38 protein-coding genes (1 of these 38 running past the window's edge) are annotated in these 57,671 nt (G+C 73.6%); 19 read left to right on the top strand and 19 right to left on the bottom strand.

The genetic code is table 11. The annotated features are described in order from the left end of the window. Positions 1-130 precede the first annotated feature (130 nt). Entirely contained in the window at positions 131-1,657 is a 1,527-nt protein-coding gene (locus ACFRAR_RS12460) for an FMN-binding glutamate synthase family protein (RefSeq protein WP_380697602.1), read from the bottom strand. Between the two features lie 211 nt (positions 1,658-1,868). Further along, positions 1,869-2,852 (bottom strand): LuxR C-terminal-related transcriptional regulator, encoded by a 984-nt coding sequence (locus tag ACFRAR_RS12465; protein WP_380697603.1) that lies wholly within the window; start codon positions 2,850-2,852, stop codon positions 1,869-1,871. Between the two features lie 252 nt (positions 2,853-3,104). Here ACFRAR_RS12465 and ACFRAR_RS12470 point away from each other — a divergent pair, with 252 nt between their 5' ends. Together ACFRAR_RS12470 and ACFRAR_RS12475 are read left to right on the top strand one after the other, a co-directional pair. Further along, the gene (locus ACFRAR_RS12470) at positions 3,105-4,763 is read left to right on the top strand and encodes an amidohydrolase (RefSeq protein ID WP_380697605.1); all 1,659 of its coding nucleotides are present in this window, start codon (positions 3,105-3,107) and stop codon (positions 4,761-4,763) included. A 290-nt stretch (positions 4,764-5,053) separates the two neighbouring features. Further along, the gene (locus ACFRAR_RS12475) at positions 5,054-11,224 is read left to right on the top strand and encodes a hypothetical protein (RefSeq protein ID WP_380697606.1); all 6,171 of its coding nucleotides are present in this window, start codon (positions 5,054-5,056) and stop codon (positions 11,222-11,224) included. 109 nt (positions 11,225-11,333) lie between these two features. Here the strand turns inward: ACFRAR_RS12475 and ACFRAR_RS12480 are convergent, their stop codons facing one another. Next, on the bottom strand, positions 11,334-12,518 hold the full coding sequence (locus tag ACFRAR_RS12480) for a cytochrome P450 (RefSeq protein ID WP_380697608.1): 1,185 nt from the start codon (positions 12,516-12,518) through the stop codon (positions 11,334-11,336). 247 nt (positions 12,519-12,765) lie between these two features. Continuing rightward, positions 12,766-13,581 (bottom strand): SAM-dependent methyltransferase, encoded by an 816-nt coding sequence (locus tag ACFRAR_RS12485; RefSeq protein WP_380697609.1) that lies wholly within the window; start codon positions 13,579-13,581, stop codon positions 12,766-12,768. Positions 13,582-14,003: 422 nt separating this feature from the next. Here ACFRAR_RS12485 and ACFRAR_RS12490 point away from each other — a divergent pair, with 422 nt between their 5' ends. Next, positions 14,004-14,564, top strand: a complete 561-nt coding sequence (locus ACFRAR_RS12490) for an RNA polymerase sigma factor (protein ID WP_380697611.1) — start codon at positions 14,004-14,006, stop codon at positions 14,562-14,564. Next, positions 14,561-15,223: a hypothetical protein gene (locus ACFRAR_RS12495; RefSeq protein ID WP_380697613.1), complete on the top strand. Its 663-nt coding sequence runs from the start codon at positions 14,561-14,563 to the stop codon at positions 15,221-15,223. Before ACFRAR_RS12490 ends, ACFRAR_RS12495 begins: the two co-directional genes overlap by 4 nt. A 41-nt stretch (positions 15,224-15,264) precedes the next feature. Here the strand turns inward: ACFRAR_RS12495 and ACFRAR_RS12500 are convergent, their stop codons facing one another. Then, on the bottom strand, positions 15,265-16,275 hold the full coding sequence (locus tag ACFRAR_RS12500; protein WP_380697614.1) for an alpha/beta fold hydrolase: 1,011 nt from the start codon (positions 16,273-16,275) through the stop codon (positions 15,265-15,267). Between the two features lie 142 nt (positions 16,276-16,417). Here ACFRAR_RS12500 and ACFRAR_RS12505 point away from each other — a divergent pair, with 142 nt between their 5' ends. Continuing rightward, positions 16,418-17,029 carry a TetR/AcrR family transcriptional regulator gene (locus ACFRAR_RS12505; RefSeq protein ID WP_380697616.1) on the top strand — a complete coding sequence of 204 codons (612 nt, stop codon included), beginning with the start codon at positions 16,418-16,420 and terminating at the stop codon, positions 17,027-17,029. 100 nt (positions 17,030-17,129) lie between these two features. On the opposite strand, the gene ACFRAR_RS12510 is transcribed toward ACFRAR_RS12505, so the two are convergent. Next, positions 17,130-17,621, bottom strand: a complete 492-nt coding sequence (locus tag ACFRAR_RS12510) for a GNAT family N-acetyltransferase (RefSeq protein WP_380697617.1) — start codon at positions 17,619-17,621, stop codon at positions 17,130-17,132. Between the two features lie 286 nt (positions 17,622-17,907). On the opposite strand from ACFRAR_RS12510, the gene ACFRAR_RS12515 reads away from it, so the two are divergent. Further along, positions 17,908-19,317 (top strand): hypothetical protein, encoded by a 1,410-nt coding sequence (locus ACFRAR_RS12515; RefSeq protein WP_380697619.1) that lies wholly within the window; start codon positions 17,908-17,910, stop codon positions 19,315-19,317. 41 nt (positions 19,318-19,358) lie between these two features. Here ACFRAR_RS12515 and ACFRAR_RS12520 read toward each other — a convergent pair whose 3' ends face one another. Next, entirely contained in the window at positions 19,359-20,192 is an 834-nt protein-coding gene (locus tag ACFRAR_RS12520; protein ID WP_380697620.1) for a proline hydroxylase, read from the bottom strand. Positions 20,193-20,620: 428 nt separating this feature from the next. Between ACFRAR_RS12520 and ACFRAR_RS12525 the strand changes: the two genes are divergently transcribed. Together ACFRAR_RS12525 and ACFRAR_RS12530 are read left to right on the top strand one after the other, a co-directional pair. Continuing rightward, positions 20,621-21,103 carry a hypothetical protein gene (locus tag ACFRAR_RS12525; protein WP_380697622.1) on the top strand — a complete coding sequence of 161 codons (483 nt, stop codon included), beginning with the start codon at positions 20,621-20,623 and terminating at the stop codon, positions 21,101-21,103. 275 nt (positions 21,104-21,378) lie between these two features. Then, complete coding sequence (locus tag ACFRAR_RS12530) at positions 21,379-22,953, top strand: alpha/beta fold hydrolase (RefSeq protein ID WP_380697623.1); 1,575 nt, start codon at positions 21,379-21,381, stop codon at positions 22,951-22,953. Positions 22,954-22,996: 43 nt separating this feature from the next. Here the strand turns inward: ACFRAR_RS12530 and ACFRAR_RS12535 are convergent, their stop codons facing one another. The 5 genes from ACFRAR_RS12535 to ACFRAR_RS12555 form a co-directional block, all read right to left on the bottom strand. Beyond that, positions 22,997-23,500 (bottom strand): hypothetical protein, encoded by a 504-nt coding sequence (locus tag ACFRAR_RS12535; protein WP_380697625.1) that lies wholly within the window; start codon positions 23,498-23,500, stop codon positions 22,997-22,999. Beyond that, complete coding sequence (locus ACFRAR_RS12540; RefSeq protein ID WP_380697626.1) at positions 23,500-23,889, bottom strand: hypothetical protein; 390 nt, start codon at positions 23,887-23,889, stop codon at positions 23,500-23,502. The genes ACFRAR_RS12535 and ACFRAR_RS12540 overlap by 1 nt, the downstream gene beginning before the upstream one ends. Next, on the bottom strand, positions 23,886-25,481 hold the full coding sequence (locus ACFRAR_RS12545; RefSeq protein WP_380697628.1) for a hypothetical protein: 1,596 nt from the start codon (positions 25,479-25,481) through the stop codon (positions 23,886-23,888). The genes ACFRAR_RS12540 and ACFRAR_RS12545 overlap by 4 nt, the downstream gene beginning before the upstream one ends. Beyond that, complete coding sequence (locus tag ACFRAR_RS12550) at positions 25,478-25,792, bottom strand: hypothetical protein (protein ID WP_380697629.1); 315 nt, start codon at positions 25,790-25,792, stop codon at positions 25,478-25,480. The genes ACFRAR_RS12545 and ACFRAR_RS12550 overlap by 4 nt, the downstream gene beginning before the upstream one ends. A 115-nt stretch (positions 25,793-25,907) precedes the next feature. Continuing rightward, on the bottom strand, positions 25,908-26,774 hold the full coding sequence (locus ACFRAR_RS12555; protein WP_380697630.1) for an LLM class flavin-dependent oxidoreductase: 867 nt from the start codon (positions 26,772-26,774) through the stop codon (positions 25,908-25,910). Positions 26,775-27,544: 770 nt separating this feature from the next. Here ACFRAR_RS12555 and ACFRAR_RS12560 point away from each other — a divergent pair. The 10 genes from ACFRAR_RS12560 to ACFRAR_RS12605 all read left to right on the top strand — a co-directional run bounded on the left by ACFRAR_RS12560 (position 27,545) and on the right by ACFRAR_RS12605 (position 49,751). Continuing rightward, the gene (locus ACFRAR_RS12560) at positions 27,545-34,021 is read left to right on the top strand and encodes an amino acid adenylation domain-containing protein (protein ID WP_380697632.1); all 6,477 of its coding nucleotides are present in this window, start codon (positions 27,545-27,547) and stop codon (positions 34,019-34,021) included. Further along, a complete protein-coding gene (locus ACFRAR_RS12565) occupies positions 34,018-37,032 on the top strand; it encodes a type I polyketide synthase (RefSeq protein ID WP_380697633.1) in 3,015 nt (1,004 codons plus the stop codon). The genes ACFRAR_RS12560 and ACFRAR_RS12565 overlap by 4 nt, the downstream gene beginning before the upstream one ends. Beyond that, a complete protein-coding gene (locus ACFRAR_RS12570; RefSeq protein WP_380697635.1) occupies positions 37,029-41,696 on the top strand; it encodes an amino acid adenylation domain-containing protein in 4,668 nt (1,555 codons plus the stop codon). Before ACFRAR_RS12565 ends, ACFRAR_RS12570 begins: the two co-directional genes overlap by 4 nt. 145 nt (positions 41,697-41,841) lie before the next feature. Beyond that, entirely contained in the window at positions 41,842-42,750 is a 909-nt protein-coding gene (locus tag ACFRAR_RS12575) for a phytanoyl-CoA dioxygenase family protein (protein ID WP_380697637.1), read from the top strand. A gap of 2 nt (positions 42,751-42,752) precedes the next feature. Next, on the top strand, positions 42,753-44,147 hold the full coding sequence (locus ACFRAR_RS12580) for a cytochrome P450 (RefSeq protein ID WP_380697638.1): 1,395 nt from the start codon (positions 42,753-42,755) through the stop codon (positions 44,145-44,147). After that, the gene (locus ACFRAR_RS12585) at positions 44,144-46,027 is read left to right on the top strand and encodes a non-ribosomal peptide synthetase (RefSeq protein ID WP_380697639.1); all 1,884 of its coding nucleotides are present in this window, start codon (positions 44,144-44,146) and stop codon (positions 46,025-46,027) included. The genes ACFRAR_RS12580 and ACFRAR_RS12585 overlap by 4 nt, the downstream gene beginning before the upstream one ends. Beyond that, positions 46,024-46,758 carry a DUF6875 domain-containing protein gene (locus ACFRAR_RS12590; protein WP_380697641.1) on the top strand — a complete coding sequence of 245 codons (735 nt, stop codon included), beginning with the start codon at positions 46,024-46,026 and terminating at the stop codon, positions 46,756-46,758. Before ACFRAR_RS12585 ends, ACFRAR_RS12590 begins: the two co-directional genes overlap by 4 nt. Then, positions 46,755-46,991, top strand: coding sequence for an MbtH family protein (locus ACFRAR_RS12595; protein ID WP_380697642.1), 237 nt, complete (start codon positions 46,755-46,757; stop codon positions 46,989-46,991). The genes ACFRAR_RS12590 and ACFRAR_RS12595 overlap by 4 nt, the downstream gene beginning before the upstream one ends. Continuing rightward, positions 46,988-48,316: a hypothetical protein gene (locus tag ACFRAR_RS12600; RefSeq protein ID WP_380697644.1), complete on the top strand. Its 1,329-nt coding sequence runs from the start codon at positions 46,988-46,990 to the stop codon at positions 48,314-48,316. Before ACFRAR_RS12595 ends, ACFRAR_RS12600 begins: the two co-directional genes overlap by 4 nt. Positions 48,317-48,437: 121 nt before the next feature. Beyond that, the gene (locus tag ACFRAR_RS12605) at positions 48,438-49,751 is read left to right on the top strand and encodes an MFS transporter (protein WP_380697645.1); all 1,314 of its coding nucleotides are present in this window, start codon (positions 48,438-48,440) and stop codon (positions 49,749-49,751) included. An 81-nt stretch (positions 49,752-49,832) separates the two neighbouring features. Here ACFRAR_RS12605 and ACFRAR_RS12610 read toward each other — a convergent pair whose 3' ends face one another. From ACFRAR_RS12610 to ACFRAR_RS12630, 5 genes are all read right to left on the bottom strand, one after another. Next, positions 49,833-50,642 (bottom strand): hypothetical protein, encoded by an 810-nt coding sequence (locus ACFRAR_RS12610; protein ID WP_380697647.1) that lies wholly within the window; start codon positions 50,640-50,642, stop codon positions 49,833-49,835. Then, positions 50,639-52,093, bottom strand: a complete 1,455-nt coding sequence (locus tag ACFRAR_RS12615; RefSeq protein WP_380697648.1) for an MFS transporter — start codon at positions 52,091-52,093, stop codon at positions 50,639-50,641. Before ACFRAR_RS12615 ends, ACFRAR_RS12610 begins: the two co-directional genes overlap by 4 nt. A 101-nt stretch (positions 52,094-52,194) precedes the next feature. Beyond that, positions 52,195-52,893: an HAD family hydrolase gene (locus ACFRAR_RS12620; RefSeq protein ID WP_380697650.1), complete on the bottom strand. Its 699-nt coding sequence runs from the start codon at positions 52,891-52,893 to the stop codon at positions 52,195-52,197. After that, positions 52,890-53,858, bottom strand: coding sequence for a pseudouridine-5'-phosphate glycosidase (locus tag ACFRAR_RS12625; RefSeq protein ID WP_380697652.1), 969 nt, complete (start codon positions 53,856-53,858; stop codon positions 52,890-52,892). The genes ACFRAR_RS12620 and ACFRAR_RS12625 overlap by 4 nt, the downstream gene beginning before the upstream one ends. A gap of 162 nt (positions 53,859-54,020) precedes the next feature. Beyond that, positions 54,021-54,395: an ectoine synthase gene (locus ACFRAR_RS12630; protein ID WP_380697653.1), complete on the bottom strand. Its 375-nt coding sequence runs from the start codon at positions 54,393-54,395 to the stop codon at positions 54,021-54,023. Positions 54,396-54,896: 501 nt separating this feature from the next. Between ACFRAR_RS12630 and ACFRAR_RS12635 the strand changes: the two genes are divergently transcribed. After that, positions 54,897-55,739 (top strand): siderophore-interacting protein, encoded by an 843-nt coding sequence (locus ACFRAR_RS12635; protein WP_380697655.1) that lies wholly within the window; start codon positions 54,897-54,899, stop codon positions 55,737-55,739. A 127-nt stretch (positions 55,740-55,866) separates the two neighbouring features. Here ACFRAR_RS12635 and ACFRAR_RS12640 read toward each other — a convergent pair whose 3' ends face one another. Both ACFRAR_RS12640 and ACFRAR_RS12645 read right to left on the bottom strand, forming a co-directional pair. Continuing rightward, positions 55,867-57,030: a macrolide family glycosyltransferase gene (locus ACFRAR_RS12640; protein ID WP_380697656.1), complete on the bottom strand. Its 1,164-nt coding sequence runs from the start codon at positions 57,028-57,030 to the stop codon at positions 55,867-55,869. Further along, positions 57,030-57,671, bottom strand: the 3' end of a protein-coding gene (locus ACFRAR_RS12645; protein ID WP_380697658.1) for a cytochrome P450. 1,611 nt of this gene lie beyond the right edge of the window; 642 of the gene's 2,253 nt are visible here — the last part of the coding sequence; its start codon lies beyond the right edge, outside the window; the stop codon is at positions 57,030-57,032. Before ACFRAR_RS12645 ends, ACFRAR_RS12640 begins: the two co-directional genes overlap by 1 nt.

Below are 57,671 nucleotides of genomic sequence, written 5' to 3' on the forward strand. Positions count from 1 at the left end.
CCTACTCTCCCCCGGCACCATTTTCGCGTCCACCAAACCGCGCGGGGGCCCCCCCCGCCGCGGGCGGCCCGGGCGCCCCGCCCCCCGGCCCCCCGCCGCCGGATGCCGGCCGAGGCCGGCGAAGGAGGTGTCAGACCACGGGCTTCGCGGTCATCAGCTCCGTGATCTCCTTGGCGAGCCGCGGGCCCAGCTCGCCCCAGCCCTCCTTGTAGCCGTAGACCCCGGCCAGCGTGCGGGCCTCGTAGTCGCCGTTCATGACCTCGATGTCGTCGGCGGTGATGAGCGCCGGGTGGGCCACGCCGACGGCGGACGAGACCTTCATCAGCTCCTTGCGCAGGGTGCGCAGGTAGACGGCGGCCCGGGTGGACTTCGAGGCCGGGTCGACGCCGCGGGCCAGCCACGGGTTCTGGGTGGCGATGCCGGTGGGGCACTTGTCGGTGTGGCACTTCTGCGCCTGGATGCAGCCGATCGACAGCATCGCCTCACGGGCCACGTTGATCATGTCCGCGCCCAGGGCGAAGGCGACCGCGGCGTTCTCCGGCAGACCGAGCTTCCCGGAGCCGATGAAGGTCAGCTCGTCGGTCAGCCCCAGCTCGGCGAAGGTGCCGTAGACCCGGGAGAAGCCCATCCGGAACGGCAGCGACACCGAGTCCGCGAACATCCGCGGCGCCGCCCCGGTGCCGCCCTCGCCGCCGTCGATGGTCACGAAGTCGACCCCGCGGTCGCCGCGCGCCATCAGCCTGGCCAGCTCCTGCCAGAAGCCCATCTCGCCCACGGCGCTCTTGACGCCCACCGGCAGACCGGTCTCGGTGGCGAGCAGCTCGACGAAGTCGAGCATCGAGTCGACGTCGCCGAACGCGGTGTGCCGCGACGGCGAGGCGCAGTCCTGGCCGACCGGGATGCCGCGGATCCCGGCGATCTCCGGGGTCACCTTCGCGCCCGGCAGCATCCCGCCCAGCCCGGGCTTGGCGCCCTGGGAGAGCTTGATCTCTATCGCCCTGACCGGAGCCCCGGCGACGACGTCCTTGAGCTTGTCCAGGTTGAAGCTGCCGTCCTCGTTGCGGCAGCCGAAGTACGCGGTACCGAGCTGGAGCACGAGGTCACCGCCGTTGCGGTGGTGCGGCGAGAGGCCGCCCTCGCCGGTGTTGTGCATCGCGCCCGCGAGCGCCGCCCCCTGGTTGAGCGCCGTGATGGCCGCGCCGGAGAGCGAGCCGAAGCTCATCGCCGAGATGTTCACCACGCTCGCCGGCCGGAACGCCTTGGCGCGCCCGCGCGGGCCGCCCAGCACCTTGGCCGAGGGCAGCGGCGCCTGCGGGTCGTGGGCGTCGGGCAGCGCCCCGGCGAAGGTGCGCTGCTTCAGGTAGGCGTGCCCCTGGACGTGCTCGACGTCGACCTCGGTGCCGAACCCGAAGTAGTTGTTCTCCTCCTTCGCCGACGCGTAGATCCAGGTGCGCTGGTCACGGCTGAACGGACGCTCCTCCTCGTTGGAGGTCACGATGTACTGCCGCAGCTCCGGCCCGATCCTCTCCAGCAGGTACCGGGCGTGCCCGACCACCGGGAAGTTCCGGAGCAGGGCGTGCCTCTTCTGGATGAGGTCGCGGGCGGCCAGGACCGCCACCGCGGTCGCGGCGGCCGCGCCGATCTTCCGGGCTTGCATGAACGTTCCTCCTCGATGCACGACTCCATCGCGGTGCGCGGTGGAGCCGAGGGTCGTGCGGGGTGGTGGACGGCAGGCGCCCGGCCGAGCGGCCGGCACCGTCCGTCGGAGAATGCGGGACGATCGTATGAGGCCAGGTGACCGGGCCCGCGCCCAGGGGCGTGCCGGGAGGCTCCGGTTCCGGTTGGGCGGCGGTCGCCCGCGGCCGCCGTCAGCCGTTCGCGGCCCGCAGGGCGCCCAGGGTGTCGAGCTCCCGCTCGAAGGCGGTGCGGGCCAGCGCCGTGCGGTTGGGGCGGTCCAGCTTGACGAGCGAGGACTCGACGTGGCTCCGGACGGTACGGACCGCGATGCCCAGCCCCCGGGAGATCCGCTCGTTGGACCACCCCCGGGCGACCAGGCCGACGACGTCGAGCTCCCGGCCGGTGAGCCGCCCGAGCGCCGGAGCCCGGCCGATCCGGACCACGACCGCGTCCGGCCGGCGCACCGCGCGGACGTGCCACCAGGTGCCGTCGGCGGCCCGGTGGTGGAAGCCGGTCCGGCCGCCCGCGCCGACCGCCGCGGCCTGTGCGGTGAGGCGCAGCTCGGCACGGGTGAGCGGCACCTGCCGGAGGTCTCCGGCCCTGGCCTCGACCAGGTCCGGGGTGACCCGGAGGACCACCTCGGCGGGGGCGCCGTCGGCCTCGGCCCCGGGGTCGAGGAGTCCGGCGAGGTCGTGCGAGAGCATCGTCAGCGCGAGGCACGACTCGTCGTCGAGCGGCGTGGCACGACGGGAACTCATCACGACGAAGCCCGGCCGCGCCGCACCGGGGGCGGGTGGCGCCAGCGGCAGGGTCAGGCCTTCGCGGAATCCGTTGGGCAGGAGCGCGTCCCGGTAGGTCCGGGTCTCCCGGTAGTCGAACGGCACGTCCACGAACCGCACCGGCGTGCCCTGGCGCGTGGCGAACCGGTGGACCGGGCAGGTCCGGCTGTACCGGGTGGTGATGTAGGTGAGGGTCTGCGACGGATAGCCGAGGTTGACGACGGCGGTGTGCGGGGTGCCACCGGAGGACGGAGGCCCGGAGGCGACCAGCGCGGCGCAGTCGAAGCCGAGCTCGTCCCGCACCGCGCGCAGCGGGAGTTCGACCGGCACGTCACCGCGGCCGGCCGCGCGGACCTCCTCGGCGAGCCGGGCCCACCACCGCATGTCCACCGCCATTCGAAACCTCCCATATCGGACGAAATCATGACGATCACCACGGCGTGGTGTCAACCCCCGATCGGCCTGCGGCAGAGCGGTGTTGGCGGGCCGCCGCAGGCCGGTTCGCCCCGGCCGCCAGTCCACCCGTCCGCCGCCGACGCACATCCCGGGTGCGGGCGGAACGGCCTTTCGGCCGAGGTGCGGCACCTCACGGACTCGTAGCTTTCAGCCCAACATCCCGACTCACCGTCGAGCCGAGCGAAGGAAGCCATGACGAAGACACCCGATCTGATCGTTGTCAGCGCCGCCGTGTTCACCGCGGATCCGGCGGGCACCGCCGCCGAGGCGTTCGCCGTCGCCGACGGCGAGTTCACCGCCGTCGGCAGCTCCGCGGAGGTCTCGCGGCTCGCCGGCCCCGACACCACCGTCCTCGACGCCGGCGGCCGGATGGTCATGCCGGGGATCTGCGACGTCCACACCCACCTCTCGTTGGGCGGCGCGCTGGTGGCGTGGGACCTCCCGATCGCGCCGCACTTCGGACCCGAGGAGATCTGCGAGGCGGTCGCGGCCCGCGCGGCGCGGCTGGGGCCCGAGGAGTGGATCGTCGGCGGTGTCATCGGCTCGACGACGATGGACGGGCTCGCGGACGTCGGCCTGCTCGCCGTGCTCGACCGGGCGTCCGCCGGGCGCCCCGTGCTGCTCAGGGACGACACCCAGCACAACAGGTGGGTCAACAGCGCCGCCCTCCGGGCGATGGGGGTCACGGAGGACTCTCCCGACCCCGAGGGCGGCACGTACGTACGCGACGGCCGGGGCCGCCTCACCGGCGTCCTGTGGGAACAGGCGTCCCGCATCGCGGAGGAGGCGTTCGCCGCGAGCGTCGAGGACCCGGACGCGCGCCACCGCGTCAGCTTCGCGACAGCCGCGCAGGTCTGCAACCGGCACGGGATCACCACCGTCTGCGACGCCGCGACCATGGAGGCGGCACTGCGCACGCTCACGGCGATGGAGGCCGAGGGCGAGCTCACCCTCCGGGTCGTGACCTCCACGGTGGCGCGCCCCCTGCTCGCGGAGGCCGGCATCAGCGGGAAGGAACTGCTGGCGGTGTCCGGGCAGTTCGGCTCCGAGCTGCTCCACGTGGGATTCGTCAAGGTGTTCCTCGACGGCGTTCCGATGACCCGGACCGCCGCGATGCTGGACCCGTACCTGCCGCACGGGTGCTCCGACCACGGGTCGGATTCCGGGGAGTGCCTGTACGACCTGGACGAGCTGGTCGAGGAACTGGAGACGGCCGTCTCCGCCGGGCGCGGGGTGAAGATCCACGCGGCCGGGGACGCCTCGACGCGGATGGCCCTGGACGCGATCGCGGTCATCCGCGAACGGCACGGGTCTCGGCCGATGTTCCACCTCGCCCACACCGAGTACGTCACCCCGTCCGACATCCGCAGGTTCGGCGAGCTGGGAGTGGTCGCCGACGCCTCGCCCTACCTCTGGTACCCGGGCATCATCCAGGACAGCCTGGCGGCCTGCGTGCCGGCCGAGGTCATCGAGCGGGCCTGGCCGCTGGCCGACCTGCTGGCCGCCGGGGCCAACGTCTCGGCCGGCTCCGACTGGCCCGCCGGGGCGCCGACTCCGCACACCTGGACCGGGATCGAGACGATGGTCACCCGACAGGCCCCGGGCGGCAGCGAGGAGACCGTCAACCCCGCGCAGCGGCTCACCCTCCATGAGGCGCTGGTCAGCTTCACCCGGCGCCCGGCCGAGGCGCTGGGGCTCGGCGAGCGGGTCGGCAGCATCGAGGTGGGGAAGTCCGCGGACTTCCTCGTGCTGTCGCAGAACCTGTTCGAGGTCGACGCCCGCCGGATCCACGAGACGGACGTGCTGGCCACCTACCTGCGCGGCTCGCGGGTCCACGCCGCCGGGGCCTGAGCGCGCCCCCGTCCCCGGTCCTCGCGCGGCCTGGCGCGCGGGCCGGGGGCAGGCGCCGCCCCGGGGCCGGTGAGCGTCCGTCAGGTCGATGCGCCGCACACCCCAGGGTGAATGTGTCCACTTTTGGAGCTCTTGACCAATATTTGTCGGATTTTCAGACTGCATACTACCCACATGGTCACCGTGGGTAGCGATTCATCGACCGAGTGCACCCGGTTCACGGTAGCCAACGCATCACCGCCCTCCAGCACACCGTGTGCCACCGGACCGCTCGATCGAAGGGAATCGTCATGAGGAGTCGTCCACCCGCCCGCGGGTGCGAGCGAGAACGCCATCGACCGCTCGCCATCCGCGACCGCCTCACCCGGGCGGCGCTCCCCCTCCTCCTCGCGTTCGCCACGGCCGCCGGGTCCTTCGCCGCGCCCGCGGCGGCGCACGCCACGGCCCACACCACGCGCACCCCTGCCGCGGGCAGCCCCACCGACAGCGGAACCAGCCGGCACGGCGTGCGCCAGCAGCCGGTGACCCTGACGAAGACCGGCACCGACCTCGCCACCGGCAGCACCACCGAGACCGCCCACGGCGACACCGTCCGCTGGGTCGTCTCCCTGACCAACCCGGACGGCGCCCCCGTCGACACCACGATCACCGACCCGATCCAGGGCGGACCGGGCAGCACCCCGCAGACCCAGTCCTACGCGCCCGGCTCGCTCCAGGCACCCCCCGGCTTCACCAAGCACTGGTCCACCGACGGCGGCACGACCTTCTCCGGCACCGACGCGGGCGCCGCCACCAACGTCGTGCAGGCCACCAACCCGATGCTCTCGTCCCCGGCGACCGGCCAGGTGGTCCAGATCCCGCCGCCGTTCACCCCGGTCAACACGGCCACCGGCGGCGACGGCTTCACCCCCATCCGCTACACCGCCACGATCAACGGCGTCGCCACGCCCGAGATCTGGAACATCTACCACCACGGCTTCTCCAACACCGCCAGCGTGGTCTGTACCGACCTGCTCACCAACGGGCCCTGCCCGACCCCGAGCGGAGCCCCCGCCACCTGGCCCCAGGCGCTGAACTCCTCGGTGGCCGGCGAGACCACCGGCGACATCGGCAGCACCCGCACCCCGACCTACGTGCAGATCGGCTCCAAGCTGTACTACGCCGCGATCAGCCGGGTCACCTTCGCGCTGATCGGCGTCGGCTGCATCGACCTCCAGACCCAGGCCAGCTGCGGCTTCACCGCCCTCCAGACCGGCACCGGGCAGGTCATCGGCGGCGTCGTCGAGGCACCGAACCAGCTGATCTACGCGGTCTCCGGCACCGGCGAGATCCTCTGCTACGACCCCGCCACCAACGCCTCCTGCGGCACCTTCGACATCGGCCTGCCGCCCAACGAGGGGCAGTCCGTCTTCAGCGGCGACTACGCCGGCATCATGCGGGTGATCGACGGCAAGATCTACGTCACCGACAACACCCTGGCCCCCGCACCCACGGTGATGTCCTGCTTCGACCCGTCGACCAACGCCGCCTGCACCGGCTGGGCCGTCCCCAAGACCGTGGTCACCCCGAACGGCACCGCCCCCGCCCGGGCCGACAACGTCTTCGAGATGTACGACCCGGCGGGTACCGTCACCGGTGTCTGCACGGCGGTCGGCGGCGTCTACCAGGAGGTCACCCCGCCCGTCGGCACCGTCGTCTGCTTCGACCTGGCGGGCAACCCGATCGCCGCACCCCCCGGCCTCCAACCCCTGCTCAGCACCAACGTCGCCACCGGCGAAGCCAACTTCCAGGTACCGCTGACCATCACCGCCCCCAACGGGCACCTGGAGACCGAGTTCCCGCTCTGGATCTACCAGAGCATCAGCCCGACCAGCAACAGCACCGAGTACTGCTACGACTGGAACACCCAGGCCCCCTGCGCCCAGTACGGCACCAACGGCGTCGTCGACGGCCCGCTCAACGTCAACGGCGGCGACACCCGCCCGTACGGCTTCGCCTACGACGGCCAGTGCAAGTACAGCCTCGGCGACACCGGCTACCTGTTCACGCTCGACCCGATCACCGGCGCCTCACCCTGCCTGAAGACCAAGGCCCAGAGCACCCTCAACCCCTCCGCGTACTACTGCGACGGAGCGACCGGGCACGTGAGGTCCTACGGCACGGTCAGCCTCCTCGACATCGACCCGACGACCGTCGACTTCACCCAGTCCTCGGTGACCGTCCTCGCCGCCGACGGCACCACCCTCGGCACCTTCCCGTTCAACCCCGCCACCGAGACGGCGGACATCTCGTCCGTCCCGACCAGTGACGCGCCGATCCAGGTGATCGCCAACCTCACCCTGATCAACGGTTCGGCCTTCACCCCCGGCAACCAGCCGAAGATGCAGGTGACCTTCGTCGGCGACGCGCCGCAGATCTGCTACGAGACCATCGTGGCGACCGACTGCGCCGTCACCTCCGTCTCCGACCAGGCCTCCGCCGTCACCAACGGCCAGGCACCCGTCACCTCCAACACCGTCACCCTCCAGGTGACCCCGGGCGCCGAGTGCGCCCCGGCGCTGACCGTCCTCAAGGAGGTCTGCACCTCCGCGACGGCGTCCGACTGCGTGGACGGCGGTAGCGGACCATGGGCCGCATCGACGACGGTCGCCCCCGGCTCCACCGCCTACTGGCGGATCACCGTCACCAACACCGGCGCGGTTCCGGTCACCGGAATCACCCTGACGGACAGCGTGTCACCGTCGTGCGTGACTGCGGCAGGATCGTTCGACCTAGCCGTCGGCGCCTCGCACCAGGTGTTCTGCGACCTGACGAACGTCACCCAACACACCGTCAACACCGTCACCGCCACCTTCCCCGGCCCCGGTGGAACACCGATCACCACGCCCCCCTCCGAGGCGACGGTCGACGTGCCGTCGCTGGCCCTCCTGAAGGAGGTCTGCACCTCCACCAACGCCGCCGACTGTGTGGAAGGCGGCAGCGGGCCGTGGGCCGCCAACACGACGATCCCGTCCGGGGACACGGCGTACTGGCGCATCACGGTGACCAACACCGGCACGGTCCCGATCACGGGCATCACCCTGACGGACAGCGTGTCGCCCTCCTGCGTGACCGCGGCAGGATCGTTCGACCTAGCCGTCGGCGCCTCGCACCAGGTGTTCTGCGACCTGACCAACGTCACCCAGCACACCGTCAACACCGTCACAGCCACCTTCCCCGGCCCCGGTGGAACACCGATCACCACCCCGCCCTCCGAGGCGACGGTCGACGTGACGCCGCCCGCCGTACCGTCCATCAGCATCGACAAGCAGGTCTGCACCTCCACCAACCCCACTGACTGCGCGGACGGCGGCCCGGGCCCCTGGGCCAAGAACACCACCGTCGCACCCGGCGCCACGGCCTACTGGCGCATCACGGTGACCAACACCGGCACAATCCCCGTCACCGGCATCACCCTCACTGACCCGGTCACCCCCGCCTGCGCCACCGCCGCCGGCAGCTTCGACCTCGCCGTCGGCGCATCGCACCAGGTGTTCTGCGACCTGGCGAACATCACCCAACACACCGTCAACACCGTCACGGCCACCTTCCCCGGCCCTGACGGCACCCCCATCACCACCCCACCCTCCGAGGCGACGGTCGACGTACCGTCCATCAGCATCAACAAGGAGGTCTGCACCTCCACCAACCCCGCTGACTGCGCGGACGGCGGCCCGGGCCCCTGGGCGAAGAACGCGACCGTCGCGCCCGGTGCCACGGCATTCTGGCGGATCACGGTGACCAACACCGGGACGGTTCCGGTCACGGGCATCACGCTGACGGACAGCGTGTCGCCCTCCTGCGTGACGGCTGCCGGGACGTTCGACCTGGCGGCCGGCGCCTCGCACCAGGTGTTCTGCGACCTGACGAACGTCACCCAACACACGGTCAACACGGTCACGGCCACCTTCCCCGGCCCTGGCGGCACCCCCATCACCACCCCACCCTCCGAGGCGACGGTGGACGTGCCGTCGCTCGCGATCCTGAAGGAGGTCTGCACCTCCACCAACGCCGCCGACTGCGTCGAGGGCGGCAGCGGACCGTGGGCCGCCAACACGACGATCCCGTCCGGGGACACGGCGTACTGGCGCATCACGGTGACCAACACCGGCACAGTCCCCGTCACGGGCATCACCCTGACGGACAGCGTGTCGCCCTCCTGCGTGACGGCTGCCGGGACGTTCGACCTGGCCGTCGGCGCCTCACGTCAGGTGTTCTGCGACCTGGCCAACGTCACCCAACACACCGTGAACACCGTCACGGCCACCTTCCCCGGCCCCGGTGGCACACCGATCACCACCCCACCCTCCGAGGCGACGGTGGATGTGACTCCGCCGGCCGTACCGTCGATCAGCATCAACAAGGAGGTCTGCACCTCCACCAACCCCACTGACTGCACCGACGGCGGCCCAGGCCCCTGGGCCAAGAACACCACCATCCCCTCCGGCACCACCGCCTACTGGCGCATCACCGTCACCAACACCGGCACAGTCCCCGTCACCGGAATCACGCTGACCGACAGCATGTCGCCCTCCTGCGTGACGGCCGCCGGCACCTTCGACCTCGCGGTCGGCGCCTCGCACCAGGTGTTCTGCGACCTCACGAACATCACCCAGCACACCGTCAACACCGTCACCGCCACCTTCCCCGGCCCTGACGGCACCCCCATCACCACACCCCCGTCCGAAGCGACGGTGGACGTACCGTCGCTGGCCATCCTGAAGGAGGTCTGCACCTCCACCAACGCCGCCGACTGCGTCGAGGGCGGCAGCGGACCGTGGGCCGCCAACACGACGATCCCGTCCGGGGACACGGCGTACTGGCGCATCACAGTGACCAACACCGGCACAATCCCCGTCACGGGCATCACCCTGACGGACAGCGTGTCACCCTCCTGCGTGACCGCCGCCGGCACCTTCAACCTCGCCGTCGGCGCCTCACGCCAGACCTTCTGCGACCTGGCCAACATCACCCAACACACCGTCAACACCGTCACCGCCACCTTCCCCGGCCCTGACGGCACCCCCATCACCACCCCACCCTCCGAAGCCACCGTCGACGTGACACCGCCCGTCCTCCCATCCATCAGCATCAACAAGGAGGTCTGCACCTCCACCAACCCCACTGACTGCACCGACGGCGGCCCCGGCCCCTGGACGAAGAGCACCACCATCCCCTCCGGCACCACGGCCTACTGGCGCATCACGGTGACCAACACCGGCACAGTCCCCGTCACCGGCATCACGCTGACGGACAGCGTGTCGCCCTCCTGCGTGACGGCTGCCGGGACGTTCGACCTGGCCGTCGGCGCCTCACGTCAGGTGTTCTGCGACCTGGCCAACGTCACCCAACACACCGTGAACACCGTCACGGCCACCTTCCCCGGCCCCGGTGGCACACCGATCACCACCCCGCCCTCCGAGGCGACGGTGGATGTGACTCCGCCGGTCGTACCGTCCGTCAGCATCAACAAGGAGGTCTGCACCTCGACCAACCCCGCTGACTGCGCGGATGGCGGCCCCGGCCCCTGGGCCAAGAACACCACCATCCCCTCCGGCACCACCGCCTACTGGCGCATCACCGTCACCAACACCGGCACAGCCCCCGTCACCGGAATCACGCTGACGGACAGCGTGTCACCCTCCTGCGTGACCGCCGCCGGCACCTTCAACCTCGCCGTCGGCGCCTCACGCCAGATCTTCTGCGACCTGGCCAACATCACCCAACACACCGTCAACACCGTCACCGCCACCTTCCCCGGCCCTGACGGCACCCCCATCACCACCCCACCCTCCGAAGCCACCGTCGACGTGTGCGAACCCACGCCGTCGCTGACCGTCGACAAGAAGGTCTGCCAGTCCGACGACTCCGCCGACTGCGTCGAGGGCGGAGCCGGTCCGTGGGGCAAGGAGGTGACCCTGCGCAAGGGCAACGCGCCCGAGGAACTCTGTGAGCCGGACAAGTGCCAGGCCTTCTGGCAGATCACTATCACCAACAACGGCACCACGGACCTGACCGGCATCACCCTGACCGACGCCCAGGAGCGGGCCTGCGAGGTGGCAGCCGGGTCGTTCGACCTGGCGGCAGGCGAGACGAAGACGTTCTACTGCTCCAGCCTGATCAGTGAGGACACCGTCAACACGGTCACCGCCACGGTCATCGGACCCGATGGCACTCCGATCACCACGCCGCCGTCCTCCGCACTCGCCAGGTGCGAACCGCCGTGCGAGCACGACAAGTGCCACCACCACAAGCCCGGTCACGGCCACGACGGGCACCAGCGCCCCCGGCAGGACACCGGGAGCCTGCTGACGTCCGCCTGGTCGACGCTCCCCTACGTCACCACCCGGCCTCCGACGACCGGCCTCGAATGGCTGCGCCCGTTCCTGGCCGGCTCGGGAGGAGTGAGCCAGTGGATCTGATCCGGTCGAACCGGCCCTGACGGTCCGACAGCGGTGGGCCCGGGAGAAACACATACCCGGCCACCGGCGTGCTGTACGGCCCTCGCGTCACGGAGCCGATGTCACTTCGTCACCAGGTGACCGGCAGTGCGTGGAGACCGTAGACCTCGTTGTTGACGCGGTAGGGCACCTCTTCCGCCGGACACGCGAGCGCGAGACCGGGCAGACGTCGGAGGAGCTCGGGCAGCGCGATCCGCAGTTCGGCGCGGGCCAGTGGCGCGCCGAGGCAGTGGTGCGGGCCGTGTCCGAAGGTCACGTGCGACACGGGCTTGCGTCCGATGTCGAGGCGGTCCATCCCGGCGCCGAGCACCGGGTCGCGGTTGGCCACCGGCAGTTGGCAGACGACCTGGTCACCGGCCTTGACCGGAACACCGCCGATCTCGGTGTCACGCTGGGCAGTTCGCGCCAGTGCGGTGCTGGAGACCGAGAGGAACCGCAGCAGTTCCTCGATGGCGCCGTCGATCACGGGATCGCCCTCGGAGGCGTTGCGCAGCCGGTCGGCCTGTTCCGGGCGCGACAGCAGGGCGAGCACGCCCAGGCCGATCGTGTTGGACACGGTGACGTGGCCGGCGAGCAGCAACAGCTCGCAGACGCCGACCAGTTCGGAGTCCGACACCGCGCCGCCGTGCTCCCGGACGAGCATGCCGATCATCCCGTCGTCCGGGCTGCGCCGCTTCTCCGCCACCAGCGAGGCCATGTACTCGTTCGACTCCCGGCCGGCCGCGATCCGTTCCTCGATGGGGAGTCCGAGGTCCAGCGTGGTCCGGGACCAGTGGTGGAACTGCTCCTGATCGGGGTCGGGGACGCCGAGCAGTCCGCAGATCACCCCGAGGGGCAGTGGCAGGGCGAAAACGTCCATCAGGTCCGCCGAGGAGCCCCGCGATTCCATGCCGTCGATCAGTTCGCCGACCAGGGTGCGGATCATCGGTTCCAGCGCGCGGATCCGTTTCGCGGTGAACTCCGGTGTGAGGACGTGGCGCAGCCGGGTGTGCTCCGGAGGGTCCATGTTGAGGAGTTCGTTCGGCAGGACCGGCGCGCGTTCCGGGTCGTGCATCGCGAACGTCTCCTGGTCGGCCAGCACGCGCCGCACGTCGGCGTACCGGGTGACGAGCCAGAAGGCGCCGTCCCGGTGCAGCCAGAAGTCCTGGACGTGCTGGACGGGGTTCTCGCGCTGGGCCTCGCCGAGGGCTGAGCCCGGGTCCAGGCCGTCGCGGCGGTAGAAGATCGAGATTGGCGGCGTTTCCTGCTCACTCATGGGACCTCCAGTGGCCGTCCGGTACGCAGTTCCCGATACCCAGGCGTCCGCGCCGCCGCGCGCTTCGGCCCCAGCCGCGTGCGGCGTGCGGGGGCGCGGCGGCCTCGCGCGCGCCCCCGGCCCGAGCCGGAGGCGCCCCCTGCCTCCACACTGTCGACGCGTCCGGCGACACACTGCCCCTCGTCCCGGGCTCTGGGGAGAGTCCCGTTTAACTCACCGCACCGACCGGCCGCGAGGCGGTGATCGGTCAGGGGCGAATGGCGACGGCCCCGTAGCACGAAGCCCCCGCGTCCGTGATGTGCTCGGCCTCGCCCGCCGGCGCGGGGTGCCAGCGCGGGGTGGCGACGACGCCCGGGTCCATCAGGTCCCAGCCGGTGAAGAACCGCGCGAACTCGTCGCGGGAGCAGGCGACGACGGGGGTTCCGGCGGCGGTGTAGACCTGGATGAGGCGGCCGGTCTCATCGGGGGCGAAGTCCTGGGTGAAGTGGCTCATCACCAGGGCGGAGCCGCTGGGCAGTTGAGCCTTGAGCCCCTCGGTTATCCCCTGGGCCTCGAACGGCACGAAGTGCAGCAGGGCGTTCATGCTGAGCGCGATCGGCCGGGTGAAGTCCAGGATGGCGCGGGCCGAGTCCAACAGGCCCGCGGGCTCGCGCACGTCGGCCTGGACGTAGGCGGTGACGCCCTGCTCGGTGCCGCGCATGAGTGCCTGGGCGTGGAGGAGCACGATCGGGTCGTTGTCGGCGTAGACGACCTTGGCGTCCGGCGCGACCGACTGGGCGACCTCGTGCAGGTTGGGTGAGGTGGGGATCCCGGTGCCGATGTCGAGGAACTGCCGGATGCCCGCGTTGGCGAGCAGGTGCGTGGTGCGGTGCATGAAGGCGCGGTTCGCGCGGGCGGCGGAGCGGGCGTAGGGGAAGACCGCCAGGGCCCGGCCGGCTGCCTCGCGGTCGGCGGGGAAGTTCGTCGTACCTCCGAGGTAGTAGTCGTACATCCGTGCGGAGTGCGCCAGGTGGATGTCGAGGTTGACCTCCACGTCGTCGACCCGGTCGGTACCGTCCGTCATGCACTCCCCCTGGCAGCTCAAACGACTCCCCCTGCGCGGCGCAGGGCCGATCCGCGTCCGCACCCCCGTGGCGAGCAGCGGTGCAGCCTGACGCGGCCTTCCCCACTATGCCCATACGCCCGAAGAGCCAATCAAGGACCTTCACCAACCACGACACAACCGTTCAGCGCGATGACCTCAACAGGACACATAGCGGCCCACTTCGATCATGTTCGAGCAAGTATTTTCATCATCCGCCGAGCCCTTTGTCAGATCTTTAAACCTCTTGTTGCGGATTAACATCTCGGCACCCAATCCGCCTTAATGTTCTTACCGGGGAAGCGATTTCCCGCTGTGACCGCCGTACGACCGTGGGGTTCCACCACGGCGGCGGCCCGCGCCGGGCGGCGACCGACAGGGGCTCCGCAGGGGAGGAATGGGACGTGAACGAGAGCGACTGGGTGGTCGGAGACCGGGACCGCCTGACGTTCGACGCGTTCTGCGACACGCACGAGAAGGCGTGGATCGGGTTCGCCCGCGCCCGACTTCGCGACGGTGCGGTCGCACATGAGGCGACGGAGATCGCGAAGGCCCGCGTGTGGCAGGCGTGGCCCCGCATCCTGCGCGAGCAGATCCCGCCGTTCCACGCCTGGGCGATCCTCAAGGAGGAGATCGGCGCCGCCCTGGCGGAGTTGATGATGAACGGCGAACCGCTGCCCACCCAGGCCGACGTCCCCGGCTGGGTCCACGCGGTGCGGGACGCCGCCGAGCAGGCTGAGCACCTGCTGGAGGCCGACGGCAGCCACGAGCAACTGTACGGCGCGCTGCGGCAGTTGTCCGAGCGGCGCCACGACGTGATCGTGCTGCGGTACCTGCTCGACCTGCCGGACGAGCAGATCGCCGACTACCTGGGGACGACCGAGGCCAATGTCCGGTCCACCGCGAGCCAGGCCCTCGACCGGCTGGCCGCGGCACTCGGCGGCCGGCGCGGGGAGAGCCGATGACCACCGAGAACGGCCGGGCCCTGCGCCCGAGTCCGGCCGCTGTCCACGTGCCCGCCCACGCCCCGAGGCCGCAGCCGGGCGGTACCGGGGTGGCCTGGGAGCGACTGCTGACCGCCCCGAGCCCGATGCCCTCCGAGCACGAGCAGGCGGCCCACGAACTCGACCTCGCCACCTCCCTGGTCCTCTCGCTGCCCTCCGCCGCGCCCTCCCTGAGCCTCCTCGTCAACGACAAGCAGATCCATCCCGAGGGCGCCCTCGTCCTCGGCGCACTGCTGTACGTCGTGGGCCATCGCGACGGCGCCCAGTTCTGGTGGCAGTTCGCGGCCGGCGGCGGTTCCTACACCTCCGCCTCGTTCCTGAGCCTGTTGCACCGCAGCCTCGGCGAGTTCCTGGACGCCGAGGTCTGGCGCCAGCAGGCCGAAGCGCTGGCCACGAAGCCCCGGCTGCCACCGCGCGTCTTGGACCCCCCGCACGCACTCCTGCCGGCTCAGGTGCTCACCGACATCCTCACCCGGAGCCACTACGGCCTCGACGTGAAGCTGCCGCCCCGCCTCGCGGCCGTGATCCACCAGCTCCCGGTCGACGGCGACGACCCCGAGTACGGCGAGCTGCCCCAGGTGAGCAGCACCCTCGTACGCGATCTGACCGAGGAACGGTAGCGACCGTACGAACGGCGCCGAAGCCCGTTTCCGGGACGGCCTCAAGCCGTGGGGAGGCCCGAGGCGGCCCGCCCGGTCCACCCGGCGCGGTACGGCGCGAGGAAGGCCGTCAGGGCGGACAGCATCGCCTCCGGAGCCTCCTCGGCGGGGTAGTGGCCGCACTCGGGGACGACCAGGGTCTCCACGTCGTCGGCGCCGAGCTTCATCGTCGCGCCGACCGAGGCGCCCAGGTTCGCCGCTCCCCCGATCGCCAGGACGGGGAGGGGCAGTCGCCGGGCGGCGCGCCGCCGGTTCTGGGCGATGGTGGTGTCCAGCGCGCGGTAGAACTCGAAGCTGCAGCGCAGGGCCTCCGGGTCGGCGGCGAGGGTGTCGACGTAGTGCCGGACGGCGTGGTCGGGCAGGGCCTTCGCGGACTTCGTGGCGAACTGGTGGGCGAAGTAGAGGTGTTCACGGCCCCGGACCAGTTGCTCGTTGAGGCCGTCGAGGCGGTTGAAGGCGAAGTGCCAGAGCCGGTCGTTGGCCTCCTGGCTGCCGAAGAGCGGCGGCGTGGGCGAGAGTCCGGGGATCGCGGCCTCGGCGACGGCCAGGCGGTCGAGCCGGTCGGGGTGGTCCGCGGCCAGGGCGTAGCCGGTCCACATGCCGACGTCGTGGCCGACCATGGCGAACCGGTGGTGCCCGAGCGCGTCCATGAGCGCCACCATGTCGCGGGCGAGGGTGCCGGTGTCGTACCCGTGCCGGGGCTTGTCGGACAGGCCGACGCCGCGCGGGTCGACGGCGACGACCCGGAAGTCCCGTGCCAGCGCGGGCATCAGGAGGCGCCAGGCGTACCAGCTCTGCGGCCAGCCGGCGAGCAGCAGCAGCGGGGGGCCGTCACCGCCGGTGACGGCGTGCAGGCGCAGGTGCCCGGTGTCGACGTACCGGCTGGTGAAGGTCCGTGCGAATCCGGCCGGGAGGTCCGGCGCGCCGGCGACGGAGCCGGGGCCTTCGGGGACGGAGTCTCCGGGGCCTCCGGGGCCTCCCGGGGCGGGCAGGGGTGTGGGCGACACGCTCATGATCTTTCCTTCCGAAGGGCCGGAACCGGACCGCTCGCCGTCACGCTAGCCATCTTGGACCGATCGGTCAAAGATAGTGTGACCGATCGGTCCAAGATGCGGGTAGGCTCGCACCACGCTGACGAGACAGGAGGTGGGCGCGGTGTCCGGCCGGAAGCAGTTCGACGTCGAGGCGGCCCTCGACCAGGCCTTGCGGGTGTTCTGGGAGCGCGGGTACGCGGACGCCTCACTGGAGGCCCTCGGCTCCGCCACCGGCCTCGGCCGAGGCTCCCTCTACGGCACCTTCGGCAGCAAGGACGCCCTGTTCCACAAGTGCCTCGACCGCTACGCGGCGGTGTACGGCGCCCGGTACGAGCGGGCGCTCGCGTCCCACCCCAGCGAGCCGAAGCGTGCCGTCGAGGCCTTCTTCGACGTCGTCCTGGACCGCATCGCCGACCCGGCGGTTCCCCCGGGGTGCCTCGTCGCCCAGTCCGCCGCGCAGTCGTCGGCGCTGACGGAGGAGAGCGGCACACGGGTGCGCGGCCTCCTCGCCCTCCAGCACCAGCGGATCCGCGCCGCGCTGGCATGCTCCCCCGCCGACGCCCGGACGCTCGACGAAATCGCCACCTTCGTCGTCGCCGTCAACCAGTCCCTGGCCGTCCTGAGCCGGGCCGGCGCCTCGGACGCCGAGCTGCGCTCCGTGACCCGGCTGGCCTGCACCACGGTGGCGGACTCCCTCGCCCGGGCGGCGGCCGAGCGCGACGCCCCCGGCTGACGGGTGCCCGTGGACATCGATGGGGGAAGACCCCGATCCCTTCCGGATCCCGGCGGCCGGAACCCGGCGGCCGGGTCCGGGAGCCCGGCGGTCCGGGACCTCAGCCCAGTTCCATCAGGATGTCGGCACGGGCGTAGTAGTCCGCCACCGGAAGCCGGTCGCGGGTGATCCGCACGAACCCGGCGTCCTCGTAGAGGTGGAGGGCGGGGGCCAGCCTGCTGTTCGTGCCGAGGAACAGCCTGGCCGCGCCGAGCTCCCGGGCCCGGTCGATCGCCGCGGCCACCAGCCGTCGGCCGATGCCGCGCCCCTGCACGCCCGGGGAGACGGCCATCTTCGCCAGCTCGAACACGGCGTCCGGGTGGGCCAGCAGCGCGACGCACCCCACGACGGTCCCGCTTCCCGGCTCGCGGGCCAGGAGCACGTCGCCGCCCGGGTCCACGATGTGGCCGAACGGGTCCCCGAGTACGGCCCGGTCCGCCTCCTCCAGGGTGAACAACCGCGAGATCCACTCCTCGTTCAGCGCGCGGAACGCGTCGGCGTCGCTCGGCGAGGCGATCGAGGAGACCACGGGCGGGGCTGAGGAGTACGGCATGGGGCGGGTTCCTTTCCTGGATGGCACCACGTCAGCCTGCGACCGCGCCGACCCGGGTGTCCAGTACGCACTCCGGACGCCATCCACAGGCTGGAGATACGGATCAGCGAATCGAGCTCCGGCATCTGCGCTACTTCCTGGCGCTGGCCGAGGAGTTGCACTTCGGCCGCGCCGCCGGCCGGGTCGGCCGCGGCGAGGCCGACCGCCTGGAGGGGCGCCCCCGACGACCGGGCGGGGTACCCTGCGAATTCGGGGGAAGGGGCAAGTCACGGGCCGGGAGGGAACGTTGGCACGTCGGGAGTTGGATCCGGAGCTGGCCGCACAGGTGCGGGCGGCGTTCGCGGAGTTCGGGAACGAGATCACCCTGCACGGGGACGTGGCCCGCGACGTACGGGGGCGCGACTACGGGCTCGGAGGGCTCCTGGCACTGGTGGAGCAGCGGCCGGAGGCCCCACTGCGGGAGCTGGTCCGCGCCCATGTCCTCGAACTGGTCGTCGCCGTCCAGGGGCCGATGGCGGGAGACGCGGGCTCGCCGCAGGAAACGGCGGCCAGGCTCTACCCGCTGCTCCTGGACGCCACGACCCTCGCCGACCCCGCACACCACCCGCACGCGCTCGAAGTCGCGCCCGGGATCCTGGAGTTCATGGCACTGGAGTCACCCGTCGGCTGGCAGGTGCTGACCGGGGAGGCCGTCGCCGAACTCGGGGACGCGTCGCGGCTGCGCGAGGCGGCGCGCACACGGCTGGCCCGACTGCCCGTGGAGCAGCACGAGTTCCGGTCGACCGGGCAGGGCGGCGGCCTGCACGTCGTCACAGGCGGTTCGGCGCTGACGGGGAGCCGGGTCCTCGTCCTGGACGCCCTCCACCGCGAGGTCACCGGGCGGGAACTTCCGCCGGACGGTGCGGTGGTGGCCTTCCCCACGGCGTTCCGGCTGCTGTTCGCGCCGTTCGACGTCCGGGTACCGGACGTGCTGCAGGCCCTGATCGAGACGGCCGCCCGGGAGTTCGACGAGTCCGCAGCCCCGCTGTCGCGGCACACCTACTGGTGGCGCGGCGGGGAGCTGACGCCGCTCACCGAGGTGGGCGAGGGCGGCCTGCTGGACCTCGTACACGTGGACGAGGTCCTCGCGGCGGTCACCCGGCTGGCCGAGGACCAAGCCGACCTGCCCGGGCCGCGACCGCACCACTACCGCTTCGCGCACCGCCTGCTGCCCTCGCTGGGCCGGCTGGGCGCGGTGCCGGGGGAACGGCTCGACGGCGAGTTGCGGCGGCTCTGGGAGGAGTGCGGTGCGAGCCTGCCGGTCGAGCAGCGGCTGGTGCCGGAGGGCCTCCGGGGCGGGTTCGTCCAGGGCGTGCGGCACCGCATGCTCCTCGTCGCCCTCCCGGTGCCGCGGGCGGCGACGGAGGCCTTCGCGGTGGTGCTGGCCTGGCCGGAGGACGGCTCCCCGCAACGGACCTTCACCCTGGAGTACGCCGTCGACCCGATCACCGGCGAGCGCGGGGCCGTCCTGGGCGAGTGGGAGGCGGCGGGCCGCCACCGCCTGCACCGGACCGGCATGACCGCCGGGGCCCGAGCCTTCCTCCACGCCGTCGTGGCCCTCCTCGACGCGCCGCCGACGAAAGCTGCGACGGAAGCGCCGACGGAAGCGGCGACGGCCGTTCCGCGGACGAAACGGCGCGGTCTGTTCCGCCGTTGAGGCCGCCGCGCCGCGTGGCGGGCGCACCGGGGGTGAAGTGCTCAGGACCAGGCGATCAGTTCGCCGTTCATGGTGAACCCCAAGAAGAGGGAGAGGGTGATCCGGCGACCGCCCTCGAAGCCCCGCACCTGGTGGAAGTTGCGGCAGTCGAAGAAGACGCCTTCGCCGGGCTCCGCCAGGACCGTGGCCGACGGCACGTCCGCGACGACCTCCGGAGCCCAGCCGTAGCCGTCCTTGCGGGTGTCGTCGGCGGGGATCCAGCGGTGGCGCCAGACGGTCAGCGCGCCGCCGTGCTCGGCGACGGCCAGGTGCAGGTTGAAGGCGAGTTGCACGATGGGCTGGTCGTCGAGGTGGCCGGGGAACTCCCGTACCACCTCGTCGTAGTGGATCTTCGAGCCGGTGGGGAACTCGCGGAGGATGCCCACGTTCAGCGGGCGCCCCCCGATGGTCGCGGGGCGCACCGGAATGCCGAGCTCGGCACCCAGCCGCCGCATGAGGGCGACGGCCGGGCCGGGTCCGCCGTAGAGGTCGTGTGCGGCTTTCCGGGCCTGCTCCGCCTTCTCCCAGTAGGCATCCCGGACCCGGCCCTGCGTGTAGTAGTCGTACACCGCCGGGCCGAACTTCAGGATCGGCGGATCGAGGCGCTCCTCGTCGTAGGGCTCGAAATCGGCCCGCTCGATGCGGGCGACGAGGCCTCCCAGGCCGCCCGCGCCGCCCGGATCTCCCGCGTCGCGCAGCTCATCCCGGAGCAGGTCGGGCACCCGGACGATCGCGCAAGTGCCGGCGGCCAGCCGCTGGAGAGGCTCCCGCAGCCCACCCTCCAGGACCGTCTCCGCTCCGAACATCGCCTCGTCGCCGTACCAACTCGGTGCCATGGCAGCAGTGTTCCCCTCGCTGAGGCCGGACGGAAGGGCAGCGGCACGCCTGGAGTCCGCCGGGGCTGTCGCGCAAGGTCACTATCCCTTCGCCGCGGGTCGCGGGCGAGCGTGACCGTCCGGCCGGGTGACAGCGCGGGGCAACGCCGAGCGGTGGCCGACGTGCGGCAGCCCGCGAGGGCACCGGGGCCCGGAGCGGCGCACCGGAGGCCGCTCCCCCGTCACGCGAAATTCACAGACCGGCGTCTACTCGCATAGACGGCGGTGGGCCATCCTGGTCGACGCCGGTGCGCGAAGCCCGCCCCTCGTTCCCCGGGAACCGCGGGCGGTGGTGCCGGACGGATCGGTCGGCCCTCGCGCCGGAGCACTGCCGCGTCACAGCACTGCGTACGACCCCTGTGTCCGAGGCACACCACCCTCACCGGGAGATGCAGATGAAGCCACGCACCGCAGCCACCGTCGTCGCCCTGGCCCTGGCCGGCCTCGCCCTCTCGGCGCCCACGGCCGGCGCCAGCGGCACCAAGCTGTCGCAGTCCGCGGCCGCCGGCCAGTTCGGCAGCGCCGGCATCACGTGGAGCTCCAGCGGGGGCTGCACCACCAGGTCCAACTCCAGCTGCACCTCGTTCGACCAGATCAACTCGGGCACGGTGAGCGCCGTCATCACCCTCAAGCAGGCCAGCGGCTGTGCCATCAACATCACGGGCGGGACCGAGGTGGGCCACGCCTCCGGCACCTACAGCCACTACAACGGCTACAAGGTCGACACCGCCCGCAACTCCTGCATCGACGGCTACATCCAGAACAGCTTCACCTACATCGGTCTCCGGGGCGACGGCTACCCGCAGTGGCAGGCCGCATCGGGCAACCTGTACTGCAACGAGGGCAACCACTGGGACATCCTCATCTACTGACACCGGCCCCGGGTGCCGGATCCCCCACGGGGCGCCGGCACCCGGGAGCACGTCCGGTCCGTGCCGCGAACCGGCCGACGCTCGCGCGATGACAGTCGGTCAACACGGCGCGGTACCGGCATGATTCACCTGGACCCACTCCAACTCCCTTCCACCACAGTCCTGTTACCGCGACGATCCACCCCGGGGTGGAGGAGCCGGGTGGAGACCGGCAGCCCGGAAGTCCACCCGTGCACCGAGGCCGACGGCGCACCGTCCTCCGTACCGTCAGCACCATGACCGGACTCCTGCGCCGCACGGCCGCCGCCGGCGGCACGCTGTTGTCGGCCGCCCTCCTGCTGGCCGCCCTGGCCCCGCCCGCCTCCGCGTCCACGGACGCCGCCCGCGCGGACGCCGCTTCCGCCGAGCTCGACTGGGGCGCCTGCCCGGCCCCGACCCCGAACGCCGACGGCACACCGTTCCCGCGCGACCCGCGCCAGCAGTGCGCACGCCTGCGCGTGCCCCGCGACTACCGGCACCCCGGCGCCGGCACCATCACCCTCACCGTCTCCCGGATCCGCACCGCCGACCCCGCCCACCGCCGCGGCGACCTCGTCGTCGTCCCGGGCGGTCCCGGCGGCCCGGGGCTGGACTACCCGGGGCAGGCCGCCACGTTCCTGCCGCCCGCGGTGCTGCACTCCTACGACCTGATCGGCTTCGACGAGCGCGGCGTCGGCAACAGCACCCCCGTCCACTGCGACCTGCCCGCCGACGAACGCACCGCACTGCTCAACTACCCCTACCCGGCCCCGGACGGCTCGATCACCGCCAACCTCGCCCACGCCAAGGCGGTCGCCGACCGGTGCGCGGCCGGCGCAGGCCCGTACCTGGCCGACATCACCACGGCGAACTCCGCCCGCGACCTGGACCGGATCCGCACCGCCCTCGGCGTACGCCGGATCTCCTACCTGGGCACCTCCTACGCCACCTACCTCGGCCAGGTCTACGCGAGCCTCTTCCCCGCCCGCGCCGACCACGTGGTGCTGGACAGCACGGTGGCCCCCGGCGGAGAGCAGCAGGGGATCGCCCTCTTCAGCGAGGGCGCCGAGGACACCTTCCCGGACCTGGCCGCCTACGCCGCCGCCCGTGACGCCACCCTGCACCTCGGCGCCACCCCCGGCGCCGTGCGCGCCGCCTACCTGCGCCTGGCCGCCGAGCTGGACCGCGCCCCGCTCGACCTCGGCGACGGCCGCACCCTCACCGGCGCCGGCCTGCGCGCCGTGACGTACTCCTCCCTGAGCAGCCCGCGCTACTACCCGCTCGCGGTGGCCGCCTGGCAACTGGCCGCCACCCGTGGCACGACCCCGCCGGCCACCGGCCCCGCCCACGGCTCGCTCCCCCGGGTGATCCCGGACAACTTCGTCTCCGCCCAGGACGCCGTCGTCTGCGACGACTCCTCCTGGCCCCGCGACCCCGCCGTCTACGCGGCCCGCGTCGCCGCCGACCGCGAGCGGTACCCGCTCACCGACGGCATGTCCGGCAACGTCCAGCCGTGCGCCTTCTGGCACTACCGCCCGCACGAGCCCCAGGTGCGCCCCAACCCCGAGGGGCCGCGCGACATCCTGCTCCTGCAGAACCGGCGCGACCCCGCCACCCCCTACTCCGGCGCCCGCCGCACCCTGACGGCCTTCGGCCCCCGCGCCGCCATGGTCACCCTCGACGCGGCCGGACACGGCGTCGACTTCACCGACCCCCGCGTCTCCGTCCCCCTCACCTCCTTCCTCCTCACCAACCGACTGCCGGACCGACTTCCGGACCGACTTCCGGACCGCCTGCCCGACCGGAGCCCCGGAGCCCCGGCCGGGCCCTGACGTGGTGGCCGGGGCGGCCCGGGCCGTCGGGGCCTCGTGGTGGTCAGCGGACGGTGACCTCGATGCTCTGGGAGATGTCGCACCGGTCCCCCTGGTACTTCGGCACGCCGGCACTACAGCTGCCCTCGCCGAACAGCCACGTCAGTGTGGTGGTTCCGGGCGCCAGGGCGCTGTAGGTCAGGTCGAACTCGGAGCCGCAGCCCGCCATGGGCGGGTCCGTCGGGCAGGGGTTGATGACGAAGTCCGGGCCGGGCCGCAGCACGGCGGCGTCGCCCGCCGACGCGAGGTACCAGTTCTTCTGCCGGGCGCCCCCGGTCGTCCTGACGCCGAGCCGCTGTCCGACCGCCAGGGTCACCGTGCTGGGCGGGTACGGGGCGGTGGCTTCCCCCGCCTCGGTGGGGAGGCGCACCTCCACCTGCGGTCGGGTGGCGGTCGCGGCCGTGGTGCCGGCCGGACCGGGGTCGGACCACCAGCCGCCGAGGTAGGAGGCGAGCAGCAGGGCGCCGGCCAGGAGTGCCACCACGGCGGCGGTGAGGGTCCGGCGCATCAGTTGCCCTCCTCCCTGACCCGGCGGCGCATGGCGACCAGGAGCGCCACCTCGGCCAGCCAGCGGGCGAACAGGACCTCGCGCCCGAGGTCCGCCCCGCCGGCCGCGGCCGCGCGCAGCCAGCCGCGCACCAGCTCCGCCGGTTCCCGGCCGATCACCGGCTCGGGCAGGTCGAGCGCGCCGGCGAAGCCGCCGGCGCGGACGTACTGGGCCAGGACGCCCAGCGGGTCGGGGCCGATGCCCAGGGCCTCGGCCTGGTAGGAGGCGGCGATCGCCGCCTCGCCGAAGAGCACCCGGCGCGGGACTCCGTCGATCAGCAGGCCGCGGGTGAGGGCGGCCTCGACGTCGTAGCCGCTCGTCAGCTCGGTGTCCGGAAGGATGTCGGTCATTTCGGCAGCTCCACGCCGTAGGGCCGGTTGATGTTCGCCGTGTCGGTGAGGCCGCCGTCGTTCAGGTGGTTGTGGATGAACTGGTCTTCCGTCACCCACACCGACTGGCCCCACGGGTTGTAGACCTGCAGCCGGTCGCCGTCCCGGGCCACGATCACCATCTGGTGGTAGCCGCCGTCCTTGCCGGCCGCCTTGCTGGCCTCGTCGAAGGCGCAGAACGGCACCGGCTTGCCCTCGTCCAGGGCCTTCTCGATCCGGGTGACGGCCGCGCGCCGGTCGTCGTCGGTTTCCAGGTTGACGTACTCGTAGGTCGAGCCGGTGGCCTTCCCGAGGTTCTGGTCGGCGAGGAAGGTGTTGCCCTTCACGCCGAGACCGCTGTCCTTCTCCGGGTAGACCTTCTGGTTGCCGTCGGCCAGCTGGCCCTGCTGGTACTGGCCGATGAAGAGCTGCTGGAGGCGCTGCTTGAAGTACTCGGGCGAGTCGGATCCCGGTACGTCGGTCATGTTGCCGGTGGTGAGCTGGAGCATCGTCACCGGGTCGAGTTTGAGACTCGCGACCACCGTGGAGGCCGCGACGCAGTCGCCGACGTTGCGCTGGCTGTAGACGTCGTAGCCGTCGAGGATCTCGGCGCCCCTGTAGGTCAGCCTGGTCGCCTGGGTGGTGGACTCCTCCTGCAGGGCGTCCGAACCGAGCGCCGGAACCAGGTGCTCGGACAGCCAGCCCGGGTCGTCGCCGTGGGGGTGGATCAGCGCGTCGAACCGCTGGACGTCGGCGACCGAGTGGCCGGCCGCCAGGGCCTTCCAGAGGTAGGCGGCCTCCTCCGGTGACTTCGCGCCGGACAGGAGGTTCTGGAAAGCGAGTTGGTCGGCGCCGTTCATCACGGACATGAACTGCTTGGCACGGTCGAGCTGACCGACCGTCAGGATGTAGTCGCCGTCCACAGCGCCGCCGGGACCCTTCTCGTTCGCCAGCACCAGCGCCGCGAGGGGATCGATCGGCCCCTGTCCGGCGCGTTCGGTGCGGGCCCTGGCGGCGAGCTGGTTGAGCATGCTCGCGGCGCGGGTTCCGCAGCTCTCCGCCCGTTGGGCGGCCGAGATCCTGGTTCCCACGGCCGTGTTGGCGGGTTCGATGGCGGCGATGGCCTTGCCCATGTCGAAGGCGTCGTGGGCGACCGAGTTCCGCACGCTCTCCAGGGCGGTCATGCCCTGCGCGTCGGTGCTCTGGGCTCCTTCCAGACTGTCCGCCCAGGCGTTGAGCTCGGTGGCGGCCTCCTCCAAGGACTTCTGGGAGACGGCCAGTTCGTTCGCCAGCGCCCGGATGGACTGGGCGGCGTTCTCGGCGACCGAGCCGGTCCAGGCGTTCGGCAGCCGGTTGTCGGCGACCTGCCCGAGGTCGGTGGACGCCTTGGCGTAGGACTTGGCGGTCGCCGCGTACGCCTTGGCCCGCTCACGGATCACGCCCGGGTTTCCGGCCGGCCCGGCCACGGCCAGGGCCTTGTCGATCGCGCCGAGCAGGGCGGCACCGATGAAGAGACCGGAGCCGGGGTGGGTGATGGACTGCTGCGCCTTCTGCAGGTCCGCGATTTTGCTCATCGGGACTGCGCCGGGGTCAGCGACGCGACGGCCATCGTCTCCGCCGCGCGGTAGTTGGCGCTGGTGGCCGCCATCTTCTGGACCAGTTCCGCCACTGCGCGCTGGGTCACGTGCAGTTCCTGGCTCCAGTTGCCGTCGAAGCCCGCCCACGCCTGGTCCACGCCGAACTCGCCGAAGTCGGCGCCCTGGTAGACCTTCTGCGCGGTGTAGGCCTGGTTGGCCGAGTCCAGGTCGGTCGCGACGTTGTCGAGCCCCGCGGTCACGTGGTCCAGCGCGTCGGGTTGGACGGTGTACCCCACCGAGTCGGGCATCGGCTGCTCTCCCCCAAGAAGCTCCACTGCCCGCCGTGATCGGACGAGCACAGTCGACGAGGATAGACGCCGCCGAGGGGGTGCCGGTTGCGGGGGCGACCCAGGCCGTCCGGACCTAGCCGAACGACGTGGTGACGGTGTGGTGGACCCGGGCGATCTCGGACTCCCAGTCGAGGACGGCGCGGGCGGGGACCAGGATGACGTGTTCGACGCCGACGTCCGCGAACTCGGCCAGCCGCTCGCGCAACGCCCGGTCGCCGCCGACGGCGTAGACGTCGCGGCTGGTGCAGCCCTGCTTGTGGGCCGAGACCTCGGCATCCAGCTCGCGCCGGAGCTCGGGGGTGTCGATGGCGGGCGGCACGTAGACGAGCTGCACCGCGCGGGTGATGTGCTCGGTGCGGCCGAGGCGCTGCCGCTCCTCGTCGAGGACCTCCAGGCGCCGGCGGTACTCGGCCGGGGTGATGAACGCGGGGACCCAGCCGTCCGCGAGGGCGGCGACGCGCCGTACGGTCCGCTCCCGGCCTCCGCCCAACCACACGGGCGGCACCCCGGCCGGGCCGCTGCCGCTGGATTCCCCGGCGGACTCCCCGACGAGGCGGCGCAGACGGCGCAGGATGTCCTCCAGGGCGGCGGCGGCTTCGGCGGGGTTCCGGATGAGGGCCTCGCGGGGGCCGCCGATGCCGAGCTGGGCGACGAACCGGCCGTTGGACCGCCGGTACAGGTCGGTCAGTTCGCGGACCACGGCGGACGGTTGCAGGCCGGCGGCGACCAGGACGTGCGGACCGAACGCCAGGGCGGACGTCCGGTGGGCCACTTCCCGTGCCAGCTCCAGCGGCGGGGGCATGCCGTCCCCGTTGTTGTTGTAGAACCAGAACGAATCGAATCCGTACCGCTCCACCGCGTCGAGCAGTTCCCACAAGTGGTCCCGCGTCACATCGTGACGCAACGAGGTGCCGAAACAGAAGCCGAATTGCAGGCCCATGAGACCTCCCTGTCGAGATTTTGCCCACCGGGCACGGCCGCCCACCGGGCAGGTGTTCGATGAATTGGCAGGAGTAGCCGAATACCGACTTCAGGTCCGCGATCCACAGGATTTATCCGCCCCTGTCGAACCCCGTCGGAATAAGGGGTGTACACGCTTCGTGCGCACTCGACGAAGCGGATCCGGTGCACCTTCGCCCGGAACGTACCACAGCGGTCAATCCTTCGAGAAGTGCGCCAATCCGGGCCGGAGGCTGGTTTATCGAGCCATGTAACAGTCTTCAACCGACCTTCGCAAGGTCCACAGGTTTCACCCAAATCAACGGTGCGATTCGCCCCGAACTGCACCCTCGCACGGACCCCGAGGTGGCGGAAGCGCCGGCGGAAGCACCGGATCCGGTGTCGGGAGTGACGGGCGCGGCCCTGTGTCCGGAAAATCCCCCGCGCCGCACCCACCAAAACGAGACAATCTCTTTGCCTGTTCTTGAAAAACTCCCAGGAGACACACAGACTCATTTCGTGAACGGACCCCGGCAGGCCGGAGGTCCGACCCGGGGCACCGATCCCCGAGGGCGCCGACCGCACCTCCAGGCACGCGCCCCGGTTCCCCTCCCAATTCGCCGTCGCCGGCATCCGCCCGTTCACGGGCGAACTCTCCGACTTTGCAGAGCCCCGTGCCCGGATGGCCGCACAGCCGCATTCTTCCCCTCGACACCCCGCACTCGGGCCACCGGCCGAGTTTCGCCAGCACGTACGGAAGGGGCAACCGAAGTGAACAGGAGCGACCTGGTCCCGGATTCGGGTCCGGCCGCGGATGCCGAATTCGCACTCCCGCTCTCGGCCCCGGAGTTCGGCATCTGGCTCACCTGTCGGGACCAGCCGGAGTCCTTCAACATCCACCGCGTCTGGGAGCTGCGCGGGCAGCTCGACGAGCAGGCCCTGAAGGACGCGGTCGAGGAGACCGTCGCCCGGCACCCCGTGTTCGCCCGCCGGATCGTCGACGAGGACGGCGTGCCCTCCTGGGTTCCCGGCGCGCCGCGGCCGCGATGGACCGCGGTGGACGCCGCCGCGACGGCCGACGCGGCGCCCTGGGCGCCCCTCGGGCGCCACCGGTTCGACCTGAGACGAGACTGCCCCGTCCGCGTCGACCTGTTCCGGCACCGACCGGACCACCATGTGCTCTCCCTCCTGGTGCACCACATCGCGTGCGACGGGGCGTCGTTGGAGAACGTGCTGGCGGAGATCGGCACCGCGTACGACGCCCGCACCGCCGGCGGGCTCCCCTTCACACCTCGACCGGCACCGGCACCGGCACCACCCATGACAGCGGCCCCGCCCACGACACCCGACCCGCCCGCGCCGGTAGCACCCTCCCGCTTCTGGCCCCTCGAACTGGCGGACGCCCAGTGGCCGGAGGCCCTGCCGCGCACCCCGGGCCCCCGGACGGCCGAAGCCGACGTCCTGGTGGTCCCGCTGCCCCCGGCCGAGGCCGACGCGATGCGCGCGGCGGCCCGCCGCCTGCGCGTCACCCCGTACGTCATGGGACTCGCCGCCCTCTACGCGGCGTTCGCGACGCAGGGCAACGCCCCCGACGTCATGGTCGCCACACCCTTCGCCTCCCGGACACCGGCCACCGTGTCGCTGGTCGGCTGCTTCGCGCGGATGGTGCCGCTGCGCCTGCGGTGGCCCTCGGGAGCCTCCGGCGCCGAGCTCTGCGACGGTGTGCGGCGGACCGTCGCCGAGGCGTTGTCCCACGCGCACGAGCCGATCCACGAGAGCGCGGACCTCTTCGACGCCGCGGCACCCGGACTCACCGTCAGTTTCCAGATGCGGGACCCCCTCCCGGGGCCGGCGCTCGGCGGGCTCACCGTCCGCGCGATGGAAGCGGTGCGGGCGACGGGCAGCGCGCCCGGGGCCGAAGCGGTGCGTGAGCCGGCGGTGGCACCCGTCGCGGGCGCACCGGAGGCGCCCCCAACGACCGCAACGACCGAAACGGCCGGTACGACCGAGGCCTCCGGAGTCCCCGGAGCCGCTCCCCCGGCCGGGTCTCCCGCCGCGACGAACGGCCTCACTCGTTTCGACCTCGAATTCGACCTCTGCTTGCGGGCGGACGACGCCTCGGTGACCGTGACGCGCCGGACGCACGGCGGCACGACCCACCCGGCCGCCGCCGAACTGCTCGCCGTCTACCGCCGGGTCCTGCTCGCCCTCGCCCGCGACCCCGGGTCACCGCTGCCCCGCTCGACGAGCGCGGCGACGCCGTCCCTGATCGTCGCGCCGACCGATCCGTCGGAGCGCGCGCAGCCCCTCATGGACCGGTTCGACGCCTGGGTGCGCGCACAACCCCGGCGGCCGGCGGTGCGGTGCGGCGACGACCTCCTCACCTTCGCCGGCCTGGACCGCGAGGTCGCCCGGCTGGCCGCCGCCCTGCGCCGCCACGGCGCGGGCCCGGGCACGGCGGTGGGCGTCCTGCGCGAGCGGGGCGTCGCCCTGGTCGCGTCCGTGCTGGCGGCGTGGCGGGTGCGGGCCCATGTCGTCGCCCTCGACCCGTCCCAGCCCGACTCCCGTCTCGCGTACGTCGTGGCGGACACCGGCACCCGGGTCGTGCTGTGCGATCCCGCGTCGCGCCACCGGCTCGACGCGTCGCTCACGATCGTCGACGAGGACGCGCCCGGCGAGGCCCCGGAGACCGAGGACGCACACGCCGAGGCCCCGGACACCGAGGGTCCGGACACCGGAGCCCCGGACACCGGAGCCGCCCGCCCCCACGACCTGGCGTACGTCCTGCACACCTCGGGCACCACCGGCCGCCCCAAGGGCGTCCTGGTCGAGCACCGGGGCCTCACCGTCCTCGTCGACGCCCAGCCGGCGGGAACCGGGGCCGCCAGGGTCGGCGTCACCGCCGCCGTCTCCTTCGACGTCTTCTTCCAGCAGCTCCTCTACCTCTTCCGGGGCAGCTGCCTGGTGGTCGCCGACCAGGCCACGTACCGCGATCCGCAGGCGCTGGTGGGGTGGATCGAGCGCAACGACGTGCGCCTGCTCAGCACCTCGCCGTCGATGTTCGCCGCCATGCGCCCCTTCGGCGTGGAGGAGATGTTCCGGCGCACCGGCCTGGAGCTGGACTTCGGGGGCGAGGCGGTCGACGCCACGACCTGGCGCCGGCTGCGCGAGCTGGGTGTCAGGGGATCCAACGGCTACGGTCCGACCGAGGTCACGATCCAGACCACGTGGTGCGGTTTCGACGAGTACGGGACCCCCAGCATCGGCCGGCCCCTCGACGGCACCTCGGCCTACGTCCTGGGCGCCGACCTCCGCCCCGTACCGGTCGGCTCCCGCGGCGAGCTGTACCTCGCGGGTCCGCTGGTCACCCGCGGCTACCTCAACGCCCCCGCCCTCACGGCCGAGCGCTACCTCCCGGACCCCTTCGCCCCGGCACCCGGCGCCCGGATGTACCGCACGGGGGACCGCGTCACCCTCGGCGCCGACGGACACCTGATCTACCACGGCCGGACCGACCACCAGCTGAAGGTGCGCGGCCAGCGGGTCGACCCGTACGAGGTGGAGGAGGTGCTGCGCGGCGCGGCGGGCGTCCAGGACGCCTACGTGGCACGCCGGGGCCCGATCGGCACGGCGGGGCTCCTCGCCTGGGTCACCCCCCGCCGTCCCGGGCCGGTTCCGGTGCCGGGGGAGCTTCGCGGCCTCGCGGCCCGGCGACTGGCGCCCGCCGCGGTGCCCGCGCACATCGAGGTCGTGGACGCGTTCCCGCTCACACTCAGCGGAAAGGTCGACGAGCGTGCCCTGCCCGTGCCCGCGCCGGTGCGGCCACCGGACGGCGGCGCGGACCCCGTCGTCCGGCTCTGGGCGCTGACGCTCGGCCGCCCGCCCGCCTCGAACGGGGACAACTTCTTCTCCTGCGGGGGGAGTTCGCTGGACGCCGCCCGGCTCGTCGCCGATGTCAACCAGGAGTGCGGGGTGCGCGCCGACCTCGCCTCGTTCTTCGGCGACCCCACCCCGGAGGGGTTGCGGCACCTGATCGCGCGGGCCGTGCCCGCCGGCGGCGAGAGCCCGTCCACCGCCGCGCCCGTCGGCCTGTCGGCCGCCCAGCGACGGCTCTGGCTGCTGCACCGGGCGGAGCCGGACAGCCACGAGTTCACCGTCTACTGGGCGCTGCGGCTGAGCGGTCCGCTGGATCCCGCGCGTCTGGAGGCGGCCTGGCGCGACGTGCTCGCCGCCCACCCCGAGACGCGGCTGCGGGTCATCGACGACGACATGGCCCCCGGGCGCGGGCAGTGGCCCCTCTCGGCGTTCACCGTGAGCGTGCGGGACGTGCCCGGGCACGCCCTGGCCGAGCACCTGCGGCGCCTGGCCCACCGGCCCTTCGACCTGTTCGAGGAGCCCTTGGTCGAGCTGCGGGTGCTCCGGACCGCCCCCGGGGAGCACGTGCTGGTCTTCGTCGGCCATCACCTCGTGCTCGACCGCCGCTCCACGGAGCTGATCACCGAGCAGCTGCTGAACCGGCTGGCCGGCGGCCCGGCGCTCCCGCCCGCCCCGGCGGTCGCCGTCCCCGGACCCTCGCCCGCCGAGGCCGAACGGCTGCGCCGGTTCTGGGCCGAGGAGCTCGCCGGCGTCTCCGCCACCTCGCCGGTCGCCCTCGGCGGGCCCCGGCCGGGCCCGCACCGACGCGCCGCGGCGACGGTCGGCGTCCCGCTGGACGCGGCGCAGTGGCGGCGCGTGACGGAGGCTGCGCGGACGCACCGCACCACCGTCCTCGTCCTCGTCCTGTCGGCGTTCGCGGTGGCGGCCGACCGGTACGGCGCGGCGGGCGACGTCCTGGTCGGTACCACCATGGACGTCCGGCCGCCCGGCTTCGGCGAAGCCGTCGGCCTCTTCGTCAACCCCGTACCGGTACGGCTGCGCCCCCGCCCCGGCGCCACCGCCGGCGAGACGGTCGCCCAGGCGCACGCGGCCCTCCTGCGGGCGCACGCGCACCGCGCGCACCCCTTCGACGAACTCGTCAGGGAGCTCGGCCTGCGGGCCGCTCCCGGGCAGGCCCCCCTGTTCCAGGTGCTGGTCGACCACGAGCAGCCGGCCACGGCGACGGCCACGCCGCCCGGCGTCCGCGCCCACCCGGTGGAGATCCCGCCGGCCATCGCGAAGTACGAGGTCGAGATCCTGCTCCGGGAGACGCCCGACGGCGCCCGGCTGGACGTGCTCCACCGCACCGACCGGTGGACGGCGGACCAGGCCTCGCACCTGGCCGAGCGGATCCGCGGGGCGCTGCTCGCGCTGGCGGCCGAGCCCTCCGCACCGGCCGCACTCCCCGCGGCGCTGGACCCGGGGCGCCTCCCCCTGGCGTGGGGGCGGGGCCCGGAGCCGTCCGCGCCCGTGGTCCCGGTGGGCGAGCTCATCGCCCGGATCGCCCGGGAGTCGCCGGACCGGCCCGCCGTGGTCGCCGGGGGCGAGCAGGTCACGTACGGGCGGCTGCGGGCCGATGCCCTGGACCTCGCCGCCCGGCTGACCGCCCGGGGCGCGGGCCGGGGCGCCCGGGTGGCGGTGCTGACCGAGCGGTCCGCGGGCCTGATGACCGCACTGCTCGGCACGAACTTCGCCGGTGCCGCGTACGTCCCGCTCGATCCCCGGCACCCCGACACCCGGATGGCGGCGTGCCTGGCCGACTGCGGGGCCCGCGCCATCGTCACCGACGCGGCCATGGCCGGGCGGGCGGCGTCGTTCGGGCTGCCCCTCGTCTCCCTCCGGGCCGAGCCGGGGACCGGCCTCGGTGCCGAGCCCGCCGTCCCCGTCCCGCCCGGCCCGCACGACCCCGCCTACGTCATCTACACCTCCGGGACGACCGGGCGGCCGAAGGGCGTGGTGATCGAGCACGGCACGCTGGCCGCCTCCACGGCCGCCCGCCGCACCGTCTATCCGGGGCGGCCGGTCTTCCTGCTGCTCTCGCCCGCGGCGTTCGACTCGGCCGCGGCCGGCATCTGGGGAACGCTGTCGGCCGGTGGCCGCCTGGTCGTCGCGAGTGACGACGAGGTCCGCGACCCCGAGGCCCTGGTCGCCCTGATCACCCGGCACCAGGTCACCCGGCTGCTGTGCGTGCCCTCGCTCCACGCCCTGCTGCTCACCGCCGCCGACCGGGCCGGCCCCGACGCGGTGCGGAGCCTGCGCGAGGTCGTCACGGCCGGGGAGCCGCTCCCGGACGAGCTGCTGCGGCGTCACTTCGCCGTCCTGCCCCGGGTGGCGCTGGTGAACGAGTACGGGCCCACCGAGGCCACCGTCTGGGCGAGTTACCGCCGCTACCACGGGCCGGAGGCCGTCGACATCGGCGGCCCGGTGCCGGGCTACCGCCTCTACGTCCTGGACCACGCCCTGCGCCCCGTCCCCCCGGGGGTCGACGGCGAACTGTACGTCGGCGGCGCGGGTGTCGGCCGGGGGTACGTCGGCCGGCCCGCCGAGACGGCCGGCGCCTTCCTGCCCGACCCGTTCGGCGGCGAGCCGGGGGCCCGGATGTACCGCACCGGCGACCGGGTGCGGTGGCAGGCGGCGGGGGCGCTCGCCTTCGTCGGCCGGCTGGACGACCAGATCAAGATCCGTGGCCACCGGGTGCAGCCCGCCGAGGTGGAGGCGGCGCTGCGCGGCGCCGAGGGCGTCCGGGAGGCGGCCGTGGTCGCCGACGGCGGCGCCCGCCTCGTCGGCTTCGTCACCGGCGAGGGACGGCCGGACGCCGTGCGGCGCGAAGTCGCCGGGCTGCTACCGGAGTTCATGGTCCCCGCCGTGGTCCACGAGCTGGCGCGGCTGCCGGTCACCCCCAACGGCAAGGTGGACCGGCGGGCCCTGGAGCAGGAGGCGGCCCGGCGCCGGGCCTCGGCGCCCGCCCGGCCCACCGGGGACGTTCCGCCCGGGCACGCGGCGGTCACCGCGGCGTGGCGGGAGGTCCTGGACGTGGTCGACGTCCCCGGCGACGTCAACTTCTTCGACCTCGGGGGGCATTCGCTGCTGGTGCCGGCGCTCCAGGAGGCGTTGCACCGGCACACCGGCGTCCGGCTGCCGATCCTCGACCTCTTCCGCCACAGCACCGTCGCCGACCTCGCGGCCCGGCTGGCCCCCGCGACGACGGACGCGCCGCCCACGCCGCCCGCCCCCGGCGCGGAACCACCGCCCGCAGCCGGTTCGTCCCGTCGCCGACGCGGCGACGCGGCCCGTACGCTCCGCGACCGCCGCGCCCAGGAGGCCGACCGATGAACCGCGACCGTTCCCTCGACATCGCCGTGACCGGCATGACGGGGCGCTTCCCCGGAGCGGCCGATCCGGCGCAGCTGTGGCAGGCCCTGCGCGACGGGCGGGTGCTGACCCGGCGTCTGAGCCGGGAGGAGCTGGCGGCCCGTGGCGTCCCCGCGTCCCTCGCCGACGACCCGGCCTACGTCCCCGTCCACGGGTCGCTCGACGATCCCGACCGCTTCGACCACGAGTTCTTCGGCGTCAGCCCCCGCGAGGCCGGGCTGACGGACCCCCAGCACCGGCTGCTGCTGGAGTGCGCCTGGGCCGCCCTGGAGGACGCCGGCCACAGCGTCACGGCCGGCGACGGGCTGCGGACGGCGGTGTACGCGGCCGCCAGCGGCAGCGGTCATCTGCGGGCGCTCCTGGCCTCCGGCTCGCTGGCGCCCCCGGAGTTCGAGGAGGCGCTCCTGGTCAACGAACGCGACTTCCTCGCGACGCGCATCGCCTACAAGCTGGGGCTGACCGGGCCCGCGCTCACCGTCCTCACCGCCTGCTCCTCCTCCCTCGTCGCGGCCCACCTGGCCGTCCAGGCGCTGAACAACGGGGAGTGCGACCAGGCCCTGGTGCTCGCCGCGTCGGCCAACGCCCCCCAGGCAGGGCACCTGCCCATGGCGGGCGGAGTGATGTCGCTCAGCGGGCACTGCCGCCCCTTCGACGCCTCGGCGGACGGCACCCTCGGCGGCTCGGGGGCGGTGGGCGTCGTCCTGCGCCGCCACGAGGACGTGGCGGACGGCCCGCTCCCCCTGCACGGAGTACTGCTGGGCTCCGCCGTCAACAACGACGGCACCGCCAAGGCGGGCTTCCTCGCGCCGTCGGCGGCGGGCCAGGAGCAGGTGATCCGCGCCGCGCTCGCCGCCGCCGACGTCGACGCCGCGTCGGTCGGCTACCTGGAGAGCCACGGCACCGGCACCCGCGTCGGCGACCCCATCGAGTGGTCCGCCGCCTCGGCGGTGTACCGATCGCTGGGTGCCGCCCCCGGCAGCATCCCGGTCGGCGCGCTCAAGGCGACCATCGGCCACCTCGACGCCGCCGCCGGACTCGCCGGACTGGTGAAGGCGCTGCTGGTGCTCCGGCACGGGTACGTGCCCGCGCTTCCCGGGCTGAGCCGGGCCAATCCGCTGCTGGAACGGGAGGACTCGCCGCTGTCGCTGCCGACCGAGGGCGGCGCGTGGCGCGGCCCGCAGCCTCGCCGTGCCGCGGTGAGCTCGTTCGGCGTGGGCGGAACCAACGTGCACATGCTGGTGGAGCAGCCTCCGGAGCCGGCCGCCGCACCGCCCGGGCCGCCGTCCGGGCGGGAACGGCTGGTGGTGCTCTCCGCGAAGGACCCGCAGGCCCTCGCCCGCATGCGGGAGCGCCTCGCCGCGCACCTGGAGGACACCGGGGCCGCGCCCTCGCCGGCGGATGTCGGCCGGACCCTCACCCGGCGATCGGTGCTCCCGTACCGATCCTCGGCGGTGGGCGCGAGCGTGGCCGAGGTCGTGGCGGCACTACGGGCCCCGGCCGAGGCGGCACCGGAGCCCGCGGCGCACCCCGCCCCGGCGCTGCTGCTCTTCCCGGGACAGGGGACGCAGTTCCCCGGCATGGCGGCGCCCTTCGCCGACGCCCTGCCCCCGTTCGCCGCCGCGCTGGACGCCTGCCTGGCCGCCTTCTCCCCCGAACTCGCCCGCGAGGTGGGCGAGGCGCTGCACGACGCCGCCTTCCCCGCCGAACGGCTCGCCCGGACGGCACTCGCCCAGCCCGCGCTCTTCGCCGTCGAGTACGCCTGCGGGACGGCGCTGCTCGCCCTGGGCCTGACGCCCTGCGCGCTGCTCGGGCACAGCCTGGGGGAGATCACGGCCGCGACCCTGGCCGGCGCGCTCACCCTCGACGCCGCGGCCCGTCTCGTGACACGCCGGGCCCTGCTGATGCAGGACTGCGCCCCGGGCGCGATGGTCTCCCTGGCCTGCGGCGAGGCCGAGGCCCGGACCCTGCTGGCCGAGACCGGCACCGCGCTGAGCGTCGCGGCGGTCAACGCCGCCACGAGCACCGTGCTCGCCGGATCCACCGAGGCGGTGGCCGCCTTCCGGGAGCGGATCGGCGGCCGGGTCGCGGCCAGGGTGCTGCGGTCGTCCCGCGCCTTCCACTCCCCGCTGATCGAACCGGCGGCCGAGGCGCTGCGGGGCACACCGACGGCCGCCGAGGTGCGCCCCGCCGCCCTGCCGTGGATCGAGAACACGGAGGGACAGCTGCTGCCCGAGGGCTCGCCCACCGACCCCGGCCACTTCGCCCGGGCCGCCCGCCGGCCGGTGCGCTTCGCGGACGCGCTGGCGACGGCCCGGGCGAAGTTCCCCGACGCCGTCGCGATCGAGGTGGGGCCCGGCCGGGTACTGAGCGGCTTCGCGGAGGCCGCCGGGCTGCCCGCGATCCCGCTGCTGGGCTCCTCGCGGCCGGCCGCCGCCGCTCCGGAGCAGGACCGGGCCGCTCCCACCGCCCGCCCGGTGCTGGCGGCGATCGGCCGGCTGTGGTGCTCCGGCCTCCCCCTGGACCTCTCGCCGCTCCAGGCCCCGGGGCGCTCCGTCCCGCTGCCGACCTATCCGTTCCACGGCCCGCGCCATCCGGTGCCGACCGCCCCGGCGCCCGGACCACCGCCCGGGCCGCCCGCCCCGGCTGTCGGCACCGCCGGAGCGGCGGACCGGGGCGACGCCGGGGCCGGGGAAGCGGTCGACCCGGTCGCGGACGACCCCGTCGCGATCCTCCGCGCCCTGTGGACCGAACAGCTGGGGGTGACCGACGTGCCCGACACGGCCGACTTCTTCCACTTGGGCGGTGACTCGCTCACCGTGGCCCGGCTGGCGCGCGGGATGAGCCGCCGGTTCGGCGTCGACGTCCCCGTCGGCGAGCTGTTGCGGGCCCGGTCCATCGGGCTCCAGTACGGGCTGGTGGAGCGCTTGATCGCCCAGCAGATCCTCGACGAGGCCGGGGAGGAGCTCGGATGACCGCCTCGCCCCTCGACCGGCTCACCCCCGGGCAACGCGCCGAACTGGCCGCCCGGCTCCAGGGGCGCGGCCGCCCGGCCTCGCCGCCGGCGGCTTCCGCACCGTCACCGGCGAGTCCGGAACCGGCGCTCCCGTCCCTCCCGCGGGCCGTGGCCGGAAGCCATCCGCTCTCGGTCACCCAGTACCGGATGTGGCTCGCCGAGCAGGCGTCCCCCGCCGCGTCCGCGGCCTACACCGTGCCCCTGGCCCTCGGGCTCGCGGGCCCGCTGGACATCGGCCGGCTCCGCACCTGCCTGGACGCCCTGGCCGGCCGCCACCTGGCCCTGCGAGCCCGTTTCGTGCAGGAGAACGGGGTGCCCCGGCAGCGGTTCGACCTGCCCTCCCGCATCCCGCTGGAGGTGCGGGAGGTGCCCTCGGGAGCGCCGGAACGGGACCGGGCCCTCGACGCCGAGGCGGCGCGCCCGTTCCGCCTGGACCGGCCGCCGTACGTCCGTGCCGTCCTGCTGGCCCAGGGACCACGGCAGCACACCCTCCTCCTGACCTTCCACCACGCCGTCTGCGACGGATGGTCGTTGGGGGTGCTGATCGACGACCTGCTGGACGCGTACGCCACCGGGGACGGCCCCGGCTCCGCCCGTCCCGCGCCAACCGCCCAGCACCTCGACTACGTCCGCTGGGAGCAGTCGCCGGACGGGCGGGCCGCGCTGGCCGCCCACGCCGCCCACTGGACCCGCTCCGGCGCCCGCGCCGACGACGGAGCCGAACTCCCCTTCGCCGTCGACCCGGCCGCCACGGACCCGGCCGTCACGGACGCGGCCGCCATGGACGCCGCCACCACGGACCCGGTCACCACGGATCGGCCCGCCCGGATGCCGCACGCCGAGCTGACGCTGCCGCCGGACCTCACCCGGCAGGTCCACGAGTTCGCCCGGCGGCACGCCTGCACGCCGCACGCGGTGTGGCTCGCCGCGTTCGCGGCCACCTGGAGCGCCGTCACCGGCACCCGGACGGCCTCCGTGAGCGTTCCCACCGCCAACCGGACGGCGGAGCGCTACGACCTCACCGTGGGCGCCTTCGTCTCCGCGATGCCCCTCGCCCTGCCCCTGCCGCCCGCGCTGGGCTTCGCCGCGCTGGCCCGGCGGACCGGCGAGCGGCTCCTGACCGGCTCGCAGCACCCGACCCTCCCCCTGACCTCCGACGACACCGCCGTGCCCGTACCCGCCGCCGCCTTCGTCCTGACCCACGAGGACAACCGGCCGCGCCCGGCCGGCCCCCTCACGGTCACCCCCCTGCCGGTACGCGTCCAGGGCGACCAGGGCGCGCTGACCGTGCAGCTGACGGACCACGCCGACACCGCCGCCGTCCGGCTGACCGGCTCCCCGCAGCACTACACCGACGCGGCCCTCGCCCGGCTCGGGCGGGCCTACCGACGCTGCCTCACCACCGTGCTCGCCGCCCCCGACGCGCCGTTGGCCGCGCTGGACGCACGCGACCCGGCGGAGCGCGCGGCCATCGCGGCCGCCTCGACGGCACCGCCCGCGGCCGGGGCCCGCCTGCCCTACGACGCCTTCGCGGACTGGGCGCGGCGCACCCCCGAGGCGTTCGCCGTCCGGGACGCCACCGGCGGTCCCCTCACCTACCGGGCGCTGTACGAGCACACCGAGCGGGCGGCGGCCCGGCTGTCCCTGGCCGGGGTCGGCCCCGGCTCGGCGGTGGCCCTGGAGGTACCGGCGGGCGCCGACTACCCGACGCTGGCCCTGGCGGTCTGGCGGCTCGGCGGCTGGATCATCGCGCTGCGCCCCGACGACCCCGTGGAACGCCGCCGCACCCTGCTGCGCAGCGCCCGGGCGGACTTCCTCGTCCGCACGGCCGACGCCCCCGGGCACGATGCCGACGGGGACCGTGCCGACGGGGACGGACCCGAGGACGACGGTACCGAGGACGACGGTGCCGACGGCGGCGCGCCGGGGAGGGCCCTGCGGACGATCCGGCTCCCCCGAGGGGGCACGCGGGAACTCCCGGCCACCGGGGCGACGGTGCCGCCCGTGGCCCGCACGGGCCCGCAGGACCTGGCCTACGCGGTGTTCACCTCGGGCACGACCGGTACGCCCAAGTGCGTCCCGGTGCCGCTGGGGGCGCTGGCCAACGAACTCGCCTGGCGCCGCGAGGCGATCGGCCTCGCCGCCCCCGACCGGGTGCTCCAGACCATTCCCCTGGTCTTCGACCCGTCGCTGTGGCAGTGCTTCGGACCGCTGGTCGCCGGGGCCGGCGTGGTCTTCCCCGGCGTCGACCTCGGGGCGCGTCCGGCGGCCCTGGTGGAGGCCGCCCTGGAACACTCCGCGACCGTGGTCGACGTCGTCCCGTCGCTGCTCGCGGCCCTGGACGACGAGGACCTGCGCCGGCTGCCGGCCCGGGTCGTCTTCTGCGGCGGGGAGGCGCTGCCCTCGGCGCAGGCCGACCGCTACCTGCGCGTCGGCCGCGGTGAACTGCGCAACCAGTACGGGCCGTCCGAGGCCTGCATCGACGCCACGTCGTACCGGTGCGTGCCGGGGGCCGAGGGCGGCACCGCCCCCGTGGGCCACCCCGTCTCCGGCGTGCGCCTGCACATCCTCGACGGCGCGCTGCGTCCGGTGCCGATCGGCGTCACCGGCGAGCTGTACATCGGCGGCACCGGGGTGGCGCGCGGCTACCGGGACCGTCCGGCCGAGACGGCGGCCCGCTTCCTGCCCGACCCGGCCGGTCCCCCGGGCTCGCGGATGTACCGCACCGGGGACCTGGTGCGGTGGAACCCCGACGGGAGCGTGCAGTTCGTCGGCCGCAGCGACAACCAGGTCAAGGTGCGCGGCCACCGGGTGGAGTTGGAGGAGGTGGACCGGCACGTCGTGGACGCGCCGGGGGTGCGGGAGGCGGCCACCGTCGTCGTCGGGGAACGCGTCAGCCGCCTGGTGGGCTTCGTCACCGGCGAGCCCGCCCCGGACCCGGCGGCGGTGCGCGCCCATCTGGCCCGCACCCTCCCGCCGTACATGGTGCCCGGCGAGATCCGGGTGCTCCCGAAGCTGCCGGTGACCGCCAACGGGAAGGCGGACCGCCGCGCGCTGCTGGCGCTGGTGCGCTCCGCGCGCACGGCGGCGGGCCCCGCCGCCGTCCACGACCGGGTGGCCGCCGCCGTGGTGGAGGCGTTCGCGGCGGCGCTCGACCGGCCGGCGGCCACCCTGGACGACCATCTCTACGACCTCGGCGGGGCATCGCTGGGGGCGGCCCGGATCGCCTCCGCGCTGAGCCGACAGCTCGGGGCGGAGGTCCCCGTGCGCACGGTCCTGGCGCACCCGCTGGCCGCCGAACTCGCCACCGAGGTCCGGACGTTGCTCGCGGTGGCGGCACCGCCGCCGCCCGCCGGAGCCGGAACCGGCCCGGGCACCGACGAAGGCGCCGACGCCGACGTTTCCCACACGCCCGAACAGCTTCTGGTGGCCCGGCAGGAGCGCGCCCTCGGACACCCCGCTCCCCCGATTCCGCTGCTGCTCGGGCTCGATGCCCCCGTGGATCCGCTGGACGTGGAGCGGGCGGTCCGCGCACTGGTCGCCCGGCACGAGGTCCTGTGGCCGACGGCTCCGGATGCCGTGCCCGGGACGGCGGAGGCGACACCGGGCACCACCGAAGGGGGCCGGCACGGCCGGTGGCAGCCCTGCCCCGTGGCCCCGCTGCCCGACCGGCCCGCCCAGGTCCACTGGGACACCGCACTGATCGAGCGGCCGCTGCCCGCGGGATCACCCGGGCTGGAGGTCGTCCTGCTGACCGGCGAGGACGGCACCGTCCGCCACCTGCTCCTGAGGCTGGCCCGCCACCGGGGCGACGGCGTCTCCGTGGGCATCCTCGCCGACGAACTCCTCGCCCTGCTCGCCCGCCGTGACCTGCCGCGACCGGCCCCGCGCTACAGCGACTACGCCCGTGCCAGGGCCGCCCGCCGCACGGCCCGGCGCGCCGAGCTGGAACGGTACTGGCGCACGAGCCTGGGCCCGGTCGCCCCGGACCCGTTCGCCGAGCGCCGCGTCGGCCCGAGGACCTTCCGCAACCACGGGGTGCGGTCCTTCGTCCCCGCCGACGCGTACGCACGCCTCCAGCGGACGGGCCGGACGGCGGGGACGACCAGCACGGCCGTCTTCCTCGACCTGCTCGGCCGGATCGTCTCCCGGATCTCGGGCGGCACGTCCACGGCGATCGGCATGCCGGTCTCCCACCGCTCGGCGGCCACCGGGGAATCGCTCGTCGGCCGCGCCGTCGACCTGCTGCCGGTGGTGCTCGGCGCCACCGGGGCCGGCCACGCCCACCGGGCGCTGCTGTCGGCCCTGGACCACGCCGACCTGCCGCTGCTGCACATCGCCGAGCTCGCCGATCCGGTCGATCCCGCGCTCCGGCCACCGGTCTGCGCGGCCGGGCTGGTCGTGCACGGGCAGGAGGAGAACCCGGCCGTGGTGCCGGACGACCTGCCCGGCGACACCGTGCCCGAGCACTGGGCGGATCTGGACCTCGTCCTCCACGTGCAGCCGGCCCGCTCGGGAGGGTGTTCGGTGCTCCTGACCGGAGCCGTCGGCCTCTTCACGCGGGCCGAGCTGCGCGCGCACCTCGCCCGGGCCCTGGAGGAGCTCGAACCCGAGCAGAGCTGAGCCCCGCCCCGGCCGTACCTCCCGCGCGGCGCGTCCCTCGCACCCGCGTCCCCACCGCCTCCGCCCCGACCGCCCACGTCCCGACCGCCTACGCCCCGACCGCCCGCGTCCCAACCGCCCGATCTCCGACACAAGGGGAAAAGTCATGGACGAAGAGCAGAAGTACCTGTTCGACCTGCGCGGCTACCTGGTCCTGGAGGACATCCTCTCCGCGCGGGAACTCGCCTCCGTCAACGCCGCCCTCGACGGCCACGGCCTGTGGGACGGCGAGAACAAGCTCGACTACCCGCTGCTGAAGCAGTACAACCCGTTCATCGCCAACGCCGGGCCGCTCCACACCACCCCGCGCCCGGTGCGCGACCTGATCAGCAACGAGAAGGTGCTGCCGCACCTGGAGGAGGTGCTCGGCCCCGACCTGCGCTACGACGAGGGCCAGGTGCTCTACGCGCGCAAGGGCGCCGGAGCGCTGATCCTGCACAACGGCAACACCCCGTGGGAGTACCCGCCGTTGACCTACCAGGTCCGCGACGGCCGGATCTACGGCGGGCACCTGATCGTCGCGTTCTGCCTCACCGACGCCCTCGCCGACCAGGGCGGCTTCGCCGTGGTCCCGGGCAGCCACAAGTCCGCCTTCGAGATCCCGGAGGACTTCCAGACCTGGCAGAAGGTCGGCGACTGGGTCTCCCGCGTCCCGGTCAGGGCCGGCTCGGTGGTCCTCTTCGCGGACACCGCCACCCACGGCAGCTGGCCCTGGACCGCCGACTTCGAACGCCGGGTCGTCTTCTGCCGCTACACCGCGGGCATGGTGCAGCACACCGCTCCCGCGCCCGTGCCCGAGGACCTCCCGGGCGAGGAGTGGACCCCGGTCGAACACCGGCTGCTCCGCCCGCCGTTCGCCTGGCACTTCCACGACCGGGGCGAGGGCTACACGGAGCAGCAGCGCACCTCGGTGCGCACCGCCGAGGGCTGGACGATGAACGACCACTCCCAGCAGATCATCACGCTCGCGGACGACGCGGAAGACGCGGAGAAGTCCTCCGAGGGGCGGGGTTAGCCGTGGCGAGCATCACCGTGAGTTCGGTCGGCTACCAGGAATTCGACCGGGAACTCGGCAGCGACCCCCTGGGCCTGATGACGCGGCTGCGCGACGAAGGGACGGTCAGCGCCGTCCCGCTGGACGACGGCACGCGGCTGATCGTCGCGGCGGAGCCCGCCGTCGCCGCCGCGGCCCTCGCCCACGGCACCCGCAACCACCGCGGGCTGCTGCGCGAACTGGTGGGCAGCGGGCTGTTCGTGGTCGCCTCCGGGGAGCAGTGGCGCCACCGCCGCGCGCTGCTGCGCCCGATGTTCTCCGCCCGGGCCGTCGCGGAGTTGCACACCCTGGTGCTGGAGAGCGCGGAGGACTTCGTCGGCCGTCGGCTGCTGCCCGGGGCGGGCCGCGAGCTCGACCTCGGACACACCCTCCAGCAGCTGAGCATCGAGATCATCCTCCGGCTCGTGGACCCGGAGTTGACCGGCGCCGAACTGGCGCGCCTGACCTCGACGGTGGACGCGGCCGTCCACTACCTCGACCGGCGGCTGTTCGCCCCGGAGACCGTCACCGACGCGGACGGCGAGGCGTTCGCGCGGAACCGGGCGGTGCTGGAGGAGTTCATCGCACACCGGGCGGCCCGGGAGCCCGCGCCGGCTACGGCCGACGGGGTCCTCCCGTCGCTCGTCGCCGTCCTGAACCGGCGGGGGGACGCGCCCGGCGACCGGCCCGAGGACGTGCTGCGCGAGGAACTGATGTCGATCTTCGTGGCCGGGGTGGAGACCATGGGCACCCTGCTCACCTGGACCTTCCACAACCTGGCCGGCTCGCCCCCGGCCCTGGCCCGCACCCTCGACGAGGTCCGCTCCACCGACCTCGGCGCCCTGCGTGCCGCGCCGTCGATCCCCCAGGGGACCTTGCCGTACACCCTGGCGGTGGTCGAGGAGTCCCTGCGGCTGCACCCGCCCGCGTGGGCGCTCTTCCGCCGCATCGACACCCCCGTCGAAGCGGCCGGCGTGCGGCTCGAGCCCGGCGACCTCGTCCTGGCCAGCACCTACGCCATCCACCGCGCCCCGACCCTGTGGGAGGCACCCGAGGAGTTCCGCCCGGACCGCTTCCTGGGCCGGCGCCCGCCCGTCCAGCAGTACTTCCCCTTCGGGGCGGGCCCCCACCAGTGCCTGGGGCGGCAGTTCTCGCTGCTGGAGGCGCAGCTCGCCACGGCCACGATCCTCGCGAACGGCCGGTTCACCCTGCTGGGCGACCGGGCCGCGACCGGGCTGCGGCCGGCCATCGCCCTGACTCCGGACCCCAGTCCGCGCGCCGTGTTCACCCCGCACCCCGGCACCGGCCCCGGCGCCGACGCCGATAACGGCACCGTCGACCTCGGCGACGCCCGCAAGCACCCCTCGGGGGCACGATGACGACCGCACCGCACACCCGGATCGAGCAGCGCTTCACCGCCGTGGCCGAGGCGTTCCCCGAGCGCGTGGCGTTGGCCGACCGGTTCGGCGAGATCCGCTACGGGGAGCTCCTGGCCCAGGCACGCGCCGCGGCGGCCTCGCTCCGGGCGGAGGGCGTCGGCTCCGGCACCCCCGTGCTGATCGTCGGCCACGGCGACCGCCGGACCGTCCTCGCCATGCTGGCCGTCCTGATGGCGGGCGGCTGCTACGTGCCGGTCGACCCCCGGTACCCGGCGGACCGCGTCCGGCTCATGGCCGCCACGGCCCGGGCGGCCCTGGCCCTGCACGCCGGCGACGGCGCCGACGTTGGTGACGGCGGTGACGGCCCAGCCGTGGCGGACCTGGGAGTTCCCGTGCACGACATCCCCTCCCTCCTCACGGAGCGGACCACCGCGGCGGCGGTGCCGTCCTCACCGGCCGGCCCCGACGACCTGGCCTGCGTCATGTTCACCTCCGGCACCACGGGAGTCCCCAAGGCCGTGGGCGTCACCCACCGGGGGGTCACCGGGCTGGCACTCGGGGCGGAGTCCCTGCGGCTGGGCCCCGGCGACGGCGTGCTCCTGCACTCCACCCTCGCCTTCGACGCGTCCACGTTCGAGATCTGGTCCCCGCTGCTGGCCGGGGCCCGGATCACGGCCGCGGACCACCACCCCCTCGCACTCCACGAGCTGGCCGCCCTCCTGGCCCTGCCGGAGGTCACCACGGCCTGGCTGACGGCCCCGCTCTTCCGCCTCATGGCCACCCACCACGGCCCGGCACTGGGCAGCCTGCGCACCCTCGTCACCGGCGGTGACACCGTCCCGGCCGACACCGCGCGCTCCTTCACCGCCGCCCACCCCGCCACCCGGCTGGTCAACGGCTACGGCCCGACCGAGAACACCACCTTCAGCACCCTGGGGGACGCCGCCGCGTGGGACCGCGAGCACTCCGCCGCGTTCCCCATCGGCACCGCCATCGCGGGAACGACGTGCCACGTCCTCGACGGGCGGCTGCGGCCCGTCGCCCCGGGCGCGGTGGGCGAGCTCTTCCTCGGCGGCCCCCGGCTCGCCCGCGGCTACCTGCACGACCCTGCCGCGACCGCCGCGCGGTTCGTGCCCGACCCCTTCTCCGCTCGGCCCGGTGCCCGCATGTACCGCACCGGTGACCGAGTACGGCACCTCCCCGACGGCGCCCTGGACTTCCTCGGGCGCACCGACGACGAGGTGAAGGTCAGGGGTTTCCGCACCGATCCGGCCGAGGCCGCGGCGGTCCTCGCCGCCGATCCCGCCGTCGACGACGCCGTGGTCATCACCGGCACCGGGCCCGACGGCGCCGTCCTGACCGCCTTCCTCACGCCCGCGTCCGTCGACACCGACGCGGTGCGCCGGGGCGCGTCGCAGCGGGCACCGCGCCATCTGGTGGCCGAGCGGATCATCGCGGTCGACGCCCTTCCGCTGGGGCCCACCGGAAAGGTGGACCGCGCCGCCCTCGCCCGTCTCGTGGACGCCCGGACGCACGACGGGCACGACGCGGATGACCCGGACGACGCGAACCCTCGGACGCACGCGGACGACCCGGACCCTCGGGCGCCCGACGACGCCGCACCGGGCCACCCCGCACTCGCCGCGGTCTGGGAGGCCCAGACGGGGCACCACCCGCTGCCCGACTCCGACTTCTTCGCCGACGGCGGCACCTCCCTGGGGCTGATGCGACTGGTCGAACAGGTGCGCACCCAGCTCGGACCGACCCTTGACTTCGCCCAGCTCTACGCCGCTCCCACGTACGCCGATCTGTGCCGGCTGACCGCCCCGAGCGCCACCCCGGCACCCCACGGCGACCGAGCCCAGGAGACCGTCGCATGACCCAGGTGATGCGGGATCAGGACAATGATCTGGCCAGTTTGGACGGCCTGTGGATCCGGGTGATCGAACCCCGGTCACCCGCCCGGCACGCCCGGGACTTCGCCCGGGTCCACACCTGGCTGCGCCAGTACATCAGCCGGCCCCACGACGAGATCGGCCGCACCGGACCGGTCTGCCCCTTCATCCCGCCCGCCCTCAGCGGCAAGGACGTCCAGTTCAGCTTCCGCTACGACATCACCGGGGAGGACGAGCGGCGGCTGCGCGAGGCCCTGGAGGCGGAGATGTCCACCTTCGCCCTCGGCACGGAGCGCAGCCGTACGCACACCGGGGCCTCCCTCGACTGCCGCATCGTGGTGCTGCCGGTCACCGGGCCGACGGGCTGGCGGATCCTCGACGAGGCGTACGAAGGCCTGAAGAACAGTGCGGTCACCCATGGGCTGATGGTCGGTCAGTTCCACCCGAACTGCGACGAACGGGCCGTGCGCAACCCGCTCTTCCCCGTCTCCGTGGCCCCCGTCGGCCTGTTCGCGATCCGCCGGATGGCGCCCCACGATGTGCTCTTCCTGTACGAGCACCGCACCTGGTTCAAGGTCTACGATCAGAACTTCCGCGCCCACTACGAACGGGGCCGTGTACGCGACCCGCTCCTGCGCGAGTTGTACACGACCGCCGTGGCACGCCACGGTCTGCCCGAACTCGCCCCGAAGGCAAAGGAGAACGACGCGCCGTGACCGAGGACCAGTACCACGTCGTCGTCAACCACGAGGAGCAGTACTCGATCTGGCCGACCTACCACGAGGTCCCCCAGGGGTGGCGGACGGTGGGTGAGCCGGCGTCCCGCGAGGACTGCCTGCACAGGATCGCGGAGGAGTGGCAGGACATGACCCCGAAGTCCGCCCGGCGCGAGGCGGCCCCCGCCGCGCCGGTCCCCGCGGGCCCGGCCGGCTCCCCGGGGTCCCCGTGACCGGCGCGCTCGCCACGGTCGCCGTCGTCTACGGCAGGGGGGCTGCGGGGCCGGCCGAGATCCTCGGCGCCGCCCGCGGCCTGTGCGACGTGGTCTTCGTCTGCGATCCGGCCGTACCGGGTGTGGCACCGCTGCTCGCGGGGATGCGCCGACGGGCACGGGTCTGCGAGATCAGCGGACACGACGACGCCGCCGCCGCCGAACTGCTGCGCGAGCACGGCCCCGTGGGCATCGTCACCTTCAGCGAGTACTGTCTCGCCGGCACCGCGCGGCTCGCCGAGGCCCTCGGCCTGCCCTACCACCGGCCGGACACCGTCCGGCTGCTCACCGACAAGGCCGACCAGCGCGCGGCGTTCGCGGCGGCGGGGGTCGACCACACCCCGAGCCTGGTGGTGCGGTCCGCCGCCGAGGTCGACGCCGCCGTGCGCCGCCTGGGCTATCCCGTGGTGCTCAAACCCCGTACCGGGGCGGGCAGTCAGGACACCGTCCGGCTGGCGGACGCGGAGCAGCAGCGGCGCGCCCTGGCCGACGTCGGCCTCGCTCCCGGCCCCGGACCCGGGCTCGAACCCGGCCCCGGCCCCGGATCTGGACCTGGACCTGGTGACGGGCGGCCGGGCCCGGGCAGCGGACCGCGCGACTTCGTCGTCGAGAAGTACCTGCCCGGGGACCCGACGGTGGCCGGGCCGGACTGGGGGGACTACGTCTCCGTCGAGGCCGTCGTGCAGCACGCCGAGGTCACGACCCTCTGCGTCACCGGCAAGTTCGCCCTGGCGGACCCGCTCCGGGAGACCGGACTGTTCCTGCCCGCCACCCTCGCGCCCGCCGTGGAGAAGGACGTCGCCGAGCTCGCGGCGGCCGCGGTCCGGGCCCTCGGCGTGACGACCGGGGTGACCCACACGGAGGTGAAGCTCACCCCGGACGGCCCCCGGGTCATCGAGGTCAACGGACGCGTCGGCGGGCGTGCCGTGGGCCTGCTGGACCGGGCGCTGGGCATCGATCTGCTCGCCCTCGCCTTCGCGTTGGCCCTGGAGCACCCCGTCGAGCCCGTCACGGCCCCCCGGCCGGCGGCGGTGACCTTCGAGTACTTCATCGTGCCACCGCGTACCGTCGGCACCGTCCGGGCGATCGACGGCGCCGACGCCGTGCGGGCCCTCCCCGGTGTCGGCGAGGTCGACGTGGCGACGGCCCCGGGGCAGCCCGTCGACTGGCGCCACCCCGCACAGCGTCTGGCATTCGTCCGGGGCGCCGTCGCCACCCACGACGAGCTGCGCCGGCTCGTCACGTCCGTCCATGACAGATTCCACCTGGAGTTCGCACCCCAGTGAAGAGAACGTTCCCCACCACAGACCGGCCGCGCGCGCCCCACCGGGAGCGCCGAAGAGTGCGTGCCCCGCGGTGTCCCGCGGTCCCTCATCGTGGAAAAGTGGAAGAGCAGGGAGGTAGTCGATGCTCGACAAGGTGCGACAGCCGCTGAAACACCGGCCCTTCCGGCGGGTGTGGCTGGGCGAGACCGTCTCCCTGGTGGGGGACTACAGCTTCGAGGTCGCGTTCATCTGGCTGATCCTGAACGAGACCGGATCGATGACCACGCTGGCCACGATCCTGCTCGTCCAGGCCGTCCCCCGGGGCGTGCTGATGCTGGTGGGCGGCGCGGTGACCGACCGGCTCTCCCCGCGTGCCGTCATGTTCTGCTCCCACGCGGTCAGGGGGCTCGCCGTCACCACGCTGGGGCTGATCGCCCTGGCGGACCACGTGAACACGTGGCACCTCTATGCGCTCGGCGCGCTCACCGGCGTCGCCGAAGCGTTCTTCTGGCCGGCCGCCGGCAGCATCATCCCCTCCCTCCTGCCGCCCGAGCACCTCGCCCGGGGCAACGCGCTCGTCGGCTTCGGCGAGCAGGGAGCCCGACTGCTGGGGCCGGTCCTGGGCGGCGCCCTCGTGGCCGCGGTGGGGACGTCGACCACCATCCTGCTCAATGCGCTCACCTTCTTCTTCGCCGCCTTGACGGTCTTCGGCGCGCCCCGCAGACAACCGTCCGACCAGGCGGCCGACCAGGCTTCCGACCAGGCGGGCGAGGCGGGCGAGGCCGACGAACGCGCCAAATCGTTCACGGCGATCCGGCGGGAGATCGTCGAAGGGCTCCGCTACGCCGGACGCAGCCGGGAGATCCGCACCGTCCTGCTGTTGATCGGCGCGGCGGCCCTCAGCTACAGCGGCCTCTTCAGCGTGGGGCTTCCCGCACTGGCCAAGACCTTCCCCCAGGGCTCGCTCGCCCTGGGCGTCCTGCTGTCCGCCTGGGGACTGGGGCAGCTGATCGGCACCATCGGCGCGGTCTTCACCGGACTGCCGCGCCGCTGGGGGCTGCTCATCATCGGGATGACGCTCTGCGAGGGCACCGCCTTCGTGCTGCTGGGCTTCCTTCCCACCGTGTGGAGCGCGGCGGCGGTGCTCACCCTGCTGGGGATCGGCGTCGCGTACTCCAGCGACGTCGCGCTGCCGACGTTCATCCAGACCAGGACCCCGACGGACGTGCTGGGCCGGGTCAGCAGCGTGATGGAACTGCCCCGGGCCACGCTGGAACCGCTCTCCATCGCGGCCATGGGCCTGCTGGTCGGCTGGGACATCCAGTGGGGGTTCGCGCTGGCCGCGCTTCCCATGCTGGGCGTCGGCCTCCACCTGGCCCTCGACCGCGAGGCCCGCGCGCTGAGCACCACGGTCCCGGAGGACCGTCCGGCGACCAAGGACCCCCTCGTCTTATAGGCCCTGTCCGCTGACAGGCCGTGTCCGCCGGTGGTGGCCGGTGACCGGTGCCCTCGGGACACCGGTCGCCGGCCCCCGCCGTCAGGGAAGCCGTCGGGCGAAGAGGCTTCCGTGCGCCGCCGCCCCGGCGTCCGGAGCGGCTCCGGTTGCGGCGCGGCGCAGGCCGTACCAGAGGACCGCCTGGTTCGAGGTGATGACCGGAACGCCCAGTTCCCGTTCCAGGGGGACGACGGCGGCCCGGGCGGGGAAGCCGCTGCCCGGCACCAGGACGCTGTCCGGTCGCGGGAGGTCCGGGTCGTGGAACGCCTTGACGACCTGCTGGTGCACCTCGGCGGGGTCGATCGTCCAGTGGGCGCCCTCGTCGAAGGCGTTGTAGCGGGCCACGCCGTCCCACTCCGGGCCCAGGGCGAACTGGACCATCCGGGTCTGCCGGATGCCGACCTCGCCCAGGTAGTCCGCCGCGGCCCGGAACGTCGGCTCGGTGAACCAGGGCGGCATGACCAGCAGCGGTCGTCGCACCCCGGACGCCCGCAGGGCGGCCGTGATGGCCGTGGCCGCCGTGTACACGGGTACGCCGCGGGCGTGCGCGCCGGCCGCCTCGACGAACTCGGTGTCGAAGGCGGGCCCGCCGAAGAAGCTGCTCGACCCGAAGCAGAGCGCGACGCTGTGCGCGCCCAGCCGGCCCAGGTGGTCCAGCCCGCGGACGACGTCGGGTGCGTTCGCCAGGGCGCCCGCGGGGCTTCCCACGTACTCGGTGTCGTCGGGCCGGGGGCACTCGAAGCGGGCGGTGTGCACCGACACGCCCTCGGGCGCCATCCGCCAGATCTCGGTCTCGGGCACGGGGTCGTTGTGGATGACGAGGATGCCCAGCCGGGCCGCGGTCGCCGTCATCGGACCTCACCCGCCGCGGCCACGGTCGGGACGCCGTCCGCCGGCGCGGCCGCCTCGGCCGGAGCGGCCTCGGTACCCGGGGCGAAGCCGAGCCACGCGAGCACCGCACCGGCCAGCGCGACCGCGCCGGCCAGCAGGAAGCCGGTACGGAACGCCCCGTCGCCCGGGTGCGTGCCCAGAACGAGGATCAGGGCCGCCACGCCGAAGGCGCCTCCCGCGTACTGGGTGGTGGTCATGAGCGCCCCCGCCACGCCCTGGTTGCGGTCGTCCACCTCGCGGGTGCCGCCGACGAACATCGAGGTGTAGATCATGCCGTGCCCGAGGCCGCTGACGACCAGGCCGGGCAGCATCGCCACGAGGTAGCCGTGGTTGCGGGCGGACAGGCCCAGCAGCAGGAGCCCGGCCGCGCCGACCACGAACGCCAGCGTCAGGCAGCGGCGCACGCCGAGCGGGCCGACCAGCTTTCCGGCGATCATGTTGCCGAAGGTGATGCAGGCGGCGAGCGGGAGGAACGCGATCCCGGCGGCGAGCGGCGTGTAGCCGCGGCCGTCCTGGAGGAGCAGTGTCACCAGGTAGAACTCGACGCCCGCCACGCTCGCCATGTACAGCGCGGAGGAGCCGCAGCCCATGACGAGGCTGCGGGTGCGCCGCAGCACCGGATCGACCAGCGGCCGGCCGCTGCCCCGCTCCCGCACCGTGAACAGCGCCAGCAGGACGACTCCGACGAGGAAGCTGCCCAGCGTCAGCGGGTCGGTCCAGCCGATGTCGGCGGCCAGGGTGAGGCCGAGGACGGAGACCAGGACCATCGCGGTGCACAGCACGGCGTTGAGCACGTTGAGGGCGGCGGTGCGGCCCTGCTCCGCCTTCCCGGGCAGGAACCGGGGGGCGGCCAGTGAGCACAGCACGGCGAAGGGCAGGTTCACGAAGAACGTCGCGCGCCAGGAGACGGTGGTCAGCAGTCCGCCGATGACCACGCCCGCGGCCAGGCCGCTGGCACCGACCGTGCCCCAGACCGCGAGCGCCCGGGTGCGTTCGCGTCCCGCCGGGAACGTGGTGTTCACCAGGGCCAGGATCGACGGCTGGAGGCAGGCCGCGGCGACGCCCTGGGCGCCGCGGGCGACCAGCAGCAGCGCGGCGTTCGCCGCGAGGCCGCCCAGCAGCGAGGCGACGCCGAAGATCACCAGCGCGGCCATGAACAGCTTCCGGGCGCCGAGCCGGTCCCCCACCCGGCCGCCGACGATCAGGAAGCCGGCGAAGAACACGGAGTAGGCGCTGACGACCCACTGCATGGCGCTGCCGGACAGCTCCAGGTCGGAGCCGATGTCGGGCAGGGCGACGAAGATCACGGAGAAGTCGAGTGCGATGAGGAACTGGGCCGCGGAAAGGGTGATGAGGCCGCCGACGGGACTGCGCGAGGCCGTCGGGGCGGAGGGTGCGTTCGGTTGGGACATGGTGTGGATGACCGCCTGGTCGTCTTGTCGCCCCGGGTCACGGGGCTGGGGGGCTGGGGGGCTGGGGGGCTGGGGGGCTGGGGGCTGAAAGAGCGGAATGATCAGGAAGGTGCCGGAGCCGTCGACGGCCTGCGCCCCAGCGCCTGTTCCAGCGCGCCGACCGTGTCCGCCACCGACGCGGCGCCCGCTTCGACGAGCTGCCGCGCCGAGCCGACCCCGTAGGAGACGCCGATCGCCGGCATGCCGGCCGCCGTCGCCATCCGGATGTCGTCCACGGCGTCGCCGACGACCACGCACCGCACCGGATCGACACCGATCGACCGGGCCGCGAGGAGCGCCAGATCGGGATGGGGCTTGCCGCGCGGGGCCATGCCGTGGCAGACGACGGCGTCGAACTCGTCCACCAGACCGGCGGGTCGGAGGAGTTCCAGCGCGCTGGGCCGGATCTTGCTGGTGCAGATCGCCGTCCTGACTCCCTGCGCCCGCAGTCGGCGCAGCAGCTCCGGCACGCCGGGGAAGACCAGGTCGGCGGCCTGGGGGACGACCTCCTCCCGGAACGACTCCCGGAAGAGGGCGACCGACTCGGCCACCCGGGCATCCTCCTCGGTGAGTCCCGTGAGTTCGGCGAAGACGGCCGCGAGCGGCTTGCCGACAGTGGCCCGTACCCGGTCCGCCGGGACGTCCGGGTGTCCGGTCGACTCCAGCACCCGGTGCAGGACTCCGGCGATGGCGCCCGGGGTGTCCAGCAGGGTGCCGTCCAGGTCGAAGAGGACGGCGTCGGGTCGGTCGTACCGCGTCACGAGCGCGCCCCGGCGTACTCGGCGAGTTCCGCGGACAGCTGTACGGCGAACTCCCCTGCCACGGTCGCGGTGGACAGCAGCACGGACCGGTTGGCGGCCGAGGTGCGTCCGCGGGTCACCTGGGACAGCGCCTTCAGGAGGTACGGCGTGATCGCGGGTCCGGTGACACCGGCGGCCTGCGCCTGGGCGGTGGCCTCCGCGAGGGCGGCCTCGATGTCGGCGGACGGAATGCCGTCCTCGTCGCGGATCGGGTGGGCGACCAGTGTCGCCGTGGCGTTCCCGGTCCGCCAGTGGGCGAGCGTGACGGCGGCGATCTCGCGCAGGTCGTCGAGCCGGTGCGGGTTGGGCACACCGCTGCTGACGCTCAGATAGGCGGGGAAGTCGTCGCAGCCGTAGCCGATCACGGGGATGCCCGCCGTCTCCAGCCACTCCAGGGTCCACGCGGGGTGCAGCATCGACTTGGCGCCGGCGCACACCACGGCGACCCGGCTGCGGGTGAACTGCACCAGGTCCGCGGAGATGTCGAAGGAGTGCGGTGCGTCGCGGTGCACGCCGCCGATTCCCGCGACCGCGAACACCGGGATTCCGGCCAGTTCGGCCGCCACGAGGGAGGAGGACACGGTGGTGGCGCCGCGGCCGCCACGCGCCAGGGCGATGCCCATGTCCCGGGTGCTGACCTTGGGCACGCCCGGGTCGGAGGCGAAGAGTTCGAGCTGTTCCTTGGTCATGCCCACACGGATCCGGCCGTCGATCAGTGCGACCCGGGCGGGGACGGCGCCGGCCTCGCGGACCGCCGCGTCGATGTCGAGAGCCAGGTCGAGGTTGGCCGGGTAGGGTAACCCGTGCGGTATGGCCGAGGACTCCAGGGCGACGACCGGACGGCCCTCGTACAGGGCCTCGCGCACCTCCTCGTCGATGTCCAGCACTGCAGGGTCGGCGGCGAGCGCCGCGGTGGTGGCGTTCATGGGGACTCCTCAGCGATTTCGGTACGGGCGACGGGACGGCTCCGACTGCGAGCGAACCGTCGGGAACAGTGCCGGTTCCTTCCAGGAACCGCTGGTGCGGACTGCGCGTGGACACCGGCCCGCTGTCCGGAAGCGCGGCCGGTGCGGGTGCTCGACGCCGGGTCAGATCCGGGAACGGCCGCCCTCGGAGAGGGTGTGCCGCTCGGTGCCGGCGATCGGCGGATCGAAGACCGATACCAGGTGCAGGTCCTCGTGGTCGGAGGCCACGAGGTGACGCGGATCGTGCTCGTCGAGGACGTAGATGGTGCCGGGCGTGATCCTGTGCCGGGTGCCGTCCTTCTCGACGACCTCGCCGGAGCCCGCGACGCAGTAGCAGGCCTCCAGGTGGTCGCGGTACCGCAGGGCCCTCGTGGTGCCCCGGCGCACCAGGGTCACGGCGTAGGCGAAGCCCGTCCCGTCGGCCTCGACGAGGTGCCGGCGGCCGGTGCCGTTGCCCCGCACGACGGGGACGGCGTCGTCGACGCTGCGGGAGAACACAGGGACACTCCTTGGGTGGGGGTTGACGAGGAATGACTGATGGTGCGTCAGTTGCGCGCCGGTCCGCGGACGGTGGCGCCCGGAGCGACGCGCGGCCGCACCGGGTCGACAGGACTCCCACGGTGCGCGCCGGCGGCTGCGGCGAGTTGCGACAACGGCATGGAGCACCCCCGGGATGGCCGGACGAGGACTCGACTCGACGCGGACGCCCCCACTGCCGGGACCCGCACCGAGCGCTGATCACTACCCTCACTGTGTGGATCGGGCCGGGGGCCCCACAAGCGCCGTCGCGGATCCTCGTCAGGTCCCGGACAGTTCGTCAGGTCGCCCCGAGGGAAGAGGCGGCGGAAGCAGCCGCTCCGGCCTTCGACGGCCGGAGCGCCATGTTCCCGGCCGGGTGACATCGAGTTCGACTGCCGCCCCTGAGCGGTGCGCCACCTCCAGGTGCTAACTTAGGCAAGCCTAACCAACGAGCATGGCCGCACAGCCCAGGGAGACGCCATGGCAGATCGACCGACCCGCCGGACGCCACAGGTCCGCGAGGCGCAGGTGCTGCGCACCGAGCGGATCACACCGCACATGGTGCGCCTGGTCCTCGGCGGTGCGGGTCTGGACGGCTTCGACGCCGGCGAGTTCACCGACCACTACATCAAGGTGCTCTTCGCGGCCGAGGGCGTGAGCTACCCGGAGCCCTTCGACATGGCGCGGATCCGCGAGGAGTTCACGCCCGAGCAGTGGCCGGTCACCCGGGCGTACACCGTGCGGGCCTGGGATCCGGCGCTGCGCGAGTTGACCGTCGACTTCGTGGTGCATGGTGACGAGGGCCTGGCCGGGCCGTGGGCGGCCCGCGCGCAGCCCGGTGAGACGGTGCGCTTCCTGGGCCCCGGTGGCGGCTACGCCCCCGACCCGAGCGCCGACTGGCACCTGCTGGCGGGCGACGAGAGCGCGCTGCCCGCGATCGCCGCGGCGCTGGAGCGGATGCCGGCCGATGCCGTGGTGCACGCCTTCATCGAGGTCGCGGACACCGCGGAGGAGCAGGAGATCGTCTCGCCCGCCCGGGTCGAGGTCAGCTGGCTGCACCGGGGCGCGCGCCCGGTGGGCGAAGCGCTGGTCAAGGCGGTGGGCGCGCTGGAGTTCCCCGCCGGCACGGTGTCCGCGTTCGTGCACGGCGAGGCCGGCTTCGTGAAGGAACTGCGGCGTCTGCTGCGCCTGGAGCACGGCATCCCGCGCGAGCTGCTGTCGATCTCGGGGTACTGGCGGTTCGGCCAGAACGACGACGACTGGCGGGCGGTCAAGCGCGAGTGGAACGCCCAGGTGGAGGCCGAGCAGGAGCAGGCCGGCTGATCCGCACCGCGTACGGCTCCGAGCCGCGCGACGGCCGGGCGACCCGAGCACGCCGCACGAGGCCGTGCGCGGGAACGGGCTCCACCGGGCGGGGGGCGAGTGCGAACCGCCCGGTGGAGCCCGGCCGCTACCGCGTCAGCAGCTCCTCCAGGACGTCCGCCCCCTTCGACGCGCCGCCCGCACCGCGCACGATCCGGCTCAGGGCCGCCGCCCGGGGGCGGCAGGACCGGACGTCCCGGACGGCGTCGCGCAGGCCCCGCACGGTCGGCTCGGCGAGCATCCTGCCGACGCGCAGCTCCTCCGCCCGCCGGGCGACCGCCCGCTGTTCCGGGATCTGCGGCACCGCCACGAAGGGCACCCCGTGGTAGAGGGACTCCATCGCCGAGTTCATCCCGGCGTGGCTCAGGAACACCTCGGCGTGCCGCAGCACCGCCACCTGCGGCACGTGGGCGTGCACGTCGACGTTCGCCGGGATCGGGCCCAGCGACTCCCGGTCGAGCCCGCCCACCGCCATGACGACCTGCCAGTCGCTGTCCCCGAACGCCTCGACGCAGGTCCGGTAGAACTCGGGCCGGTCGTTGAAGACGGTTCCCAGCGATATCAGCAGCACCGGGGCCCGCGACCGGGGGCTCCACTCCTCAGCGGCCTGCCGGCTGCTCAGCGAGGGCCCGACGAAGTGGAAGCGCTCGTCGAAGGTGTCCCCCGACATCTGGAACTCACGGGGGATGAACACCAGGCTCGTCGGGGCCACGTGGCCGAACATCAGGTCCGGGTCCTCGAGGAAGGTGTGGCCCAGCGCGAACTTCCCCATGTCCTGGATCGCGGCCACCAGCCGCGGGTCGGTGTGGTCGAAGTCGGCCGGCAGGTACACCTGCGCCGCCGAGAAGGACTCGTTCTCCGCGAAGGTCGGCACCAGGGAGATCTCCCGCACCTCCAGCAGGCTCGCCAGCATCCTCCCGGTGAAGGTCACCGAGTCGTAGCACACCGCGTCCGGCGGGTCGGCCTCGAAGTGCCCGGCCAGGACGGGGAAGGAGGCCCGCGCGTCGTCGAGGTAGTGCTCCATCGTCACGGCGAGCTGTTCCGCCGTGAACTCGCCCCGCGCCGCCAGGTCGGGCGGCAGCTGCGAGGGCAGGGTCACCGGCGACGCCCCGGCGGCGAGGGCGGCGTCCGTGGTGGCCGGTCCCGTGGCGTAGCTGACCCGGTGACCGCGCCGGACCAGTTCTTCGACGAGCGGCAGGGTCGGGTTCACATGCCCGGACGCGGGCGCGCTCACGAAGGCGAAATGGGCCATCAGCCCTCCTCCAGGATGACCGGAAGAGTCTTGTGCCCGTTGGTGAAGAAGGAACCCAGCGGCTCGAGTTCGGACGACGGGACGGCCAGCCTCAGCCGGGGGAACCGGGAGAACAGCGCGGACAGCGCCGTCGTCGCCTCCAGCTTCGCCAGGGGGCTGCCGAGGCAGAAGTGCACGCCGTGCCCGAAGGTGAGGTGGTCGGCCCGCGACGGCCGGGTGACGGAGAACTCCTCCGCGTCGGCCCCGTGCTGCGCCGGGTCGCGGCCGGCCGCGCCGTAGGACAGCAGGATCGCCTCGCCCTTGCGGATCCGCACGCCGTCCGCGTCGATGTCCTCCACCGCGTACCGCAGCGGCAGGTTCGGCACCGACGCCTGCCAGCGCAGGGTCTCGTCCACCACGTCCTCCCACGTGCTGCTCCCGGACAGGACCAGGGCGAGCTGGGACGGGTGCGTGGCCAGCGCGTGGACGGCGTGGTCGAGCAGGTTGACCGTGGTCTCGAAGCCGGCGGAGATGGTCAGCAGCAGGGTGTCCAGCAGTTCCCGCTCGGACAGTCGTGTGCCGTCCGCGTCCTGCGCGGCGATCAGGTCGCTGGTCATGTCGTCGCCGGGGTCGCGCCGTTTGACGGCCACGAGTTCCTTGAG

It is taken from the genome of Kitasatospora sp. NPDC056651, assembly GCF_042792155.1.
GTDB lineage: Bacteria > Actinomycetota > Actinomycetes > Streptomycetales > Streptomycetaceae > Kitasatospora.

Bases quoted from the DNA above. Each gene is read 5' to 3' on its own strand.
- ACFRAR_RS12610 (WP_380697647.1), bottom strand. From the start codon at position 50,642: ATGACGGCGACCGCGGCCCGGCTGGGCATCCTCGTCATCCACAACGAC.
- ACFRAR_RS12530 (WP_380697623.1), top strand. From the start codon at position 21,379: ATGACCGGACTCCTGCGCCGCACGGCCGCCGCCGGCGGCACGCTGTTG.
- ACFRAR_RS12570 (WP_380697635.1), top strand. From the start codon at position 37,029: ATGACCGCCTCGCCCCTCGACCGGCTCACCCCCGGGCAACGCGCCGAA.
- ACFRAR_RS12635 (WP_380697655.1), top strand. From the start codon at position 54,897: ATGGCAGATCGACCGACCCGCCGGACGCCACAGGTCCGCGAGGCGCAG.
- ACFRAR_RS12510 (WP_380697617.1), bottom strand. From the start codon at position 17,621: ATGCCGTACTCCTCAGCCCCGCCCGTGGTCTCCTCGATCGCCTCGCCG.
- ACFRAR_RS12585 (WP_380697639.1), top strand. From the start codon at position 44,144: ATGACGACCGCACCGCACACCCGGATCGAGCAGCGCTTCACCGCCGTG.
- ACFRAR_RS12520 (WP_380697620.1), bottom strand. From the start codon at position 20,192: ATGGCACCGAGTTGGTACGGCGACGAGGCGATGTTCGGAGCGGAGACG.
- ACFRAR_RS12545 (WP_380697628.1), bottom strand. From the start codon at position 25,481: ATGAGCAAAATCGCGGACCTGCAGAAGGCGCAGCAGTCCATCACCCAC.
- ACFRAR_RS12500 (WP_380697614.1), bottom strand. From the start codon at position 16,275: ATGAGCGTGTCGCCCACACCCCTGCCCGCCCCGGGAGGCCCCGGAGGC.
- ACFRAR_RS12565 (WP_380697633.1), top strand. From the start codon at position 34,018: ATGAACCGCGACCGTTCCCTCGACATCGCCGTGACCGGCATGACGGGG.
- ACFRAR_RS12540 (WP_380697626.1), bottom strand. From the start codon at position 23,889: ATGACCGACATCCTTCCGGACACCGAGCTGACGAGCGGCTACGACGTC.
- ACFRAR_RS12555 (WP_380697630.1), bottom strand. From the start codon at position 26,774: ATGGGCCTGCAATTCGGCTTCTGTTTCGGCACCTCGTTGCGTCACGAT.
- ACFRAR_RS12470 (WP_380697605.1), top strand. From the start codon at position 3,105: ATGACGAAGACACCCGATCTGATCGTTGTCAGCGCCGCCGTGTTCACC.
- ACFRAR_RS12550 (WP_380697629.1), bottom strand. From the start codon at position 25,792: ATGCCCGACTCGGTGGGGTACACCGTCCAACCCGACGCGCTGGACCAC.
- ACFRAR_RS12460 (WP_380697602.1), bottom strand. From the start codon at position 1,657: ATGCAAGCCCGGAAGATCGGCGCGGCCGCCGCGACCGCGGTGGCGGTC.
- ACFRAR_RS12495 (WP_380697613.1), top strand. From the start codon at position 14,561: ATGACCACCGAGAACGGCCGGGCCCTGCGCCCGAGTCCGGCCGCTGTC.
- ACFRAR_RS12525 (WP_380697622.1), top strand. From the start codon at position 20,621: ATGCAGATGAAGCCACGCACCGCAGCCACCGTCGTCGCCCTGGCCCTG.
- ACFRAR_RS12615 (WP_380697648.1), bottom strand. From the start codon at position 52,093: ATGTCCCAACCGAACGCACCCTCCGCCCCGACGGCCTCGCGCAGTCCC.
- ACFRAR_RS12590 (WP_380697641.1), top strand. From the start codon at position 46,024: ATGACCCAGGTGATGCGGGATCAGGACAATGATCTGGCCAGTTTGGAC.
- ACFRAR_RS12605 (WP_380697645.1), top strand. From the start codon at position 48,438: ATGCTCGACAAGGTGCGACAGCCGCTGAAACACCGGCCCTTCCGGCGG.
- ACFRAR_RS12465 (WP_380697603.1), bottom strand. From the start codon at position 2,852: ATGGCGGTGGACATGCGGTGGTGGGCCCGGCTCGCCGAGGAGGTCCGC.
- ACFRAR_RS12640 (WP_380697656.1), bottom strand. From the start codon at position 57,030: ATGGCCCATTTCGCCTTCGTGAGCGCGCCCGCGTCCGGGCATGTGAAC.
- ACFRAR_RS12475 (WP_380697606.1), top strand. From the start codon at position 5,054: ATGAGGAGTCGTCCACCCGCCCGCGGGTGCGAGCGAGAACGCCATCGA.
- ACFRAR_RS12625 (WP_380697652.1), bottom strand. From the start codon at position 53,858: ATGAACGCCACCACCGCGGCGCTCGCCGCCGACCCTGCAGTGCTGGAC.
- ACFRAR_RS12575 (WP_380697637.1), top strand. From the start codon at position 41,842: ATGGACGAAGAGCAGAAGTACCTGTTCGACCTGCGCGGCTACCTGGTC.
- ACFRAR_RS12535 (WP_380697625.1), bottom strand. From the start codon at position 23,500: ATGCGCCGGACCCTCACCGCCGCCGTGGTGGCACTCCTGGCCGGCGCC.
- ACFRAR_RS12485 (WP_380697609.1), bottom strand. From the start codon at position 13,581: ATGACGGACGGTACCGACCGGGTCGACGACGTGGAGGTCAACCTCGAC.
- ACFRAR_RS12480 (WP_380697608.1), bottom strand. From the start codon at position 12,518: ATGAGTGAGCAGGAAACGCCGCCAATCTCGATCTTCTACCGCCGCGAC.